At 44.1% G+C, this 57179-nt stretch carries 57 protein-coding genes (1 of these 57 running past the window's edge); 17 read left to right on the top strand and 40 right to left on the bottom strand.

Annotated features, from left to right (window positions below):
* The 3 genes in view from BLS65_RS05930 to BLS65_RS05920 are tightly spaced (at most 4 nt apart) and all read left to right on the top strand, a layout consistent with a single transcriptional unit that may run on beyond the window.
* Nucleotides 1-23, top strand: the 3' end of a protein-coding gene (locus BLS65_RS05930) for a helix-turn-helix transcriptional regulator (RefSeq protein WP_092436901.1). The gene continues 181 nt to the left of window position 1, outside the view; the window shows 23 of its 204 coding nt (coding positions 182-204); its start codon lies off the left edge, out of view; its stop codon occupies nt 21-23.
* Nucleotides 24-27: 4 nt separating this feature from the next.
* Complete coding sequence (locus tag BLS65_RS05925; protein ID WP_092436899.1) at nt 28-360, top strand: HipA N-terminal domain-containing protein; 333 nt, start codon at nt 28-30, stop codon at nt 358-360.
* Nucleotides 357-1307, top strand: a complete 951-nt coding sequence (locus BLS65_RS05920; protein ID WP_092436897.1) for a HipA domain-containing protein — start codon at nt 357-359, stop codon at nt 1305-1307. Before BLS65_RS05925 ends, BLS65_RS05920 begins: the two co-directional genes overlap by 4 nt.
* A 23-nt stretch (nt 1308-1330) precedes the next feature.
* On the opposite strand, the gene BLS65_RS05915 is transcribed toward BLS65_RS05920, so the two are convergent.
* The 14 genes from BLS65_RS05915 to BLS65_RS17935 form a co-directional block, all read right to left on the bottom strand.
* Nucleotides 1331-2266: a diacylglycerol/lipid kinase family protein gene (locus BLS65_RS05915; protein WP_092436895.1), complete on the bottom strand. Its 936-nt coding sequence runs from the start codon at nt 2264-2266 to the stop codon at nt 1331-1333.
* Nucleotides 2267-2412: 146 nt separating this feature from the next.
* Nucleotides 2413-3198 (bottom strand): lysine 5,6-aminomutase subunit beta, encoded by a 786-nt coding sequence (gene kamE, locus BLS65_RS05910; protein WP_092436893.1) that lies wholly within the window; start codon nt 3196-3198, stop codon nt 2413-2415.
* Between the two features lie 10 nt (nt 3199-3208).
* A complete protein-coding gene (gene kamD, locus BLS65_RS05905) occupies nt 3209-4765 on the bottom strand; it encodes a lysine 5,6-aminomutase subunit alpha (protein ID WP_092436891.1) in 1557 nt (518 codons plus the stop codon).
* An 18-nt stretch (nt 4766-4783) separates the two neighbouring features.
* A complete protein-coding gene (gene kamC / locus BLS65_RS05900; protein WP_092436889.1) occupies nt 4784-6232 on the bottom strand; it encodes a lysine 5,6-aminomutase reactivase ATPase KamC in 1449 nt (482 codons plus the stop codon).
* 1 nt (nt 6233) lies between these two features.
* A complete protein-coding gene (gene kamB / locus BLS65_RS05895) occupies nt 6234-7241 on the bottom strand; it encodes a lysine 5,6-aminomutase reactivase subunit KamB (RefSeq protein WP_092436887.1) in 1008 nt (335 codons plus the stop codon).
* A 12-nt stretch (nt 7242-7253) separates the two neighbouring features.
* The gene (gene kamA / locus BLS65_RS05890) at nt 7254-8510 is read right to left on the bottom strand and encodes a lysine 2,3-aminomutase (RefSeq protein ID WP_092436885.1); all 1257 of its coding nucleotides are present in this window, start codon (nt 8508-8510) and stop codon (nt 7254-7256) included.
* Nucleotides 8503-9540 (bottom strand): L-erythro-3,5-diaminohexanoate dehydrogenase, encoded by a 1038-nt coding sequence (gene kdd, locus BLS65_RS05885; protein ID WP_092436883.1) that lies wholly within the window; start codon nt 9538-9540, stop codon nt 8503-8505. Before kdd (BLS65_RS05885) ends, kamA begins: the two co-directional genes overlap by 8 nt.
* 242 nt (nt 9541-9782) lie before the next feature.
* Nucleotides 9783-10826: an L-erythro-3,5-diaminohexanoate dehydrogenase gene (gene kdd, locus BLS65_RS05880; protein ID WP_317039057.1), complete on the bottom strand. Its 1044-nt coding sequence runs from the start codon at nt 10824-10826 to the stop codon at nt 9783-9785.
* A 41-nt stretch (nt 10827-10867) separates the two neighbouring features.
* Entirely contained in the window at nt 10868-11686 is an 819-nt protein-coding gene (gene kce / locus BLS65_RS05875; RefSeq protein WP_092436878.1) for a 3-keto-5-aminohexanoate cleavage enzyme, read from the bottom strand.
* Between the two features lie 11 nt (nt 11687-11697).
* Nucleotides 11698-12084, bottom strand: a complete 387-nt coding sequence (kal, locus tag BLS65_RS05870) for a 3-aminobutyryl-CoA ammonia lyase (protein ID WP_092436876.1) — start codon at nt 12082-12084, stop codon at nt 11698-11700.
* Between the two features lie 17 nt (nt 12085-12101).
* Nucleotides 12102-12749, bottom strand: coding sequence for a CoA transferase subunit A (locus tag BLS65_RS05865; protein WP_092436914.1), 648 nt, complete (start codon nt 12747-12749; stop codon nt 12102-12104).
* A gap of 478 nt (nt 12750-13227) precedes the next feature.
* Nucleotides 13228-13530 carry a type II toxin-antitoxin system RelE/ParE family toxin gene (locus BLS65_RS05860; protein WP_092436874.1) on the bottom strand — a complete coding sequence of 101 codons (303 nt, stop codon included), beginning with the start codon at nt 13528-13530 and terminating at the stop codon, nt 13228-13230.
* Nucleotides 13520-13747 carry a hypothetical protein gene (locus BLS65_RS05855; protein WP_125869785.1) on the bottom strand — a complete coding sequence of 76 codons (228 nt, stop codon included), beginning with the start codon at nt 13745-13747 and terminating at the stop codon, nt 13520-13522. Before BLS65_RS05855 ends, BLS65_RS05860 begins: the two co-directional genes overlap by 11 nt.
* 208 nt (nt 13748-13955) lie before the next feature.
* Nucleotides 13956-14408, bottom strand: a complete 453-nt coding sequence (locus BLS65_RS17935) for a hypothetical protein (protein ID WP_125869784.1) — start codon at nt 14406-14408, stop codon at nt 13956-13958.
* Nucleotides 14409-14605: 197 nt separating this feature from the next.
* On the opposite strand from BLS65_RS17935, the gene BLS65_RS05850 reads away from it, so the two are divergent.
* The 3 genes from BLS65_RS05850 (at nt 14606) to BLS65_RS05840 (ending at nt 21753) form a co-directional block, all read left to right on the top strand.
* On the top strand, nt 14606-15496 hold the full coding sequence (locus BLS65_RS05850; protein WP_125869783.1) for a T9SS type A sorting domain-containing protein: 891 nt from the start codon (nt 14606-14608) through the stop codon (nt 15494-15496).
* A 294-nt stretch (nt 15497-15790) separates the two neighbouring features.
* The gene (locus tag BLS65_RS05845; protein ID WP_092436866.1) at nt 15791-19198 is read left to right on the top strand and encodes a C25 family cysteine peptidase; all 3408 of its coding nucleotides are present in this window, start codon (nt 15791-15793) and stop codon (nt 19196-19198) included.
* Nucleotides 19199-19554: 356 nt separating this feature from the next.
* Nucleotides 19555-21753, top strand: a complete 2199-nt coding sequence (locus tag BLS65_RS05840; protein ID WP_394331450.1) for a sodium-translocating pyrophosphatase — start codon at nt 19555-19557, stop codon at nt 21751-21753.
* A gap of 258 nt (nt 21754-22011) precedes the next feature.
* On the opposite strand, the gene BLS65_RS05835 is transcribed toward BLS65_RS05840, so the two are convergent.
* The 4 genes from BLS65_RS05835 to BLS65_RS05820 form a co-directional block, all read right to left on the bottom strand.
* Nucleotides 22012-22944, bottom strand: coding sequence for a magnesium transporter CorA family protein (locus BLS65_RS05835; RefSeq protein WP_170830012.1), 933 nt, complete (start codon nt 22942-22944; stop codon nt 22012-22014).
* Nucleotides 22945-23287: 343 nt separating this feature from the next.
* Complete coding sequence (locus BLS65_RS05830) at nt 23288-25753, bottom strand: AMP-binding protein (protein WP_092436863.1); 2466 nt, start codon at nt 25751-25753, stop codon at nt 23288-23290.
* A gap of 384 nt (nt 25754-26137) precedes the next feature.
* Nucleotides 26138-27001, bottom strand: a complete 864-nt coding sequence (locus BLS65_RS05825; protein WP_092436861.1) for a CPBP family intramembrane glutamic endopeptidase — start codon at nt 26999-27001, stop codon at nt 26138-26140.
* Between the two features lie 72 nt (nt 27002-27073).
* Nucleotides 27074-27673: a bifunctional nuclease family protein gene (locus BLS65_RS05820; RefSeq protein WP_092436859.1), complete on the bottom strand. Its 600-nt coding sequence runs from the start codon at nt 27671-27673 to the stop codon at nt 27074-27076.
* A gap of 196 nt (nt 27674-27869) precedes the next feature.
* Here BLS65_RS05820 and efp point away from each other — a divergent pair, with 196 nt between their 5' ends.
* Both efp and BLS65_RS05810 read left to right on the top strand, forming a co-directional pair.
* Nucleotides 27870-28436 carry an elongation factor P gene (efp, locus tag BLS65_RS05815; protein WP_092436857.1) on the top strand — a complete coding sequence of 189 codons (567 nt, stop codon included), beginning with the start codon at nt 27870-27872 and terminating at the stop codon, nt 28434-28436.
* A 194-nt stretch (nt 28437-28630) separates the two neighbouring features.
* Nucleotides 28631-29836 carry a PP2C family protein-serine/threonine phosphatase gene (locus tag BLS65_RS05810; RefSeq protein WP_170830011.1) on the top strand — a complete coding sequence of 402 codons (1206 nt, stop codon included), beginning with the start codon at nt 28631-28633 and terminating at the stop codon, nt 29834-29836.
* Here BLS65_RS05810 and BLS65_RS05805 read toward each other — a convergent pair.
* The 9 genes from BLS65_RS05805 to BLS65_RS17930 form a co-directional block, all read right to left on the bottom strand.
* Entirely contained in the window at nt 29810-31282 is a 1473-nt protein-coding gene (locus tag BLS65_RS05805) for an O-antigen ligase family protein (RefSeq protein WP_092436854.1), read from the bottom strand. The genes BLS65_RS05810 and BLS65_RS05805 overlap by 27 nt on opposite strands.
* On the bottom strand, nt 31248-32270 hold the full coding sequence (locus tag BLS65_RS05800; protein WP_092436852.1) for a Wzz/FepE/Etk N-terminal domain-containing protein: 1023 nt from the start codon (nt 32268-32270) through the stop codon (nt 31248-31250). Before BLS65_RS05800 ends, BLS65_RS05805 begins: the two co-directional genes overlap by 35 nt.
* 4 nt (nt 32271-32274) lie before the next feature.
* Nucleotides 32275-33573 (bottom strand): tyrosine--tRNA ligase, encoded by a 1299-nt coding sequence (tyrS, locus tag BLS65_RS05795; RefSeq protein ID WP_092436850.1) that lies wholly within the window; start codon nt 33571-33573, stop codon nt 32275-32277.
* 295 nt (nt 33574-33868) lie between these two features.
* On the bottom strand, nt 33869-34414 hold the full coding sequence (locus tag BLS65_RS05790) for a CvpA family protein (RefSeq protein ID WP_092436848.1): 546 nt from the start codon (nt 34412-34414) through the stop codon (nt 33869-33871).
* Nucleotides 34415-34476: 62 nt separating this feature from the next.
* Nucleotides 34477-34974, bottom strand: coding sequence for a GNAT family N-acetyltransferase (locus BLS65_RS05785; RefSeq protein WP_092436846.1), 498 nt, complete (start codon nt 34972-34974; stop codon nt 34477-34479).
* A 36-nt stretch (nt 34975-35010) separates the two neighbouring features.
* Nucleotides 35011-35979 carry a D-alanine--D-alanine ligase family protein gene (locus BLS65_RS05780; protein ID WP_092436842.1) on the bottom strand — a complete coding sequence of 323 codons (969 nt, stop codon included), beginning with the start codon at nt 35977-35979 and terminating at the stop codon, nt 35011-35013.
* The gene (locus BLS65_RS05775) at nt 35958-36968 is read right to left on the bottom strand and encodes a D-alanine--D-alanine ligase family protein (RefSeq protein WP_092436840.1); all 1011 of its coding nucleotides are present in this window, start codon (nt 36966-36968) and stop codon (nt 35958-35960) included. The genes BLS65_RS05780 and BLS65_RS05775 overlap by 22 nt, the downstream gene beginning before the upstream one ends.
* Nucleotides 36969-37060: 92 nt before the next feature.
* Nucleotides 37061-38830: a histone deacetylase family protein gene (locus BLS65_RS05770; protein ID WP_092436837.1), complete on the bottom strand. Its 1770-nt coding sequence runs from the start codon at nt 38828-38830 to the stop codon at nt 37061-37063.
* Nucleotides 38818-39099: a hypothetical protein gene (locus BLS65_RS17930; protein WP_125869782.1), complete on the bottom strand. Its 282-nt coding sequence runs from the start codon at nt 39097-39099 to the stop codon at nt 38818-38820. Before BLS65_RS17930 ends, BLS65_RS05770 begins: the two co-directional genes overlap by 13 nt.
* Nucleotides 39100-39885: 786 nt before the next feature.
* On the opposite strand from BLS65_RS17930, the gene rplU reads away from it, so the two are divergent.
* The 7 genes from rplU to ruvC all read left to right on the top strand — a co-directional run bounded on the left by rplU (nt 39886) and on the right by ruvC (nt 45011).
* Nucleotides 39886-40197, top strand: coding sequence for a 50S ribosomal protein L21 (gene rplU, locus BLS65_RS05760; RefSeq protein WP_092436832.1), 312 nt, complete (start codon nt 39886-39888; stop codon nt 40195-40197).
* Nucleotides 40198-40216: 19 nt separating this feature from the next.
* Nucleotides 40217-40477, top strand: a complete 261-nt coding sequence (gene rpmA, locus BLS65_RS05755) for a 50S ribosomal protein L27 (RefSeq protein ID WP_092436830.1) — start codon at nt 40217-40219, stop codon at nt 40475-40477.
* 89 nt (nt 40478-40566) lie between these two features.
* A complete protein-coding gene (gene serS, locus BLS65_RS05750) occupies nt 40567-41835 on the top strand; it encodes a serine--tRNA ligase (protein WP_092436828.1) in 1269 nt (422 codons plus the stop codon).
* Nucleotides 41836-41958: 123 nt separating this feature from the next.
* Nucleotides 41959-42267 (top strand): DUF4286 family protein, encoded by a 309-nt coding sequence (locus BLS65_RS05745; protein ID WP_092436826.1) that lies wholly within the window; start codon nt 41959-41961, stop codon nt 42265-42267.
* A 4-nt stretch (nt 42268-42271) separates the two neighbouring features.
* Nucleotides 42272-43165 (top strand): DMT family transporter, encoded by an 894-nt coding sequence (locus tag BLS65_RS05740; protein WP_092436824.1) that lies wholly within the window; start codon nt 42272-42274, stop codon nt 43163-43165.
* Nucleotides 43162-44436: a S41 family peptidase gene (locus tag BLS65_RS05735; RefSeq protein WP_092436822.1), complete on the top strand. Its 1275-nt coding sequence runs from the start codon at nt 43162-43164 to the stop codon at nt 44434-44436. Before BLS65_RS05740 ends, BLS65_RS05735 begins: the two co-directional genes overlap by 4 nt.
* Entirely contained in the window at nt 44436-45011 is a 576-nt protein-coding gene (gene ruvC / locus BLS65_RS05730; protein ID WP_092436820.1) for a crossover junction endodeoxyribonuclease RuvC, read from the top strand. Before BLS65_RS05735 ends, ruvC begins: the two co-directional genes overlap by 1 nt.
* Nucleotides 45012-45102: 91 nt before the next feature.
* Here the strand turns inward: ruvC and BLS65_RS05725 are convergent, their stop codons facing one another.
* From BLS65_RS05725 to BLS65_RS05710, 4 genes are all read right to left on the bottom strand, one after another.
* Nucleotides 45103-45498 carry an HIT family protein gene (locus tag BLS65_RS05725; protein WP_092436818.1) on the bottom strand — a complete coding sequence of 132 codons (396 nt, stop codon included), beginning with the start codon at nt 45496-45498 and terminating at the stop codon, nt 45103-45105.
* A gap of 16 nt (nt 45499-45514) precedes the next feature.
* Nucleotides 45515-45988, bottom strand: coding sequence for a transcription elongation factor GreA (gene greA, locus BLS65_RS05720; RefSeq protein WP_092436815.1), 474 nt, complete (start codon nt 45986-45988; stop codon nt 45515-45517).
* 110 nt (nt 45989-46098) lie between these two features.
* Nucleotides 46099-46665, bottom strand: coding sequence for a hypothetical protein (locus BLS65_RS05715; protein WP_092436813.1), 567 nt, complete (start codon nt 46663-46665; stop codon nt 46099-46101).
* A 20-nt stretch (nt 46666-46685) separates the two neighbouring features.
* The gene (locus BLS65_RS05710; protein WP_092436811.1) at nt 46686-47027 is read right to left on the bottom strand and encodes a hypothetical protein; all 342 of its coding nucleotides are present in this window, start codon (nt 47025-47027) and stop codon (nt 46686-46688) included.
* A 247-nt stretch (nt 47028-47274) separates the two neighbouring features.
* Here BLS65_RS05710 and BLS65_RS05705 point away from each other — a divergent pair, with 247 nt between their 5' ends.
* Entirely contained in the window at nt 47275-47703 is a 429-nt protein-coding gene (locus BLS65_RS05705) for a hypothetical protein (protein ID WP_092436809.1), read from the top strand.
* A 12-nt stretch (nt 47704-47715) separates the two neighbouring features.
* Here the strand turns inward: BLS65_RS05705 and BLS65_RS05700 are convergent, their stop codons facing one another.
* The 9 genes from BLS65_RS05700 to BLS65_RS05655 all read right to left on the bottom strand — a co-directional run bounded on the left by BLS65_RS05700 (nt 47716) and on the right by BLS65_RS05655 (nt 56668).
* On the bottom strand, nt 47716-49089 hold the full coding sequence (locus tag BLS65_RS05700) for a YihY/virulence factor BrkB family protein (protein WP_092436807.1): 1374 nt from the start codon (nt 49087-49089) through the stop codon (nt 47716-47718).
* Between the two features lie 105 nt (nt 49090-49194).
* Nucleotides 49195-49533: a DUF2185 domain-containing protein gene (locus BLS65_RS05695; RefSeq protein ID WP_092436805.1), complete on the bottom strand. Its 339-nt coding sequence runs from the start codon at nt 49531-49533 to the stop codon at nt 49195-49197.
* Between the two features lie 150 nt (nt 49534-49683).
* Nucleotides 49684-51102 carry an adenosylhomocysteinase gene (gene ahcY / locus BLS65_RS05690; RefSeq protein WP_092436803.1) on the bottom strand — a complete coding sequence of 473 codons (1419 nt, stop codon included), beginning with the start codon at nt 51100-51102 and terminating at the stop codon, nt 49684-49686.
* Between the two features lie 25 nt (nt 51103-51127).
* Complete coding sequence (locus BLS65_RS05685; RefSeq protein WP_092436801.1) at nt 51128-52102, bottom strand: bifunctional riboflavin kinase/FAD synthetase; 975 nt, start codon at nt 52100-52102, stop codon at nt 51128-51130.
* A gap of 316 nt (nt 52103-52418) precedes the next feature.
* Nucleotides 52419-53153, bottom strand: a complete 735-nt coding sequence (locus BLS65_RS05675) for a tetratricopeptide repeat protein (RefSeq protein WP_125869781.1) — start codon at nt 53151-53153, stop codon at nt 52419-52421.
* Nucleotides 53154-53197: 44 nt separating this feature from the next.
* Nucleotides 53198-53878, bottom strand: coding sequence for a lycopene cyclase domain-containing protein (locus tag BLS65_RS05670; protein ID WP_092436795.1), 681 nt, complete (start codon nt 53876-53878; stop codon nt 53198-53200).
* A gap of 3 nt (nt 53879-53881) precedes the next feature.
* Nucleotides 53882-54316 (bottom strand): sterol desaturase family protein, encoded by a 435-nt coding sequence (locus BLS65_RS05665; RefSeq protein WP_139180948.1) that lies wholly within the window; start codon nt 54314-54316, stop codon nt 53882-53884.
* 602 nt (nt 54317-54918) lie between these two features.
* Nucleotides 54919-56148 carry a RidA family protein gene (locus tag BLS65_RS05660; protein ID WP_092436792.1) on the bottom strand — a complete coding sequence of 410 codons (1230 nt, stop codon included), beginning with the start codon at nt 56146-56148 and terminating at the stop codon, nt 54919-54921.
* Between the two features lie 232 nt (nt 56149-56380).
* The gene (locus BLS65_RS05655) at nt 56381-56668 is read right to left on the bottom strand and encodes a hypothetical protein (RefSeq protein ID WP_092436791.1); all 288 of its coding nucleotides are present in this window, start codon (nt 56666-56668) and stop codon (nt 56381-56383) included.
* A gap of 233 nt (nt 56669-56901) precedes the next feature.
* Here BLS65_RS05655 and BLS65_RS05650 point away from each other — a divergent pair.
* Nucleotides 56902-57179: IS1 family transposase (locus BLS65_RS05650; RefSeq protein WP_139180947.1), on the top strand; the 278-nt coding region annotated here is incomplete at its 3' end.

Here is a 57179-nt window from a genome sequence, read left to right as displayed (position 1 = left end):
TACCTTCTCCCCGAAACATTTAAATGAATGAGAAAGGCTGAGGTAAGAATAGGGCATACGACCGCAGGGTGGCTTACTCAAAATGAGGATGGATATCATTTTGCGTATGATGCAGATTATATGAAATCACCGAATGCTGAAGCGATAAGCCTTACCTTACCGTTGAAAAATACACCGTTTGTAAGTAATGTGTTATTTCCATTCTTCGATGGTTTGATTCCTGAAGGGTGGTTGCTCGATATAGCAGAGAAAAGCTGGAAGTTGAATTCTCGAGATCGTATGGGCTTGTTGATGACCTGTTGTCATGATTGCATTGGAGCTGTAAGCGTTTTTCCAGTAAACGGGGAGGATGAGCAATGAGCAAATGTCTGTATTGTTATCAACCATTGATAGGTGCTGAAGTCGATTACCATTCGACCTGTAGCAAGAAGATTTTCAATCAACCAGCACCACCTCATCTTCCATACAGCGAAGCTCAGATGGAATCGCTCGCTGCTCAAGTTATTCGGAACCAAATGACGGTTACCGGAGTGCAACCAAAGTTGTCGTTAACGATTGCTTCCGGTGAAAGCAGGGTTGATCCTAAGCGATTTACTATTGTTGGTTTATGGGGTGACTATATTTTGAAGCCTCCAAGTCTGCATTATCCACAGCTGCCGGAGGTGGAGGATTTAACTATGCATTTGGCCTCAATTGCCAAGATTAAGGTCGTGCCACACTGCTTAATACGTCTTCAAACTGGTAGTTTGGCTTATATTACTAAACGGATTGATCGGAGGAAGAGGACAAAGCTGCACATGGAGGATATGTGTCAGCTAACCGAACGCTTAACAGAGGATAAATATCATGGCTCATACGAACAGATAGCCAAAGCAATATTGAAGTATTCCGCAAATCCAGGTTTAGATGTTGTCAACTTTTTTGAACAGGTTTTATTCTCGTTTCTTACCGGCAATGCCGATATGCACTTGAAGAATTTCTCGCTAATCAATCAGCCTAACATGGGTTATATGCTAGCACCCGCTTACGACATGGTGGCTACTGTTTTGGTTAACCCGGCAGATGACGAGGAGATGGCTTTGACATTGAATGGCAAAAAGAAGAAGATCAAGCGCAGCGATTTTACTGTAGCATTTAATTCCCTTAAGTTAGATCCAAAGCAGCAGGCGAACATTTTTTTGAAGATGGAGAAAGCCAAGACGCAGTGGATGAACTTTATTGATATCAGCTTTATTAGCAATGATTTTAAGTTGGCTTATAAGTCGCTGATTAACGATAGGTTCTCAAAACTAAGCCAAAATAAGTAATGCTAAAAAGCAGCTGTGCGTTGCTAATTTTTTTGACCTTGTGTAAAGTTTTCACCCAACACATTAATGCAGGCTGGTAGTGCCTCGGCATAGATTGGTGCGTGACCAAGAACTTCACCATCTAAATCTAATGGAAGGGTATCTCTTTCGGCTGTAATGGTGACCTGCTTAGCGGTATGGTAGTGAACCTTACGGTGAATAATTGGCTTTGCTGCTCGGAGTGCCGTCATGAGTTTAACGAAGAGTAGAGGCGAAACATCCTCAATAACTACCACCTCCATGGTACCATTGGTTAAATCGGCCAAAGGGGCAATACCTATTCCGCTTCCAAAGTATCGACCGTTTGCCAGGCAAACACATTTAATTTCGCCTTTGAAATTAAAGGTATCCGCAGTGATTTCAATTAAGTGTGGTTTTTGGAAAAGCCCCTTCAGTGCCGAAAATGAAAAGGCAAGGTTAGACCCAAGCCATCCTGATAGCTTATCGGCCGAAAGAATGGTGGAGGGGCCAACGCCAACATCGGCAATGTTGTTGCAGTAGTGGCTTGTTGTGTGGCCGTGGTTGTCGGTATAGGTAATGTTTATTAGATCGATGGTTTTATGCTGCCCGCTCTCAATCACTTTCCTCAAATTACTAACCGAGGTTGTTGCTCCAATGTTACGGGCAAAGTCGTTACCTGTTCCCTTGGGTAGTACTCCAACCACAACATTTTTACGAACGTTTTCCGGGTGCAACATCACTCCGTTGATAACCTCGTTTACGGTGCCATCGCCTCCCACGGCAATAATGTAGCGAAAGCCCTGCTCAACAGCGGTATTTGCCAGATGCTCGGCACTTCTGTAACCGTGGGTTAGAAGAAACTTAACCTTGTAGCTGTCTGAAAAGCATTTTGCAACCCTATTTTGGAAGGGCCCCAACTTACGTTTTTGCGAGTTTACAATAAAGCAGATGCTTTCCATAGAACCGTTTAGTGATACAAATGTAGCAGAATCCTTTTGATTTGAAATTGGCGGTTAAGAATGAACCTATAGCGAATTCAATGGAGGTGTTTAGAAAAAACGCCCAACCATTCGGTCGGGCGTTTCTATGACTTAGTTTGAAGTTACTATTTCATTCTTCTTACGAACTCTTGAGCTAAAAATGAAGCAACATCGTTGGCGTAGCTGTTCATGCCAAAGCCGGCATCGTAGCCTAATTCCTTGGCCAACTCGTGCGAAAGGCGAGGCCCACCGCAGATAAGAATTACCTTGTGGCGTAACCCTTCTGCTTCAAGCATCTCAACCAGTTCGATGAGGTTCTTGATGTGAACGTCCTTTTGGGTAACTGTTTGCGATACCAACAGCACATCGGCCTTTAGCTCAAGAGCCTTAGCAATAAACTCGTCGTTGGGAACCTGGCTGCCAAGGTTGTAGGCCTCAAGCATGTCGTAGCGTTCCAAGCCGTAATGGCCGGCGTAGCCCTTCATGTTCATGATGGCATCAATACCTACGGTGTGGGCATCGGTTCCTGTGCTGGCTCCAACCACCACAATCTTGCGACCAACGTGCTCCTTAATGTAGTCGTCGGTTTCGTGCATATCCCAGGTAGTGGATTCCACCTTTGTTACCTTGATGGTGGTAAAGTCCACAGTGTGGGTGCAGGTGCCGTAGCAGGTAAAGAATGTAAACCCTTCAGTAAGTTCTTTGTAGAATACCACCTGTGGGTTTTCTAATCCCATATTCCTCATCAGCTGCTTGGCCGCCTCAATCGCTTCGTCGTTGCAGGGAACGGGAAGGGTAAAACTCAGTTGAGTTTTACCGTCGTTCATAGTGTCGCCGTATGGTTTTATCTTTTTAAGGTCGAGCGTTTTATCAAAATCGCTTGCCTCCATTGAGTATAATCCTCCGCTCATATCCGAATTTTTACTTTCTGTTCTTCATTAAATCAACAAACGGGTTCATGTAGTTGGCACCCTTTTCGGCTACACCAGCTAACCCTTTTCCTCCATTCTTGGGACGCTTCACGTTGGCAAACTTTCCCTTTTCGAGGGCAGTGAAGAGGCCTTCCTTTTGGAGATCCTCCAGCAGAACGATGGCGTTATCGACCACCTGTGCTGCGCGCGTGCGGATAATTCCTCCCTCCTTATACTCTACCTCGTCGCCAATGTTCTTCATGGTGCTGAACACGTACTTGGCATTCTCGATGGAGAGGTAGCGGTCCGACATGAAAGGTGTGTGTATTGCCTCGGTCATCATCCCTAGCAGCTGTAGGCCTTGTCCTGTCCATATGGAAACCTGGTTGAAGAGGGCGTCCTGGATATGTCCACGGAAGATGTTACCCGTCATGAACTTTGTAGGTGGCATATACTTAAGCGGCGCTTTTGGGAAAATTTCGCGGGTCATTTGTGCTTGTGCCAATTCGTAGAGGAATCCGTTCTCCAACTCGGGGTCCATTTCGAAGGCGTGACCAAGTCCCATTTGCTCCTCGGGCAATCCGGCGCATAGGGCCAGCTGCTCGTTGATAAGGTCGGAGGCCAGTACGGTGTGTGCTTCGTCGAAGGCATCGGCGGTGGTGAGGTAGTTATCCTCGCCGGTGTTTATAATTACTCCAGCAAAACCGTTGATGATACGTGAAAAGTATTGATCCACCATCGTGCGCTGCATGTTGATGTCGCGGAAGAGGATGCCGTAAAGGGCGTCGTTCAGCATCACATCGAGTCCTTCGAGTGCGCCCATGGCAGCAATCTCGGGCATGCATAGTCCTGAACAGTAGTTGCACAAACGGATGTAGCGGCTTACCTCTTCGCCAACCTCATCGAGTGCAGCACGCATAATGCGGAAGTTCTCTTGGGTGGCATAGGTTCCGCCAAATCCTTCGGTGGTAGCACCATAGGGCACGTAGTCGAGTAGACTTTGGCCTGTGGTACGAATTACGGCTACAATGTCGGCACCCTGACGGGCAGCGGCCTTTGCTTGAATTACATCCTCGTAAATGTTTCCGGTAGCTACAATCACGTAGAGGTAAGGTTTTTTGCCTTCGCCAATAGTGTTGAGGTAGTGATCGCGACGAGCCTTGCGGGTGTTGATACGCGCGATGCTGGCGTCGATAAGTGGCTTAAGCGTTTGCTCAATTTTCTCCTTTGGATGAATTGGGAGCTTGGAGATGTCGAGTTTTCCTGCGGAAACTTGCTCGGCAATTTGCTGTGGGGTGAGTTTGGTTTCGATAATGGCGTTGCCGAGGAGGAACATTACCCCTTGACTAAGTACGCCTTTCTCCTTAATCTCATCCACCAGAATGTTGGGAAGTGGAACGCCGTTTTCGTCGATTCCATCGATACCCATCAGGCGGCAAAGCGTACGCTCTACAGCCACGGTGGTGTAGCTCTCAACAAACTGTTGAACGTCGTCGGCAATTTTCTTCGATACGTCTTTGGCGTATGCTACTTTTTTAAAATCAAGACCTAGCTTGCTCTGTTGCATAGTGGTTTTCTGTATTTATTATTCTTTTGTTGTCTCTTTATTCCTGACGATTTCCGCCTGGGCCTTCTCAATAATCTCGGCATCAACGCCAAGGATCTCGGCTATCTTGAGGGCTTCCTGCGGAACGGTGCTGCCGTCGTCTTCCACCAGCGAGTAATCGATAAACTCTCCAATATTCTCCTTGGTGATTGTTCCGCTGGCATGGTTCTCCATGAAACCCTTTACGCGCAACTTGTGGCACGAGGTGCCAAGATTGCTGTAATGGGTGGTGATGAGGCTTCTTACGTGGTGTTCGGTTAAAATGTTCGTAACCGCCGTGACTATGGCCCTTCCCTCGTAAGGGTTGGTGGTTCGGGCCAGCTCATCGATAAGAACCAGAATGTTATGGTTGGATTTTGCGCTCTTTATAATGTGGTTAATCTTAAGCATTTCGGCAGCGAATGACGATAGTCCAGAGAGCTCTGATTGCTCATCGTCGAGGCTGAAGAGGATTGCTTTTACAGGGCAAATTATTGCTTCGGCTGCAGGTATAAAGAAGCCAAACTGAAAGAGGTACTGCGAAAGGGCTACGGTTTTGAGCACTACGGTTTTTCCTGCCATGTTGGCTCCGGTTATCAGGCATGGATTGCTCTCCAGTTCAATGTCGATGGGTTGGTAGCGCTTGCCCTGCTCTTGGTGCATATCCTTTAGCTGCGGGTAGAATATCCCGCGGAAGGTGGTTTTTTCTTTTGAAATGGTGGGTTTGCAAAGCCCCATTGCCTTGGCTTGCTTGGCTTTGGCAATGATGATGTCGAGGGTGGCAATGGTATCTAGTGCGTGCTTTAGGGCTTCGTGGTGCTCCCGAAGTTTAGCGGAAATGGCTTGGCGGACCTCGTCCTCCACCTGCGTAACTTGGTAGCGGGTTTGCTCCAATTCCTTTTCTAAGGAGGGAAGGTTAATGCTATTCTCTTGGCGCTGCTGCTCCACCTCGCTCTTTTTTTGTTTTATCTGTTTGCGAAGTGCCCCAAGGGCAGATGAGTAGGTGTCGTATATGTAGAAGGAGGGGATTCGGGTCTTTTCGGGGTCGAGCAACTCAATAACCTTGGTGAGATCGGGGAGGTTTACAATATTGATTTCGGCCTCGGTAAGGAATTTTTTGATATCGTTGGCGAGTAGTGCCATGCTTTTCACCTCGAAGAGCTCAATGTCGTCGAGAATGTTTGTTCCCGCTAGGTTTTTTATGCTGCCGTGGATATCGCGTATCTGCATCAACTTGATGGTGATTTTGTCGATAGCGTTGACTTGGATCGGATTGTCCAGTGCAGTTAACATCTGCTGCACGTGGTTTAACTCTGTTTCGAGGGCATTGGTCTGGGTGATAAATTCGGTAGAGAGCAGTACACGCTTGGCTAAACTCGATTGAATCTCGAGCTTATCCACCATGTAGCGCAATCCGCTTACCTCACCTATGGCCGTTTTCAATAACATCTTAAAGTTTCTTTACGTCGTAAACTGGTATGTTTAAACTCTCCTGCATCGCATTTTGCAGTTCTACAGAGTTGAGGTTATACCCTTCGGGCGAAACCGGGTTGATGCATACCGCAACAAGTTTAGTCTTTTGTGCCACCATCACTCGGCCACCTTTCTTAACATAGGCATAGTAGGCTTCGGAGGTGGTGAATATCTTGGTGAAATCTTTAACTACCAATATTGTTTCAGCAATGCGCTTCTGAATTCGTAAAAAGTTAAACAGTTTTTCGCTAGTAGCTCCCGATACAAAGATACGATTTCCACCGCTAAGGAGCTTATCCTTTACATTTTCAATCGTTAGAACCGACTGGATGTTGAGGTCGTGCAAGTTATCATCCTCGTCGATGGTGAATACTCCCTTCTCAATTGTGTCCAACTTCTCCTTAAGTGCTCCGTTTACTTCGGGCAGTTCAATTAGGTCGTAGATGAATTTGGTTTTGCGTACAAGTTCCGGTATGTTGGCCGAAAGGGCTGCTCCCGTTGCTAAAACAGTCGCTTCGGTAACGGCGGGTGAACCGAGGCTCAACCGCGAGAGCGCACCATCCACAATGGTTAGGTCTACTCCGAAGTGTTCCATTTGCTTGATGAGTAGCTTAAGTCCATTGGTGTGAGGTGGGCCCGAAAGGAGCACCTTGTCCGAGCTAATTGCTCTTGCTGTTACAAGCCTTCCTAGTGAGGTGTAACTTTGGCTCACATCGAGAATCTCCGAAACCATCTTACGCTGAAAGTAGTGCTTCTCGGTGGTTATGAAGATCATTCCTTCGTAAACCTCTATCTCGGGTTTTGGAGTTTGACACACCTGATCACGGCTCTCTCCATCAATACCAATGGAAGTAAGAGCCACAACTATATTCTTCTGACTTAATCGTCTAAGAATATAGTTTAGGCTCTCCGTCTTCCCGGTATTTTTTTCAAGACCTACAATTGATAAGCTCTTATACTTAAGTATCTCGTCAATGAAGGGCATAGTAACTATTACCTAGTGCTCGTTCCTAATCTTGCGTGATAGGTTGCTTGGTTCAATGGAAATCTCATCGCCGTGCATCAAACCTGCAATACCAACTTCCTTTACCTTGCTTTCGCAGTCAGGGCAGTGGCATTCGTTGTGGTAATCGGTAGGTTCGGTATAGGTGGTGATAACACCTTCGAAATTCCGCATGATAATCTTACCAGGCATCTGTGAAATTACGTATTGTGGCATTACCGGTGTTTTTCCGCCGCCGCCTGGTGCATCTACCACAAAGGTAGGAACTGCAAAGCCGGAGGTATGACCGCGTAGGCTTTCAATGATTTCGATACCCTTCGAAACCGGAGTTCTGAAGTGCTCGAGACCCATGGAAAGGTCGCATTGGTAAATGTAGTAAGGGCGAACGCGCATCTTAACCAAACCGTGAACCAAACGCTTCATAATGTTGGAGCAGTCGTTTACACCGCGTAGAAGAACCGATTGGTTTCCCAATGGCACGCCAGCGTTGGCAAGCTTAGCGCAAGCCTCGGTGCTTTCGGCAGTAATTTCGTCGGGGTGGTTAAAGTGGGTGTTGAGCCAAATTGGGTGATACTTCTTGAGCATGTTTACCAAATCGTCGGTAATACGCTGAGGAAGAACAACAGGTGTGCGACTTCCAATACGGATAATCTCAACGTGAGGAATTTCGCGAAGGCGCTTAATGATATACTCCAACTTTTCGTCGCTGATAAGCAATGCATCACCACCCGAGAGCACAACATCTCTAACTTGTGGAGTGTTGGCAATATATTCAATACCCTTTTCGATGTTATCGTCGGGGGTAGCGCTATCTTTTTGACCTGCAAAGCGACGGCGGGTACAGTGACGGCAATACATCGAGCACATGTCGGTGATTAGGAACAGAACGCGATCTGGGTAGCGATGGGTTAGTCCTGGTACTGGTGAGTCGCCATCCTCGTGTAGTGGATCGAGCAAGTCGGCCTTGGCAATATGTGTTTCCGATATGGATGGAATTGCCTGCTTACGAACGGGGCAGTTAGGGTTGTTTACGTCTACTAAGCTCATGTAGTATGGGGTAATAGCCATACGCAGAGTCTTAAGCGACTTGGTAACACCCTCCTCTTCCTGAGGTGTGAGCTTGATATACTTCTTAAGATCCTCGAGCGTTTCAATACGGTTGCGAACTTGCCATCTCCAATCGTTCCACTGCTCGTCAGTTACGCTAGGAAACATTTCCTTACGTCTGCTTTTCGATTCTATATTATACATAAAGCTTGCTGAATAAGTCTCTGATTTCTTTTGATTCGCGAATAATATTTAGGGTAAGTTCGGCGTGGCCTTTGGCGTATCCGTTACCCACAATGAGGTTGATGTCCTTGCCCACACCTTCGGCGCCGAGGGCAGCCTTGGAGAAGGAGGTGGCCATGGAGAAGAAGTAAACATACCCGTTGCCCTTGGTGATAAGAATTGAAGTCATCTCGGTTGAGGGCACATTAACGTTGTTAATTACCACATCGCAGCCACGAGGTCCGGTAATGGCAGTAACCTTGTTGTAAACATCCATTACGTTGGTGGCGTCGGCAATAATAACGTGGTCGGCCAGCTTCATGTCAATAATGCGCTGGGCGTTTTCTTTTGAATATTCAACAACTATTACTTGGCCGGTTCTTGTGGTATTTTGCATGGCTTGATAGCAGCACAAAATACCCGATTTACCACCGCCACCAATAATGCAAACCGTGTCGCCTTCGTGTACCAGCCTGTCCACTTGCGCAGGTGCACCTGCAATGTCGAGCGCAGCAAGGGCTAGCTTCTCAGGAATATCGCTAGGCAGAATAGCGTAGATACCGCTTTCGAAAAGAATAGCTTCTGCTTCTACGTCTACCTGATCGTTCTTGAGGTTGATGTTGGTAATCTTTTTTATCTTCAGCGGGGTAAGCGATAGCGAAACTAATGTTGCAATGGTATCGCCAACCGCTAATCCTTTAAGGGAAGGAAAATTTGGACCAATCTCTTTAACTGTGCCTATGAGCATTCCGCCCGAACCGGTTACCGGGTTTTGCATCTTTCCTCGTTCGGTTACAATGCTCAGTATCATCTCTTCCATTTTTGCAACATCGTTGTTGCAAGCCTTCTTTATTTGGGTAAAGCTGGCAGAGTCGATGTTGAGGGTCTTAACCGTAATCAACAGCTCGTTATCGTAGATTTTCATGGTGTTATCCAACTTCAGCGCTGGCTGAGGCAACGTTCCCTTTGGCTCAAGAACTCGGTGAGTTCCATATCTACATCCTTTCTCCATCTATCCTGTTCCCTCCTTATTTTTGTTTCAATCGTTGATTTTGTGCCTGAGCAAGCAAGTAAGCTTACGCCTTCCTTACATTGCGCTTTCCTGTTTTATAAACCCACCAAAGTCTCCCTTTTTGGGGGAGACTTTCGTTCTTACGAACATTGGGTTGTATTATAAGGTTTCTAGTTTAAAGATCGAAACGACAAATTTGCATTGTTCATCCTTTAACTTTTAACCTTTTACTTTTAACTGAATTATGCGTAGAGTTCAGTAAACACCTTACGCAGCTTATCGCTTTCGCGGAGCAACTCGAGGGTGATTTCGGCATGACCCTTAGTGTAACCGTTACCCACTATCATGGTAACATCGCTACCTACACCTTCGGCACCTAGCGCAGCCTTTGTAAAGCTGGTAGCCATGCTGAAGAAGTAAACAACTCCGGTGTCCTTGGTGCAAAGAATGCTGGCCATTTCAGTATCGGGAATGTTTACGTTGTTAATGGTAACGTCAGCCATCTGACCGTTGGTAAGCTCTTCCATTTTCTCAAGAACAGCAACTGGTAGTGTTGCATCTGCGGTGAAAACGTGATCGCAGAAGCCTAGGTCGATAAGGCGCTTAGCGCTCTTCTCGCTGTGGCAAAGACCAATGATTTTTCCTGTAACACCAGCTCTTCTCTTAGCCTCGTAGCAGCAAAGCATACCCGATTTTCCACCGGCTCCAATGATAAACACGGTATCGCCTGGCTTAACCAGCTTAGCGGTTTGTGCAGGAGCACCAGCCACATCGAGCGCCGAAAGTGCAAGCTTCTCAGGAATATCGGAAGGGATCTTAGCGTAGATACCGCTTTCGAAAAGGATAGCCTTTCCGTCGATGTCCACCTGGTCGATATCCTTGCGGATAGCTTTAATCTTGTCGATGCGAAGTGGTGTAAGTGAAAGCGAAACAAGGGTAGCAATTTTGTCGCCAACCTTTAGGTCGATTTTACCTTCGAGAGCGGAACCAATCTTCTCGACAATACCGAGGAGCATACCACCTGAACCGGTAACTGGGTTGCGGTGCTTGCCTTGCTTGGCAACAATGTCCATCATGATTTCGGCAATCTTTTTTTCGTCGCCACCGGCTTGCTCCTCAATTTGGGTAAAGCTGGCAGAGTCAATATTCAGGGTTAACACATTAATTAGGATTTCGTTATCGTAAACGATATCCATATTGTTGTCAATCTTGTTGGCTGGTTGAGGAAGAACACCTTTTGGTTCAATTACTCTGTGTGTTCCGTATTTGTTGCCTTTTTTCATAATCGTAGTTTAAGATGTTTAGGTATGGTTACTGCTTAGTGAGGTTACTTTAATCCAAGAATTACTCTTGCTTCGGCTGGGGTGGCAATTTCGCGGCCAAATTCTTTGGCCAGGCGAACTACCTTCTCCACCAATTCTCCGTTCGATTTGGCAAGAACACCCTTGGAGATGTTAACGTTGTCTTCGAGGCCCACTCTTACGTGGCCACCATCGATAATGGCTGCCGCAGCAAGGGTGAATTCGTAGCGTCCAACGCCGGCAACGGTGTAGGTTGCGTCGGCAGGAATGCTGCCGCGCATGAAGATAAAGTCGCGGAGGTCGCCGGAGATACCACCATTAACGCCCATCACAAAGTCGAAGTGCATGGGTGATTTGATGAAGCCCTTCTTGGCAAGGCGAAGCGCCATGTCGATCATGCTCTTGTCGAACACTTCACACTCGGGCTTGATGCCGAGTTCAATCATGCGCTTTCCAAAATATTTTATGGTGTTTTCGGTATTGGTGAAAACGTCGTCGCCGCCAAAGTTACAGGTGCCGCAGTCGAGGGTAGCCATTTCTGGTTTTAACTCGGTGGGTTGGAGGCGCTCATCGTCGGTCATACCTACGGCGCCACCGGTGGAGGGCTGGATAATAACCTCGGGGTATTTCGCCTTAATGGCATCCATCACTGCCTTGAAACGATTCTTGTCCTGGGTAGGAGTGCCGTCATCGTTGCGCACGTGTAGGTGAATAATGCTGGCTCCTGCCTTGTATGCCAAACCTGCTTCTCTCACACACTCTTCAATGGTGTAAGGAACGGCTGGATTGTGTTCTTTTGTAACCTCTGCGCCCGAAATGGCTGCTGTAATAATCAGTTTTTCCATGGCTATGGGGATTAAGATTTGCGTTGGCTTTGCTTAGGTACTACGCATGTTCCGCTGGCGCGGCAAACTACGATGGGCTCGTCGAGCACGTCGCAGGCGGAGTCGGAAATATCGGGGCGGGGAACAATTACTTTGCGGGCCTCGAAGGTCATTTTGCGGGAAGAGTTGCCAATGTTGGTGATTTCGCCAACAGCCTCAATATAATCGCCAGCATAAACTGGGGCAATAAACTCAACGGCATCGTATGCTTTGAAAAGACCTTCGTCGCCGTCGTTGCGGATGAGTAGTTCGGTAGCAACATCACCAAACAGCTGAAGCATTTTAGCTCCGTCCACTAGGTTTCCACCATAGTGAGCATCGTGCGAACTCATTCTTACGCGTATAATTGACTTATTCATATGGTTAGGGTTTTATGTTATGCTTTTACGATGTAGTCGATAAAGATAGACGGGGTTTTTACCTGCTCTGGGTTGAGTTTGCCCATCTCAACAATTTCTTCAGCCTCCACAATTACCATGTCGGCCGCGGTGGCCATCAATGGGTTGAAGTTTTGAGTGGTACCCATGTAAACGCAGTTGCCTGAATGATCCACGGTGGTAGCGTAAATAAGGGCGAGGTCGGCGCGGATAGGTTTTTCAAGCAAAAAATCCTTTCCGTCGATGTTAATCACCTGTTTTCCTTCGGCAACCATCGTTCCTAGTCCAGTTGGGGTAAGCACACCGCCTAAGCCAGCTCCTCCGGCTCTAACGCGCTCGGCAAGGGTTCCTTGAGGGCTAAACTCCACAATCATTTCACCACTGTTCATCTGGTCGGCAGTGCAAGGGTTGGTGCCAATATGCGAAACGATAATCTTAGCTATTTGCTTGTTGGCAACAAGGCGTCCCAGTCCACGATCGGGAAAAGAGGTGTCGTTGCAAATGACGGTAAGATTCTTTGTTCCGTTTTTTTCGATTAGGCCAAGGAGCGTATCGGGCGATCCTGCTCCAAGAAAACCGCCAACCATAATCGTCATGCCATCCTTTACTTTGCTAGCTGCCTCTTCGGCCGAGATGATTTTTTCCATATGCTCGTTCGTGTTTTGCTCGTAAATCAATCTTTCACAATCGTTGTAGTAGTAGGTGCAAACTTAAAGATTTATTTTCAAATTCGTTCATATTGGGGATGTTTGCTTTTAGTTTTAAGCTGTAAAGCAGATTTTGTTTTCATTTGTGGCGAATATAGCGCTGTGTGGTTACAGCTTGCTCGTTTTTGAATACCGGTTGTGTAGCACTGGCAAGAATAGTTACAGAATTATGCTTGTATTTGCGTTTGAGCGTTTCTGTAGTCTGGGGCTATTGAGCAGAAACAATTCAGAGGGAGTGATAAATAGAAACGAAAGTTGATTTCTGCATTTAGAGCCTTTTAGGAGCAGAATAGGGGAACTGATGCAATGAAAATATGCATAAATAAAATCAACACTGATTTAAGCAAATACTATCAATTAATGGACATGCGACGAACTAAGCTGCAAAAGAATAGTTGCATTAAGAATTATATTATGTCTATTCCATTGTGCCCCACAATTCTGGGTTGCGGCTTGTATGAAGAATGGCGGTAACTACAATAATTTCCTTTTCGGTATCGACAAAGAAGTGAATCATAAACGGGAATTTCTGCACTAGGACAGTACGGCTGGACTTATAGCGAATGGCAAATCCAAAGGGGTTTTTCTGAAGCGTTTTAATAGCAATACCAACCTGCCTGTAGAACTTAATTCCCAGTCCGGATTGTGCGTTGTTATACCACTCTATGCTTTCTTCAATATCATGGCTAACGGCAGGATCAAGAATAACCTTATAGGCCATACTTCTTGTTTATCTCTTTTTTCTCCTCGTTCCACTCCTTAAAACTCTCCGGCTCATTCACATAGTTTTCGGTTCGTTGGTCGATAATGGCCTCATGCCATTCAGGAATAGACGTGCTTTCTGTCGTTTCAACCTTTTTAACGAAGGAGAGATTTTTCATCAACTCGATAAACAGGCCTTCCTTGTTGTTGGGTATCGTAACGGTAATTTGTTTCATAGTAAGTGCAGTTTTATTTCTTTCAATCCGAGATGTGCACATCGATTCAAAATTACGAATATTAATGGTATTGTGTTTCGTTTTTAATTGGGACTTCTATTCTTTTGGATTGGGATGAGGTAAAGCATGAAATGAGTGCTGAATAGAAATTGAACCAAAAGAAGAACTGTTTTTTCATTTTCATGCCAACCCAATGGCCGCGGTTCTTCTACCACGACTTTATTTTTCTCGAGCATTTATGCAGCAACAAACCTATTAAAAGTAAAGCCATACCCGACGCGGTGTTAGTGCTAACCGAAGAGATTAGAGAGCCGCCCGAAGGCATGCGTCGACTTCCCGACGCCATGCGTTGACTTCCCGAAGGCATGCGTCGACTTCCCGAAGGCATGCGTCGACTTCCCGACGGCATGCGTCGACTTCCCGACGCCATGCGTTGACCTCCCGACGGCATGCGTCGACTTCCCGACGGCATGCGTTGACTTCCCGACGCCATGCGTCGACTTCCCGAAGGCATGCGTCGACTTCCCGAAGCCATGAGTAGACTTCCCGACGCCATGCGTCGACTTCCCGAAGGCAAATGTATGCTTCCCGAAGGCATGCGTCGACTTCCCGACGCCATGCGTTGACTACCCGAAGGCAAATGTGCGCTTCCCGACGCCATGAGTCGACTTCCCGAAGGCATGCGTCGACTTCCCGAAGGCAAATGTGCGTCGCCCGGAACGCAACGGTTGGTATTAATGTGGAACAGTTACATAATCCTTTTGGGTTCCATCGTTCATTGCAATGGGTATGGGTTAGCTTTGGTTCGTTTGAATATTTACGCAATTTGTTTTATATTTGATTAACCAAAATAACGCTATGATAAAAAAGATCATTTTCAGTTTGTTGACTCTAGGTTGCGCAATGCATGTCTTAGCACAGCAGCCCATTATTGAAGCCAACAAGACTTGGAATATTGCGCAGTGCGCTAGCCTTGGTGATGTTTGCACCACTAATTGCTACAAATTTGGTGGCACTGTTGAGGTGGGTGGGAAGAACTACACCGAGTTGCTCTTCTCTGTCATTACCAAGCCTACGGAGTGGAGTAGCGTGGGCTTCCTCCGCGAGGATGGCACTGGGAAGGTTTTTTATCGGCTCAATACCAGTAGCGGCGAGGTGCTGCTATACGACTTTTCGCTGACGGCTGGTAATGTTGTTGAGCTGCCAAGCGTGGGTTCTGGTCAGTGCTGTTCATCAACCACGACTGTCGATTCCGTTAAAGTCATAAACTACCAAGGGGTAGATAGAAAAACGCTCTATGTTTCCTCGAAGAATCTAAATAGTCAGGGCGATTATGGTAAAACGTTCTCCGTTTGGATTGAAGGGGTTGGTTCTAAGCTTGGCTTACTGCAACCCACCGATTGCTTATATACGGGAAGTTATTTCTATCTCCTTTGTAGCAGTGTAGCCGATCAACTTATTTACCAACGTTCTCAAACGTCCAGTTGCACTATTACTTCCGTTAATAATGAGGATTTGCAGCGGGAGGTAGTAATATCCTCCAATGCCGGAAACCTCGCTATAACCAACAATTCCTACGAGCCAGTTTCGGTTGCGCTATACACCACCGACGGGAAGTTACAGTGCAACTTTTCTGTTTTGCAAGGTGCTTCCGAGTCTATTTCAAAGAGCAGCTTAGTATCCGGTATAGGCATTGTTTCCGTAACCTCAACGAGATTTGCGTTTAGCAAAAAGGTAATGATTGAGTAGGGGAGAGCAATTGCATGTGTGGCTTTGCTGATCTTTTTTCCGTTCTCGAATTGGGATAGGTGTGTGCATCGCGGTAGCCTCTCTTTCTCAGGCTAAAAATAGATTTTAAGAATGGCTGAATTTGGAAAATTAGCGTTTTCTGTAAGGCCTGTTTTTACAGATCATTCGACAGCAAGAAAATAATAATTTGCAAATAGTTGAAAAAAGCTTGTCACGTTTTGGGTGTTTTGAGCATATATAAGTAGAGGGGCTTCCCTCGCCAAAAACCTATTTGTAAACCTAATACCCAAAACAATGATCAAACGTTTTACACGTGTATCCGCAATGGCCATGATGGCGTTGGGATTCATTCAGCCGCTTGCCGCACAAGTTCGGCTTCAAAGTTCAACCGGCAACGCCATCAGCGTTGATTTTAAGATGGAGGCCTATGGTCACACCACCGTTTCCACTTCGCAAGGGGAGGCATTTCTCTACACCTTCGAGCACGCCGCACGCTTGCAAGAAAAAGGTGCACCAGATTTGCCAAAGTACACACGATCAGTAATTATCCCCGACAATGCTAAAATGGTAATGGAGGTAATTCCAGGCGAATTCGAAGAGTTTACCAACGTGCTTGTTGCTCCCTCAAAGGGCGTTATCACAAGGGATAAGGATCCACAACAGATTCCGTTCACCTTTGGTAAGGAGTATACGGAAAATAAGTTCTATCCTGAAGAACTCGCAACACTCGCTTCGCCCTACATTATCAGAGATTTTCGAGGACAAGCAATCTCGTTCAACCCAATTCAGTATAATCCGGTAACCAAAACGGTTCGTATTTACAAGGGTATTACGGTAAAGTTGATTGCTAAAGGAAATTCCACTGTAAATGCAATACAACGCACTGCTTCTCTCTCGGAAGTGGATGGCACATTTGCTCCTTTGTACGCAAATCACTTTCTAAACTACAGCAGTAGTCGCTATACTCCAATTGGAGAAACGGGTGGTAAGATGCTTATCATTTGCCCTGCTTCCTATATGGATGAGATTGCACCATTTGTGGCTTGGAAGAATTCTATTGGAATTCAAACACAGGTTGTAGACTATGCTACTATTGGCAGTGCCGCTGCACTAAAGACTTATGTTACCAACTATTATAACCAAAACGGATTAACCTTCCTTTTGCTTGTTGGTGATAACGCGCAGGTGCCTACCTCTTCCACAACTGCCGGCGATTCGGACAACAACTACGGATATATCGTTGGAAGTGATCACTACCTCGATATTTTTGTAGGTCGTTTCTCTGCAGAAACAGAGGCGCAAGTTACCACTCAGGTGAATAGAACCATATACTACGAGCGTGACCTCTCTGCGAGTGATGCTTCCATCTCGAAAGGTGTTGGTATTGCTTCGAACGAAGGTGGCACAGGTGGCGATGATGGCGAAAGCGATGAAGTTCACATGGGCAACATAAAGACCGACCTACAAGGCTATGGCTACACCATCAGCAACTGCTATCAAAATGGTGGAAGTGCATCGTCGCTTTCAACCCTTATTAACAATGGTACTGGTATTATTAACTATGTAGGACATGGATCCAACACGAGTTGGGCTTCGATGGTTTACACCAGTGCTAACGTAAGTGCACTAACCAATGTGAATAAATACCCATTTATAATTTCCGTGGCTTGCGTTGTGGGTAACTTTAAATCGTTAACCTGCTTTGCCGAGACATGGCTTAGGGCAACCTATAATAATCAACCAACCGGAGCACTCGTGTTCTGTGGCTCTACCATTAACCAGTCGTGGGCTTCGCCAATGTGTGCTCAGGACAAGATGAACGACCTCTTGGTTGCCAATACCTATAAGCTGTATGGCGGCATGTTTGTAAATGGCATGTTCCAAATGATTGACGAGTATAGCACCGACGGTATGAACATGGCTGATACTTGGACCATCTTTGGTGATCCATCGGTGTATATGCGCACTCCAAGCCATCCTAATGGACCAACCGCAACAACCTCATGTGGCGTTCCTGCCAACTTAGTTGCTAGCAATGTGGCTCAGACTTCTGCCACCCTAACATGGGGAGCGGTAACCTCAGCGTCTTCTTACGGGTTACGTTACAAGCTAAGTAGTGCTACCACCTGGGTTGATGTTGCGAGCCTTACTGCAACCAGCTATAACCTTTCGGGTTTAACCGCTAATAGCACGTATGATTTCCAAGTTAAGACAACCTGTGCTTCTGGAACCTCTGCTTACAGTGCAACAAAACAATTCACTACTACCGCATCTGCTTCGTGCGGAGTTCCTGCCAGCTTAGCGGCAAGCAATATTGCTCAAACCTCGGCCAACCTCACATGGGGTGCTGTAACCTCGGCAACGTCTTATGCTCTTCGCTACAAGTTAAGCACTGCAACGGCATGGACTAGCGTAGCAAGTATTACTGCTACCAGCTATAGCCTATCGGGCTTAACGGCTAGCAGTATCTACGATTTCCAAGTAAGCGCAACCTGTGCGTCCGGAACGTCGGCCTATAGTGCTACCACACAGTTCACCACGCTTTCGGCTGGTGGATCGTATTGTGCAGTAGGTTCTACCCGTTTCTCTTACGAGTGGATTGCCAAAGTTGCGATGAACACGTTTACCAATAGTTCTGCAGGTTCGGCCTATACCGACTATACCAGCAAGATTATCGCACTGGCAACGGGTAGTAACACGGTTACGCTTACTCCTGGTTTTGCCAGTTCAGCATACAGCGAGTACTGGGCTGTATATATCGACTATAACAATGACTACGACTTCGACGATAGTGGTGAACTCGTTTTCAGTGGGAATGGAACCGCCGCTGTTACCGGAACCATAACGGTTCCTACTTCAGCCACAGGTTCAACTCGTCTAAGGGTTGTAATGAAGTATAACGCTGCTCCTGCTGCTTGCGGTACTAGCTACGGCGATGGTGAGGCCGAAGATTATACGGTTACCTTTAGCGGAACTACACCTCCATTACCTACAACTTACTGCACATCGAAGGGCAATAGTTCTACCGATGAGTGGATTTCAAAGGTGGTAATTGGTTCGTTCCAGAATGTTTCTACCGCTTCGGGATATACCGACTTTTCGGCAAAAACAGTAAGTGTAACGGCAGGTCAAAGCTACGCAGTGACGCTTACACCGAGCTTCTCCGGTTCGGCTTACAGTGAATTTTGGAAAGTATGGATCGACATTAATGGCGATGGTGACTTTACCGATTCGGGTGAGGAATTATTTAGTAATTCGGGTAGTGCTGCAGTTTCGGGAACAATTACTATTCCTGCAAACCTTGCTCTTAACACCCGTATGCGCATTAGTATGAAGTATAATGCTGCTCCTACCGCATGCGAGAGTTTCTCTTACGGTGAGGTAGAAGACTATACGGTTGCGATAACTCGTGGAAGCGGTAGACAAGAGTTTACTGATCCTGTTACCGAAACGAGCATTCTATCTATTTTCCCAAATCCAGCATCGACTACCGCAACACTTCAACTTAATGACAGCTACCTAGGCGACGTACAGCTAATGGTAATTGCTATGGATGGAAAAGTGGTGTATAGCCAACAAGAGGCTAAGCCAGACAATGCTTTTGAAATTTGTCTTCCAGTAACGCAACTTGCTAAGGGAACTTATTCCGTGGTTGTTTTTGAAGGAGCGAAGAAAATTAGCAAAAGATTGATCGTAGAATAGGTTTGATTCAGGTATTTTTAGTTTAGTGGTGGGCGGGAGTATTCCCGCCCACTTTTTTGTAGTGACGAGGGGGTTGTTGTTTCGCTGAATCAGCTATAATTTTCCTTGGCATATCAGCATTTTTTCGAGTAAATAAAAGGCATATGTGTTATAAGGTCGCTATTGTTTCTATTCCCTTCAATTTAAATTGGAGGTGACGAAAAAGTAGGCAGTATTGGATGCAACAAGGGTTAATCCAATAATAAAAACGTCTTCTTTCTTATTATTTTGCTTAAGTTCTTGCCCTGCATCGATACAATTTATAATTTAGGGTTTTCTAACCTGAAAACTTTTTAACCTAAATCTGGAGGAAATCTATGATTGCAAATCCTATCTTTTGGATTATTCCCATTGCTTCTATTATCGGATTGATCTTCGCGTGGAAGTTCTTTGTCGAGATGATGAAAGCTGATGAAGGAACGGACCTTATGAAAAAAATTGCATCCTATGTAAGGCGCGGTGCAATGTCCTATCTCTGGCAACAATACAAGGTTGTTTCCATTGTGTTTGTAATTTTGGCGCTATTCTTCGCCTTCTTAGCGTACGGTCTTCACGTACAGAATGGCTGGGTTCCCTTTGCTTTCCTTACGGGTGGTTTCTTCTCCGGATTAGCGGGTTTCTTTGGTATGAAAACCGCAACCTATGCATCGGCTCGTACTGCAAATGCTGCTCGTACTTCGCTTAATGCTGGGCTCAAGATAGCTTTCCGTAGTGGAGCCGTTATGGGTCTGGTTGTAGTGGGGCTTGGTCTGCTCGATATTTCTATTTGGTATTTGGTTCTAAACTATTTTGTGGACGAACCAGTTGCAACGCATAAGTTGGTTGTTATCACTACCACCATGTTAACCTTTGGTATGGGTGCTTCTACTCAAGCACTCTTTGCCCGTGTGGGTGGGGGTATTTTCACGAAGGCCGCCGATGTGGGTGCCGACTTAGTGGGTAAAGTGGAAGCGGGAATTCCCGAAGATGATCCACGCAACCCAGCTACCATTGCCGATAATGTTGGCGACAACGTGGGAGACGTGGCTGGTATGGGTGCCGACCTTTACGAGAGTTACTGTGGTTCCATTCTTGCTACTGCTGCTCTTGGTGCTTCGGCTTACCTTAGCGCTGGCTACGATTTGCAGTTTAAGGCAGTTATTGCGCCCATGCTTATTGCTGCGGTGGGTATTCTGCTTTCCATCATTGGTATTTTCCTCGTGAAAACCAAGGAGGGTGCTACCATGAAGCAGCTGCTTGCAGCCCTTGGGTTTGGTGTAAATGTAAGTTCGGTGCTGATTGCCGGTGCTACCTTTTTTATCCTTTGGTGGCTTGGACTCGACCGTTGGCAGTGGATCTCCATGTCGGTGGTAGTTGGCCTCTTGGTAGGTATTGTTATAGGAAAATCGACAGAATACTATACCTCTCAATCGTATAAACCTACACAGGATGTTGCTGGTAGTTCCGCTACAGGCCCAGCAACCGTTATCATCTCAGGTTTGGGTTTGGGTATGCTTTCCACTGCCATCCCTGTGCTATCTGTAGGTGTTGGTATTATTCTAGCCTTCCTATTTGCATCTGGTTTCGACTTCGCAAACTTATCCATGGGTCTTTATGGTATTGGAATTGCAGCGGTGGGAATGCTTTCCACGCTAGGTATTACCCTAGCCACCGATGCTTACGGTCCTATTGCCGATAATGCTGGCGGTAACGCCGAAATGGCCGGTCTTGAGCCGGAAGTTCGCAAACGTACCGATGCCCTCGACTCGTTGGGCAACACCACTGCCGCTACTGGTAAGGGTTTTGCCATTGGCTCTGCAGCCCTTACTGCACTGGCTTTACTTGCTGCCTATATCGAAGAGGTTAAGATTGGTCTTGTCCGTATTGGTCAGCACGTGCTCACCTTTACCGATGGCACAACAGTAGAAGTGGCAAAGGCAGACATTGCTGACTTTATGAACTACTACCAGATTAACCTTATCAATCCAAAGGTGCTGGTAGGTATGTTCCTTGGTTCAATGATGGCTTTTGTGTTCTGCGGTCTTACCATGAATGCTGTGGGTCGTGCTGCTCAAAAGATGGTTGAAGAAGTTCGTCGACAGTTCCGCGAGATTAAGGGAATTATGACTGGCGAAACCGAACCCGATTATGAGCGTTGCGTTGCTATTTCCACCCTTGGTGCTCAGCGTGCCATGATTCTCCCTTCGATGCTGGCAATTATTGTCCCCATTTTAACTGGCGTTGTTTTTGGCGTTTCGGGCGTTATGGGATTGCTCGTAGGAGGTTTAACTGCCGGATTTGTATTGGCTGTTTTTATGGCGAATGCCGGTGGTGCTTGGGATAATGCTAAGAAGTATATCGAGGAAGGCAATCTTGGCGGTAAAGGTTCCGATGCTCACAAGGCTGCTGTAGTGGGTGATACCGTAGGCGATCCATTCAAGGATACTTCCGGACCAAGCTTAAACATCCTCATTAAGCTAATGAGCATGGTTTCCATTGTAATGGCTGGGCTTACCGTTACCTATAGTTTGCTGTAGTAATTGTCCAATAGAATAAAGCGGCCGTCTCAACTTGTTGGGACGGCCGCTTCTTTATAGGTGATGCAGGATGATTTGTCTATTTGTAACCAATTACCCTCGGGGTGATGTTTTTAGTGTATATCTCAGTTGCAAGATGACTGGGCGAGGTCAGACGCTTTTTAACTGATGGGTGATAAAATAAAACCGCCCACAAATAGTTGCGGGCGGTATATATTGATTCGTTTACTTCAGTTTTTTCAGCATAATATACTTACTCTAGATCCACTTTTTAGTTCTAATGAGCAATACGCCAAGCACGGCAAGTGCAACTGAAAGCCCAAGAATAATTAAGAAAGCGTAGTTGTTAGTCTCAAGCGAGTTAGGCACGTTCATACCAAAGAAACTCGAAACCACCGTTGGAATCATCAGCATAATAGTAACCACCGTAAGCTGTTTCATCACAATGTTGAGGTTGTTGGATATTACCGAGGCAAAGGCATCCATCATTCCAGAAAGAATGTTGCTGTAGATGTTTGTCATCTCAATGGCCTGGTTTATTTCAATAATAGCATCCTCAAGGTCGTCATCGGGAAGGCGTGTGTAGTGTATATGCTTGGGGCTTTTAATCTTATTGATGAGCATGAGGTTGGAGCGCAAGGAGGTGGTAAAGTAAACCAAGCACTTTTCCATGATCAGCAACTTGTGTAACTCCTTATTTTTGGTTGATTTCTCCAAATCCTTTTCAATAACATTGGTCTGGTAGTTAATCTGTTTTAGGTAGCGCAGGTAGGTATTGGTGGCGTGGTTGATAATATTGAGGAGGAATTCACTGTTGTTCTGGAACTCGCTGATACGGCGACCTCCCGAGGCAAATACTTCAGAAACTACATCGTTGTCGTGTTGCGCAATCACAATAAACGCCTGGTCGGAAATGATAATACCCAGCGGCATGGTAGCGTAGGGGATACCGTTGTCGGGGTTGTAGAATGGTACACGGTAGATGATGTAGAGCTTGTCATCTTCATGCTCCATGCGCGAACGCTCATCGATATCCATGATGTCGGTGAGGAAATCTTCGGAAATTTTAAAGGTGTTTTTGAGGATATTAATCTCCTCGGTTGTTGGGTTTACTACGTTTATTACGTTACCGCTCACAAATGATTGTAAGGGTAAAAGGCCGTTTTTGATGATTTGCCAGTATGTAATCATGCTTCCTCCAATTAAGCCCATCGGAGGATGCAGAAGGCATGATCCGAGGAACTAGTTCAACTTAAAACTTTGCGAATGATAATCGTCCATTTGTCTGGAAAATTGTTTACGGCGCAAAAGTATAAAAAATAGCGTAGGAATTCGATCAACGGTTCGTAAAAAACAGTTAAAATGTCGAATGGCATTGGTTCTTTGACGATTGACATTGTCTTTTTTCGATGCAGGTGATTCATCGTCACATAGGAATAATTCTGCTCGGAATAGCCTTAGTTTCGTTGTCGTGTAAAAAAAAACAAGGTGTATCCATGGATACACCTTGTTTTCGATGAGTTAATTACCCGAATTAATTAGGCATAGTTTCTAATATCGCAGCTTGAACTGCGTCTGCGAGCGTATCGGCGGTGTGGTCTTGTGGTAGGATGGCTGGGAGGAACGTTACGCTAATCTTTGTGCCGGCTTTAGGTAACTTCGATCCTTGTGGCATGGCTTTGAATGCACCATCGATGGCAACCGGAATAACTGGAACATTGAGTTCGGTACTCAGGATGGCAAATGTTTTCTTAAACTCGCCAATTGCGCCGTTGGTGGTTCTTGTTCCTTCAGGGAATATGATAATGTTTTTACCCTGTTTAAGCACTTCGGCTAGTTTTTGAATAGATTCCTTCAAATCCCTATCGGTGTCCATCACAATTACGTTGTTGGTGTTGGCCAGGAAGCGGAGTATGAAGTTTTTTACGTGCTTGCGCTTAGCGTAAAAGTAGGTATTGTGCATTATATTTCGCTTGAGGAGTATGGCCACAAATAATCCATCGAAGAAGCTTTGGTGGTTTGGGGCAATGATGTATGGGCCTGTTTCGGGCACGTTTTCCACGCCTTTGCTCTGCATCTTAAAGTAGATGGAGAACAATCCCTTGAAAAAACCTTTGAGAATATTCTGGGTAAACCACGTTTTTGGTAGCTTAACTTCTACCTTTTCTTTGAGTGCCTCCGACCAGTTGGCTGTACCTTCCTTAATCCATTGCTTCTTGTCGCGAATATACTCGGCCATGTGCTTTAGTGAAGGGAATTGAATGAGTTGTTTCTCTTCAATCGCGACTCCAAATGTTTGCTCGATATAGTCTATAAGGCTTATTTTTCCAAGGGAATCAAGGGCAATATCGAACTCAATATGTTGATTAGGGGCAATGTCAATGTCTACTTGGCTTTCGAGAAACGATTTCACGGCAAGATATTCGGGCATATCCAGTTGGTCTACTTTTTTTGCTCCTGGCTTTGGTTTTTCAACCAATTCAGCTAGTTTAAATCGCTGCATCTTTCCAAGCCTAGTGCGTGGCAGATCGTCCCGAACAATGGTAAACTGCATAATACGCTTGTAGGAACTTTGCTCTTGGTTGAAGGGTGGAAATACTTCGTTACGAAAATATGCATCAACGTCTTTAATTTCTTTTTCCGAGAGTAGCTGAAAGTTGGGCACGATAAGGGCGTGTAGCTGTTCGTTCTTAATAAATACGCCAGCCTCACGAATACAGTCGGACGCTTTCTCTAACTTATATTCTAGCTCCAAGGGGTTAATGTTCTTCCCGTTGGAAAGCACAATGATCTCCTTTTTTCTTCCTGTAATAAAGAGGTATCCCTTTTTGTCGATATATCCGAGGTCGCCGGTATGGAGCCATCCATCCTTAATCACTTCGGCAGTCTCTTCCGGCCGATTGTAATAGCCCTGCATAACGTTTGGGCCTTTTGCCACAATTTCACCGTCGCGTATTTCAATTCGCATACTTGGAAGTGCTTCGCCGGGAGAACCGATGCGAAGGCGCCCAGGTCGGGTGAAGGTAATCATGGGTGCCGCCTCGGTCATGCCAAATCCTTCTAAAATTTCGAAGCCCAAATCCTTCCAAAACTGACCTACCTCTTTGTTGAGTGCAGCTCCGCCGGCCACCATAATCTCCAAGTGTCCCCCCAATCCATCATGTACCTTCTTGAATACCTTCCTTGAGAGTTTCTTGCTATGGAACCGTCGGACAATAGCAAATAGTGTTCGGGCTACTATGCTCGAATTTATTTTTGTGCTAATCCCCTTAAACATGAGTTCGTAAAGACGAGGTACCCCAATCATAATGGCCACCTGGTTTTTCTTAAAAGTCTCCATTAAATCGGCTGTTTGCATGGAGGGAGACATAACTGCGGTAGCACCAATGTGTAGTGGTACAACCATAGAGCCGACAAGTGGAAAAACGTGGTGAAGCGGGAGTAATAATAATACCTGCCTGTCGGGGTTATATATTGCTACTTCTTTGGTAACCGCTGTAATATTTGCGTCGAGGTTCTTAAACGATAGCATAACCCCTTTGGGACTGCCCGTAGTGCCCGAAGTGTAAATGATTACTGCAGTTGTCTCTCTGTCCGAAGGTCCTTCCCAATGATCTGCATCAGTAAATGCAGGTAAGTTTACTTCGTCAAAAATTTGTATTTCGGGTTGGTAAGAAAGTTTTTGTTGTATTTTGTCAAGTGAATCTTTAGTGCCGGCACTGCCAAAAATGATTTCGGGGCGACAGTCGTTTATAATGTAGGCTACATCATCTACCGATGCCATAAAATCAACAGGCACTGCAATACAGCCGTTTTCCCAAGCAGCATAAAAGGCATAGATCCATTCAGGTCGGTTTTCTGAAAAAATCGCAATTTTCTTAATTTCACGCTTGCCAATAAACTGTGAATACTGATGTATATGTCCACCTAGTTGGTGGTAAGTAATGACTGAGTCCTTTGTAATTATTGCAGCTTTGTTTGGAAAATCTTTATTTACCATAGTTTCTTTTTTTGTGTTCCTTGTTGTTTGATGCTTCTGTCGTTTTTCTCGATAGAGCTTCTGGTATTATCCCGTATGGGGGGCAAAAATAGCTTTTTTATTGCAGTTCCTTCTTTTTTGTAAGCGGTCGAGGTATGCAGTGGTGGCGCATTACAGGTGCTATTTGTCTGATGTCTTGGGTGACTGCGTTTAAACCGTCTCATTGAAAAGAACAATGAATGGCTTATGCTCCTCCTGGTTTGGGTGTCTTTTTTGACCAATATCTCAAAAATAAGGACGAGGTGATTTATCGCATCGTCCTTATGGCGTCTCTCAATGGTCAAACAGCAATATGAGATTTATAAATTCAGGGATGATAGTAGTTGAGGAATCAAGGACTTTCTTTTAGATCGGGTCTGGTTTTCCGTGTAGAGACTTTGTTTGGCTTCTTCGGGCCCATAAGTCTACTGCGATAATTGCTAAAACCACAAGAATGGTACACATAAGGGACGCCTCAAATCCAAATGCACCTCCAGTTATTAATTCGTTGCCTGAAAGTTGCTGGGAGAAAAGTGATTCGCCTGTAGTACCACTTACGTTCGATCCCCAAATTGGTCCTTGAAAGAAGTTCCAGGTGAAATGAAGGCCAATGGAGAACCATAAGTTCTTGTAGTGAATGTAATACACGCCGAGAAGCACTCCTGCCAAAAAGAGATTGATCAAGGCTGTTAGCGAAATATTGGGATTCAAACCATGAAGTAGTGCAAATATCAGTGCAGAGATAATCAAAGCCCAATACTTATTTCCCGATTCCATTAAAACGCGGAGAAGGTATCCCCTTGTCATTGCCTCCTCGTTCACTGCTACAATTACAAAAAGAATCATAGAAGCGAAAATCCACACTAGGTTAGGGTTTGTAACTGTTAGCGTAATCATTCCTGCCGCCATCAGAACCAGTATGCCTATGCTTATTAGTCCTGTGCCAAGCAGCAGTCCCGCGATGAGGTGTCTCGCTTTTCCCTTTGATGAAAACCCCAGTGTTTTAAATGGGGCTTTGTCGATATATTTCAGGAAAAGGTATATTACAACCGCGCTTCCAAGCAGCTGAAGAATTCCAGTGATTAATTGGATTATTGCTCTGTCTTGGGTGCTGACGTTATTAATGGTTTCGCCAGTTGTGCCGAGCACGAGCATTATCGGGGAGGTAATTGCTATCTGGGCAAGGAGCCACGTGAAGAAAAAGAGAAGTGCTTTTAGCCAGCCTTTCATAAGTGTAATTTATTTGATGCCTTACTTCTTCATTTTTGTTGAGTTCTCCTCGTTTTTAGTCTCCTTGTTGTATTAATATCGGCGACTAATTTCTGCTTTAACCTGCGCTGCCTTCTCGTAATCTTCGTTACGAATGGTCTCTTTTAGGAGTGCTTCTAATTCAGGGAGCGTAAGTTTGCTGTATGAATTAGTCTCGGCGTTTTTTGGATCGTGCGAAGGTGCGGGTGTCGGTGGTGCTATTTTATTTGCGTCATCCTCGTCGGGATCAAGTACTATTCCTGCCTTTTCTATAATATTATCGGTTGTGAAAATTGGGCATTTAAAGCGAAGGGCTAGGGCAATGGCATCGGATGTTCTCGCATCTATCGTAAGTTCCTTATCCCCATCGTAGCATAAGAGGTTGGCGTAGAACACGCCCTCTTCAAGCCGGTAGATGTTCACTTCTAAAATTTCAATCCCAAAGGATTTGGCAAAGTTTAGGAACAGATCGTGGGTGAGTGGTCGGGGTGGGGTAAGATCCTCCAGTTGAATTGCAATAGCCTGTGCCTCAAAACCACCAATAATGATTGGAATTCGGCGAGAACCATTTTCCTCACTAAGCACGAGGGCGTATGCTCCCGATTGGGTTTGGCTGTAAGAAATGCCAAGTACATTAAGTTTAATCCTAGTCATTCTTTTATTGAAACTCCTAATTATTGAGGTTTTTTGCTGATACAAACCTAGTTGAAAAATGCGTTAACACAATGGGTCTGACCTTTTTTTTGAAAAAGAGAAGACGCGGTTGATGAACTTGCGTGATAATTAGCTAGTTTTGCCAGAATTTAGCAAACAGCATTTTTGCATATTGAAAAATACTTAAGCATAAACTATGGCTACCACAGCAGAATTTAGAAATGGCCTTTGCCTAGAGTTTAACGGAAAGCTCTACACTATTGTTCAGTTCCAGCATGTAAAACCAGGGAAAGGTCCTGCGTTTGTACGCACCAAACTAAAGAATCTTGAAGATGGACGGGTGATTGAGAACACTTTTTCCGCCGGCGAGAAAATTAACCCAATCCGTGTTGAACGTCGCCCATACCAGTATTTATATAACGACGAGGCTGGTTACAACTTCATGCACCAAGAGACATTTGAGCAAATCTCAATTCCGAATGCATTGATTGAGAATGCCGATCTGCTCAAGGAAGGTAATATCGTAGAAGTTATGTTCCATACCGAAGATGAGCGCGCGTTAACCTGCGAATTGCCTGCTTTCGTGGAATTAATTGTTACCTATACTGAGCCAGGATTGAAAGGCGATACCGCTTCTTCCAATGTTATGAAGCCTGCTACCGTTGAAACTGGTGCAACGATTCGTGTTCCTCTCTTTATCAATATCGGAGAGAAAATTCGCATCGATACGCGTGCTCGCGAGTATTATGAGCGCGCTAAGTAATTTTTTGACTGAACGACTGTTGAATTAACCTTGCTATTGTTTTTTTTTGTAAGTTTATACAGGTAAACTGTTTGGTAAACAATTGCGGCATATCTGGAATCACCTTTGAGCATGCATTGAAACCTCAAAGGTGATTCTCTTGCCCAGTTTTACTCTTGAGGCTTATGAGTGGTGCAAATTTATCACAGCGACGTTTGAAGCTCTCAACTTTTAAGTTGAATACTCTTCTGTCGTTTAGCCAAGCTATTAATCGGGGCAGATCTACCCAAGGGTTGCTCGATCGCTTTGAGCAAATTCTTCGCGAAGATCTTGGAATTGATCGCATTCTCTTCTTTTATCAATATGAGAATGGATGGGATTGCATTTTACGCTCTGGCGTTCCCGATGGATTAGAAAAGGAGATTGATATCGAAAAGGACCTCCTCCCAATTAGGGACATCACCTTTATGAGCACCTCCGCAAATCCAACAATGGTCGATTTCGATATTATTATTCCTATCATTCAGGATGAAAAACAGTTGGCCTTTGTTTTTATTGGGGATATTGATGACGAAGTTAAGGGTGTAAGTGGCTCAATTAAACACTTAAACTTTATCCAAACGCTCTCCATTATCTTAATGGTGGCTGTGGAGAATATCCGCTTTTTCGAGGAGAGTTTGAAGCAAGAGGCCATGCGCAAGGAGTTGGAGTTGGCTTCGCGTATGCAGGCCATGCTAATACCGCTCGAGAAAAGTCTTGTAAATAATGAATCCGTGAGGATGTCGGCCTACTATCGACCTCACTTTGAGGTTGGGGGAGATTACTATGACGTGATTAAAATGGATGAAGGTCACTTTGGGTTCTGTATCGCCGACGTGTCGGGGAAAGGAATCTCAGCAGCCTTGCTCATGTCCAACTTTCAGGCAACAATACGAGCGCTTTTTACGGGGGAAATTGAACTCACGCGACTTGTTGAGAAGTTAAACGAACGTGTGTTTGATACGGCCATGGGCGAGAAGTTCATTACCATGTTCATTGCTCGTTACAACCAGCATACGAAAGTACTCGAATATATCAACGCAGGGCATAACCCACCGCTATTCTACGATAAAACCTTGGGTGAAGTCTCTTACCTTACATTTGGTTGTATTGGTCTGGGTATGCTCGATGAAATACCGGTTATTCACGCTGGATCGAAGCTGATAGATCACCCCTCTAAGTTACTTTGCTATACGGACGGGCTTGTTGAGGTGTTAAGGGATGCTGTTGTTGAGGTTGATCTTAAGGCCATTGAAGATCAGTTGATCAATGATGATTCCATCGATTCAAACCTCAAGAGTATTATTCGGGTTCAACATCTCGATATCGACAATCCTGAGTTGTTCGACGATGTTTCAATTGTCGGAGTCGAGTTCCTTTAATGCCTTTTTTTCGTTACGAAGACGAAGATCTGCTGCTACAATTACTGCCGCAAAGGCCCAGAAAGGTGCTGCAATTTCATCTGTATCCAGGAAGTTGTTTAACGTGCTGTGCATTAAATAGGTTGATATGCCAAGCAATGAGGTAAGAACCAGCATGCGCATCTCTGTTTCGGTGCTTGTGTGGTAGTATCTTATTCCAATATAAAATAGGATGATAAGAATTAGCAGATAAAAAATCAACGCTGGCAGACCCGATTCGGCCATCAATCCAAGGTATTCGCTATGAGCATTACCACCACTTCCTCGGTTTGTGCTAATAATTGTTCGGTCATTCGCCACCTGAAAATCGCCATAAACGAAAATGTAGGTTCCCGGGCCCCAACCAATGATGGGGCGTTTTTTAAATAGTTCGATGGCCGAGTGCCAGCGATTTAGCCTCTCGGCGTTTGATGCATCGGAACTTACGTTGGTGATTGATCGGAAGTGCTCGAAGAGGTTTGTACTCGATACCGCTTTAGTGTGCTCCATCGCAACGCTAATTTCCTCTTGGAATGAAAAGAATAGTGTGGCTATTATGCCCGCTGCAGCGACAATCGTCCTAAGTTTAATTCTTAAGTAAATAAGCATGAAAATCCCACCTGCAAAGAATAGACTAAGCCACGCAGCGCGAGTATAGGAAAGAATAAGTGCTCCAATAAAGAATGAGAGAACTAGGGCGTTGATAACTCGCTTAAGAACTCCCTTTTTCGAGATAAGTTGTATAATTAAGAAGGGAATTATAAATGCTATGGCTGCTGCATACGAGGTGTGATCGTTGAAGAAAGGGCAGGGAGATGAGGCTGCTGCTGATTTGGAGAGCAAACCACTCTCTGCTTGCTTCACTAGGGTAAGAATCGCAACAATAAAGAGACCTAATGTGTAGGCCCAAAAGAATTGGTAAATGTGGTTTTTTCGCTTAAATAGATATACCGAAAAGAAAAAGAAAGCAGCAAAGAACCAGCATCTTACTAAAATATATTTAATGGATACTAATGGGAATTCACTCCCGAGGGTGTCTAGCAGAAGCCATCCAATAAATGCATAAATGGCAATGGAAACCGAATGATGAGTGATCTCACGTGGAAGCCTGCGTGGAGTTAATTGAAGCAGCATTATCGCTATTAAGAATAGTGCTAGAATAGGTTCGGTGGGAAGTATGATTCCAAACCCCAACTCTGGTGCAATATCCCTAATCTCAACGGAAAGAGGGGCGAGGAATGCAAGGCCAAAGATCATTTTCTCTGGTGCAAGAAATACTAACAATATACCCAGAAGGGCTATTGGTGCAAAGAAAAAGTATTCAATACCCTTCGTTAGGAGATAGCCATTAATAAGAACAAATAGCAGGCCAGTGGTCCAGATTGTTAGCGTATTACTCTTCAACGGAGGTCTCGATCCAAACTTCATTCTTTAAATATTCCTTAGCAAATACGATAAATAGTGCGAGAATAAATGCCCCGATTCCTGCGGTTATAGTGGTTATTGCCCTTTTTGGATAAGCTTTAACTTCTGGTTTTTCTGCTCTATCTACATTGAAAATACTGGAAATAACTTGGTTTGCCTCAGCAAGTATTCCTGTTTCACTCTCTTCTATTTTGGCTATTTCGGTACCTTTATTGAACAGTTTCGCTTCTAGGCTTGCGGTATGAGCAGAGAAATTTTTCAGATTGGAGAATTCCTTCTCAATTCGATTTGTCCGTTCCTTATTGTTCGCCGCTATCTCTTGTAGTTTAATCCGATATATTTCTTTTGTTTGTCCGGCGATATCTACTAAGCCCAATTTGCGGTAGCGGGTTAAGGAATCCTCTAGTTGTTTGTATTCGCCCAGAAGTATTTTTTTTCGTGCGAGAAGGAAATTATAGGCTCCCATGGATCGCTCTCGCCTTGTTGCACGAAATGCTGAGTCTACTTCTTCTGCAATGGTGTTTGCCACTAAGGCGGCAGTTGCAGGGTCGGTGTCGTAAGCCTCAATATGCAGTGCATTAAACCTTGTTAAGTTTAGACTGACGTTGTTATCCCAGATATTATCAAAGGAGTAGTTCTTTCTTGCATTGTTTGTGGTGTCAATACCGTAGTGCTGCCACAGATTTATTCGGTTGGCAACACGTCGTCGGATACCTTGGCTGGACACAACCTCCATAAGTTGCTCTGCCTCGTCCTCACCTCCAAATTCAGAAACGCCTCGGTAGTATCCGGTAAGACCAATCATTTCTTTTCCAGAATTTGTAGGCGCAGTGGAGTATATAATTGCTGTAGCTTTAAATTTTGGCTTGATAAGAAAGGTGATGCCAAAGGTTACAACTGCAGCAATTAGCGGTATCAGTGTAATCGCGATACGGTAATGCCATGCGGTAAGTATGATAATGCTGAAGTTTAGCGGTTCTTGTTTTGTCATGACACTATTGCTGAATAATTCTCACAATTGAATAACTCTTTTTCCCTTTTTGCACCAAAAGGTATTTCCCGTTTAAGAAATCAGAAATACTAATGGTGGCTTCTGCCGATTCCAGTTTCTCCTTGTTAATACTAATGCCGCCGCCTTGGATTAACCGGCGCATTTCACCTTTCGACGCAAAAACCTTGGTTTTTTCTCCAAGCAAGTCCACCACGTTAATTGGCGTAGCGATCTCTGTTGCTTGGATCTCAAACGTTGGGACTCCCTCAAATATTGCAAGGAAGGTGTCTTCGTCAATTTTGCGAAGGGTCTCCGATGTTGATTTTCCAAATAGGATATCTGAAGCCTCTACTGCGCTATCGTAATCGGCGCGGGAGTGGACCATTACGGTTACTTCTTCGGCCAACTTTTTCTGGAGTGTCCGCAAGTGCGGCGCTTCTGTATGTTCTGTGATTAGGGCTTCTACTTCTGCTTTTGGAAGCATGGTGAATATCTTAATATACTTTACCGCATCATCATCCGAAACGTTTAGCCAGAATTGGTAGAAACGGTAGGGGGAGGTGTAGCGGGAGTCGAGCCAAATGTTGCCGGTTTCGGTTTTGCCAAACTTACCACCATCGGCCTTGGTAATGAGCGGGCAGGTAAGCGCGTATGCCTCACCGGAGGCAATACGCCGAATTAACTCGGTGCCGGTGGTGATATTTCCCCATTGATCGGAGCCACCCATTTGCAGCTTGCAGTTGAAGTTTTGGTATAAGTGAAGAAAGTCGTAACCCTGAACAAGCTGGTAGGTGAATTCGGTGAACGACATGCCAGATTTGGATTCCTCCCCAAGTCGTTTTTTGACCGAATCCTTCGACATCATGTAGTTTACCGTGATGTGCTTGCCTATATCTCGAATGAAATTGAGGAATGAGAACTCCTTCATCCAGTCGTAGTTGTTCACCATTAAGGCTGAGTTGGGCTGGTTCGATTCAAAGTCGAGAAAGCGAGAAAGCTGTTTTTTGAGAGCCTCTTGGTTGCTGCGGAGAGTGGGTTCGTCTAGGAGATTTCTCTCCTGCGATTTACCCGAAGGATCACCAATCATGCCGGTGGCACCGCCTACCAGTACTACGGGCCGGTGTCCGCTTGCCTGAAGATGTTTTAACATCATAACACCAACAAGATGACCAATGTGTAGCGAATCTGCGGTTGGGTCAATTCCAACGTAGGCCGTGGTCATCTCCTTCTTAAGCAACTCCTCGGTTCCGGGCATAACATCATGGATCATGCCCCTCCATTTTAGCTCTTCAACAAAATTCATTTTTCCAGAAATTTGCTCAAAGATAGCAAAAAGGAGTATTTAACCTTTTTATGCAGTTATAAAAGTCACAAGTCGGATAATTATACTTGCCAAAACCAACACTATAGGATAGACAATGCCTACGAAAAGCATTCGGAAGATTGTTGTTCTCTTTCGGCCGATGTAGAATTTGCGTAGAGCAATGAAGGTGCAGAGGAGTAACCCAATGAATGGTACCCGCGGAAAGGCGTGATGCGACTAACTGAAATCGGTTGGTGTTGGTTCGCTTTTCGTTGGTTGAGGTTTTTCGTTCAGGTTACACTGAAGTTCCTTCGCTCGGTGAATCATTGGAGATGTTTTTTTTAATTTGGGTGCTAATCTCTTCTATTCGCAAAAGCGGAATAATTGTCGGGGCAAATTTCTCAACTGGATTATATAGGTATGATTCTTCAATAGCCTTTTTTGGTAATATACCTGTTTTTGAATTGAATAAGGAAATGGTCCAGAGCAGCACGCTGAGGATGAGAGCCGTCTTAGTCATAGAGAAAAGTGATCCGCATAATCGGTTGAGCATGCCAAGATTTGTGGCTTCAATCATACTATCGACCAACTTGCCAATAAGTAAAACTACGACTACCAATACGCAGAGTACCATCAGGAAAGAAATCAAGGGAAGCGTCTCAGAATTGGTGTTAAAGAGGTGAGCCAACTTAACGGAAGCCCATCCGGAGAATTTTATAGCTCCAAAAATTCCCACAAATAGCGCTGCCAGTCCAAATATTTGGGAAACAAACCCCTTCATAAAGCCACGCACGGCACCAAAAACAAGAAGTGCACCTAGGATTATGTCAAGATACCCCATTAAAACTTGATTTAATTGCGCTGTGAATATAATAAATTGTGGGGTTAGGCAAAAATGTGGGGTTATTTTTCCCTGTTGATCCTTTTTACATAAACCCTTTTATGATCGCCCACATCGTAAAAGTCGGCAAAGGTAGCTTCGAGTTTGCATCCGGCCGATTCATAAAATCGGTGAGTAGGGGCATAGAGTTCTTTGTCCGAAGTTTCAATGTAAATTGCCGTTCCGCCCCACGCGTCTATATCCTTTACCACCTCATTAAGTAGGATTTTTCCATATCCTTTTCCTCTATGATTATTGTGAACAACAATCCAGTATAGGTCGTAACTTGTTTTGGTGCAAGGGATAAGCCCATAGCACGCATAGCCAACCGGTTTTCCTTCGAAATCGACAAATGCAAATTCGTATCCGCTCTCCTTCCCCTTGGCAACGGCTTCCTCAACCAATTCTCCAGCTACTGGGATCTCATGATCGTAGAAGAAACCTGTTGATTTCACGATCTCCATTACGGCATTAATGTCCGTTTGGGTTACCGTTTTTCTTACGGATATCTTATCAGCCATATCTCCTGTTTTGTCTTTTTTAGTCTGTCTTTTATATTAGATGGCATCAGCCACTATTCTACGTATCATTTCTGTTGTGTCTATTCCTAGGTGAGTGCAAGCTGCCACAAAACCGCTGTCGGGGGAGATGCAAGGATTTGCATTAACCTCGAGGATGAAGGGTTGGTTGTTTTTGTCGACTCGGAAATCGACCCTAGCGTATCCCCTTAGGTCTAGTTCTTTCCATGTTTTTTTACAAATATCAATCAACTCGGTCAGCAGAGCGATATCGCTGGAAGGGAAATCAAAAGTTCGCTGTGTATTCTTGTATTCAAAGGAATCTTCAAGCCACTTTGCAGTATATCCAACTACTTTTGGTTTGCTATCGGGGTAGTCAATAAATAGGATCTCGGCGGGCGGCATCACTATGGGGCCTTTTTCGCTGGCTAGGATTGAAATATTGAACTCTCTGCCATCGATATATTCTTCAATGTAGTGGGTTTCGTTACTGTAATCCTGTATTTTCGCTATGGCTGCAAGGTCATTGCCATCAAAAACGGAATGCTCATCGAGACCTAACGAACCCTCCTCCCATATTGGTTTTAGGATATAGCGTTTGTTGGACTCGGCTTTAAAGGCTGATGGGGCGTACCATGGGGCAGTGGGGAGTCCTGCTGCCGATAGGATCTTTTTCGCTAGCACCTTGTTGGTCGTAACGAACATCGATTCGGTATGGGAACCCGTATACGGTATGCCTAGTGTGTCAAGGTAGGCTGGTGAGAAGTATAGTAAACTCCCATGGTTGTTGATGGACTCCACGAGGTTGAAAACTACAACGGGGTTGGCCGATTTAATCGCTTTTCCGGCTCTCTTCAACTTAATGGAAAAGGGAATAGCCACAGTCGCGTAGCCTAGCCTTGTTAATGCCTCTGATACTAAGTTGACTTGGTCGAGTACATCTGCTTCGTCGGCCTTTGCGTCTTTTGAAAGTTTGTTGAAAAGGATTACCGCACTTCTTGAAGACATGGTTTTGGCATTTGTAAGTTTAATCGTTGGGTGGCCGATTTCATTATTCTTTCAATAAGTTCGAGGTAGGTTATTCCAGCCTTATAGGATAGGATTGGCAGGTCCGAATGGATTGGATTAAGCCCAGCAAGTGGATTGACCTCAATGAAATTTGGAACCCCATTTTTATCCATTCTTAAATCAACTCTGCCGCCATCCATACAGCCAAGTGCTCTCCAAGCATCTAGGGCCACCTTGTAGCATAACTTACTGACGCCCTTCTCGGGGAGAGAGTATTCTACTCTGGTTTCATAATTTTCCTTGTTAAACAGGGAGTAGATGGCATCCTCGCTTTTATCGACAATATGCACCTCCATAATTCCAATGGCGCTGGCTTGTTCCCCTGTGCCAATAATTCCAACAGTAAATTCCCTTCCGGGTAGATACTCCTCAACCAATACGGGTTGCTTGAATTGCTCTAGCAACACTTCAGTCCATTGGGCTAACTCTTTTTGTGTCTTGATCAACGATTTTCCTGAGATACCTTTCCCAGTACCTTCGGCCACTGGTTTTATAAATAGGGGATAGTTTAGGTTTACTTTTTTAAGGTCAGTCATGGTTTCCACCACCTTGAACGGAGCCGTTGGAATGCCGCAATCACGGACCACATGCTTCGTTATTCCCTTATGCAGGGTTAGGCATAACACTAAGGGGTCGGAGAAAACGTAGGGGATTTTATAGGCATCCAGAAGTGCCGGAACTTGTGCTTCGCGGCCGATACCATAAACGCCCTCGGCAATGTTGAAAACAATGTCCCAGCGATTACCTGCAGTAAGTGCTTTTGTTAATTCACCTATGTTGCCAATCCGTTCGGTGGTGAACCCTAACGTTTGAAGGGCATTTTCAATACCTTCAATGGTCTCGTCCGAGTCAAACTCGGCCACTTCCTCCTTGGTGAAGCCATTCTGGAGGTAAGTGCTTTTGCTGTCGTATGTTATTCCTGCTTTCATCTGATTCTCGTTTTTTAATATTTACTTACTCCACTTAGTATAGTTGAATTGCCTTTGTTTTGGAGCCTGTTCATGTTTTAATCGGGGTTGTTTTATTTCTTTTTTGTGGTGTTTGGTTTTCCCGAATCGGGATTGCCGTCAACCATTCCTCGGAAGAAGTTTTTCGCGTTAATTCCGATGTTTTCAGTTTTATAGCCACCTTCCTGCACTACTAGAGTGCGGAGTTTAAGTTTTCCAATCAAAGCTCCGTTCTCGTAAAAATCCTGAGCAGTAAGGGACCACGTTCCGGTAGGGTCGCCCTTTGCAACGTCAAGGCCAAGGGCTACAATTAAGTAGTCTGGGGCGAAGGCATTGATTTTTTTGAGTGCTTTTTCCAATGTTTTTCGGTAAAGGATTCCATCAATATTCTCCGATAACGGATAGTTAATATTGTATCCCAACCCATCGCCATCGCCTTTTTCATCATCGTAACCCGAAAAGTAGGGGTAAGCAAACGACGGATGGCCATGAATGGAGATGGTGAGGACTTCTTTTCTGGAATAAAAAATTTGTTGTTGTCCATTTCCGTGGTGGTAATCGATATCGAGAATGGCAACACGGCCATATTCCGATAGCATTTGGGCTGCAATGGCGCAGTTGTTGAAATAGCAAAACCCGCCAAATACCGCACTCTCGGCATGGTGGCCCGGTGGCCGGATAAGTGCATAGGCAATGGGGTGGTTTTCTAAAATCTTGTCTGCTGCCGTGAGGGTGCAATCCACTGCCCGACGAGCTGCAAAAAAAGCGTCGCGAGTTATGGGTGTAAAGGTGTCGATGCAGTAGTAGCCTGCTGCCATCATCCTGTTTTTCGGGGGCTTTTCCGCATTCCTGATAGGGAATACATAGGGGTAAAGTGACTCCTTAGGTGCTATCTCCTTGCATACTTTTTTAAGATAATTGAATAGACTTGCCTTGTGGACAAGCTTTATGTGGTCCTCTGAATAGGATTCCGGAGGAATTTCACGAAACAGTTCTGTCTTTAGTAACTCTTTGTGTATTCTTCCAATACGAACCGGCGACTCAACATATCCGCGCTCCCGTACATGGTGAATTTGATGCTTATCGTTTATTACCAGTATTATTTTTTGCCTTGGAATAATCAACTCGTTGCTTGTCGCTACACTCTCTTTTTTAATGTAACGGAAGTCTCGACGCATCACCACACCTGGTTCGATGGAGTTTATAACGGTATCTACATACTCCTTTGGGCACAGTTCCGCATATTTACGCTCCAAAATTGCCCTAACAATCATTCTTAACTGCGAACCTAGCAGGTGTTCCTCTCGGCCAATGTTGTCGTATACCAAGTGAGGCGGACACGTATCATTCGGGGATACGGGCGTTTCATATAGGGTATTGATTATGGGTCTCGCTCCGTAGTTTTCGTAGAATCGGAGCCGTTTCTTGTTTTCGGGAATAAGCGATGCTTCTGTACACAACGACGGCTCATCGGGGAGGCATTCAAAGAATAGTCCAAGCGATTTTAGTTTTTTTGCTTCCTCCCTTACTCTTTCGTAAAGGGCACCACCAACACCTCCCGAAATTACCTCCCTGCGGGTGGCAATATAGTCGAGAAAGCAAAATTCTAAATCGGAAGCGTAGTAAAGGTAGGCACAACCCTTCACCAAGCCTTTGTGGTCTTCGGCTACAAACAACTTGGTTGTGAATCGATACTTCAGTGGGTTTCGCAACTGCTCGGGGATAAGGTCGAATTCCTCTTTGTTCACCGTTGCGAAGTGCGATTGGAGTATCTCCTTTACCTGCTCTATCGCGGCTTTATCCCTTGGATAAATGTCGCTTGTTACCGTTCTTATCCGGAACATGGCTGCATGCTTTTAACCAACATTCTGCTGGTAGCATTGCGATGAGTAGGGTTAAGTTGAGGTTTTTGCCAGCGTTCGCGTTGGTGTTTGCCAATGCAACGTTGGTTTTTTGTCCTCTCGGTTGAGAGAAGTTTGCCTTCTAGAGGCAGGGCATAGCCATTGTTTATGGCTAACCGTGGATTTGCTACGTTTTTTATGGACGAGGGAGGTTCCTCTTTCTCGGTTGTCGTATCATCAACCCTAAATACTAGTGCGTCTTCTGCTTCCATAGTTGTGGAGCGTTTCCTGTTTAGCGAAGGACAAGATTGGCTCCCAGCGATTGATTTTACACACAATGTTACGGCTTTTTTGAAGCTATTATTCTCTTCTGGTCATAATTTTATTAATCGTTTATGTGGTTTTTTTACTGCTAATGATAACTCCCAAGTATACAAGTGTCTAGAATTATTTGCAAAGCAAAAAAATGTGGTAGTGATCCCAAATATTAAGAAACCGTTTGCCGTTTAGTATTTAGGCGGATTGGTAGATTCGCCCTTGACCTTGATTCTAATTTTTTTTCGCGTAATAATTCGAGTAGTCCTCTGGATTTCTGTGGCAGATTATTTTTAGTTTAAAAGAGAATAGCGTTTCTGCTAATTGTTAAAATTAATTGATTAGTTGTGCTTTATATGATTCTGAATTAAGAAAAGAAAGTTGTGCTTTCAAAGATTATTGGAAGGGTTGGGTGGCTTACATAAGGGGAAAAGGCAACAAAAATATGTTTCGAGAAGTAATTTGCTAGTAATTTTTAGTGAATGTGATTTTAGGCTAGTTGTTCTGAGTTCGCTTCTTGCTTTTTTAATGTTAAGAAGAACAGATGTGTAAGTATTCCGGTAATTGCGTTTTTTACATCATGCATTAACTTCTCTTTTTTCAGCATAAGGTTTTGTGGAAAGAAAAAAGCTAGTAAATTTGCCCCCTCAAGGGTGAAATGAAAAATAAAGCTACAAAGCTTTGTATGTCATTCAAAGTTTTATACTTTTGCACTCCAATTGTAATGAAAAAATTTATTACCGATGTACGCGATTGTTGATATAGCAGGACAGCAGTTTAAGGTTCAGAAAGATCAGAAGATTTACGTGAACCGTTTGGTGGGTGAAGAAGGAGACCAACTTAATTTCGATCAAGTGTTCATGTTGGACAATGACGGTCAAGTGGTTGTAGGTACTCCCACCGTGAAGGATGCTAAAGTATCCATCGTTATCCTTAACCACCTAAAGGGTGATAAGGTAATTATCTTCAAAAAGAAGAGAAGAAAAGGATACAAGATGAAAAGAGGCTTCCGCGCAAGCTTAACTCGTATTCAGATTCAAGAAATAGTTGCATAATTGATAAAACCTTTCGGAAATGGCACACAAAAAAGGAGCTGGTAGTTCTAGGAACGGACGTGAATCCGAAAGCAAACGTCTTGGCGTTAAGCTTTTTGGAGGACAAGTTGTTAAGGCCGGCGGAATCATCGTTCGTCAGCGTGGTACTGTTCATAATCCTGGACTAAATGTTGGTGTAGGAAAAGACCATACTCTGTATTCTCTTGTTGAAGGCGTTGTAAGCTTCCGCAAAAAAAGAGACGATAAGTCTTACGTTTCGGTTGTTCCTGCTGCCGAGTAATACAAAATATTTGATACATTTACTCCTGATATTTGCTGTCATCGGCCGCAAATATCAGGAGTTTTTTATTTGTATAAAATAAGCATATTATGCTCACCCTTAAGCAAATTCGCGAAAATACTGCCGATATTGTCGAGCGCCTTCTTGTTAAAGGTTTCGATAGTAGAGGGCTGGTGGAAGAAATTGTAACGCTCGATGATGAGCGTCGCTCAGTGCAGAAGACACTGGACGATAACCTTGGCGAACAAAACCGAATTGCCAAAGAAGTTGGACTTCTTTTTCAGCAAGGAAAAAAGTCCGAGGCTGATTCTGCAAAGGTTAAAACTGGCGAACTCAAGGAGGTATCCAAAGAGTTGGGCCTGAAGTTGGCTGAAATTGAGACTGAACTAAACTCTAAGTTGGTTCTACTGCCTAACGTGCCTCACGCCACTGTACCTAAAGGGAAAACTCCTGAGGAGAATGTGGTGGTAAGAGTTGGTGGACATATGCCAAAGTTGGCACCTTCGGCTGTTCCGCACTGGGATCTTGCAAAGAAGTATGATATTATCGATTTCGAACTGGGCAATAAGCTTACTGGTGCCGGATTTCCGGTGTTCAAAGGTGCTGGAGCCCGCTTCCAACGAGCTTTGATCAGCTACTTCCTCGACACAAACACTGCTGCAGGTTATACGGAAGTGCTTCCGCCCTTTATGGTAAATGCAGAATCGGCATATGGTACTGGTCAGCTGCCCGACAAAGAAGGACAGATGTATCACTGTAATGTGGATAACTTCTATATGGTTCCAACTGCCGAAGTTCCTGTTACCAATATTTTTAGGGATGTTATTCTCCAAGAAAAAGAACTTCCAGTCAAGTATACCGCCTATACTCCATGCTGGAGACGTGAGGCTGGTAGCTATGGTAAGGATGTTCGAGGGCTTAATCGTTTGCACCAGTTCGATAAGGTAGAGATTGTTCAAGTGTCGCATCCCGATACCTCCTATGAGGCGCTCGATGGTATGGTGCGCCATGTTGAGGCACTTATTCTATCGCTTGGATTGCCTTACCGCATTTTGCGGTTATGTGGTGGCGATATGGGTTTTACCTCTGCCTTAACCTATGATTTCGAAGTTTACTCTGCTGGTCAACAAAAATGGTTGGAGGTAAGTTCGGTGTCAAATTTTGAGTCATTCCAGGCCAATAGGCTTAAGCTACGGTTTAAGGATGATAAGAAAACGCAGTTGGCTCATACCCTAAATGGTAGCTCGTTGGCGTTGCCTCGTATTGTTGCTGCTCTTTTGGAGAACAATCAAACTGAAGAGGGTATTGTAGTCCCCGAGGTTTTAAGAAAGTATACCGGTTTCGATCTCATAAAGTAGGTGGCCGCTATTTTTCTGGAATAAGATAGTTAGGGAGTGTGTTTTTCACGCTCCCTTTTTCGTTTAGGTGGGTTAGCCAACCCACAAGTTATTAGAATTGTTTATTTTCGAAAAAAAGTTTTTATGAGCGCATATATCGTAAATATTACCGCAAAGGTTGAGTCTGCAGAAAGCAATGGCTACAAAACGTGGGTCATGGATCAATTTATTCCGTTCCTTAATGATTTGGCCCTTGGTCAACATGTCGTTTTTACCCGCGTTCTCGATAAGGACGATCTCGATGGGGATACCTTTTCTATTCAAATTGGGGTAGGCGGTCAGCAGGGTGTTGCCTTCTTCGAAAAGGAGGGGATGCCTGAATATCTTAAGATGACAACTACCTTGTTTGCCGGTAAAGTTTATTATTTCAAGACATTATTGGAAATTCAGTAGACCAATGAAAGTTCAATCGAAAGCCTACGTTTTTGGCTCACTAACAGTACTGTTTTGGGCAACGGCTGCTTCTGCATTTAAGATTGGGCTTGCGCATCTGTCGTTTATTCAGTTGCTGTTTATCGCAAACCTTACTTCACTACTGATTCTCCTTGGGTTTATTGTTATGCGCGGGGAGATTTCAGCGGTAATAAAAACCAAAGCAAGGGATTTATTCCATTCTGCTTTTTTGGGTATGCTAAATCCTTTCGGTTATTATCTTATTCTGCTGAAGGCCTATTCCTTGCTTCCGGCTCAGGTAGCGCAACCCTTGAACTTTGTATGGCCGGTAATGCTCGTGTTTTTGGCTGTTCCTATTTTGGGTCGAAAGTTGTCGCGTTGGAGTATTGTGGCCTTGTTGGTTAGCTTTATTGGGGTGATGCTTATCTCGTCCCAAGGCGACCTCTCCTCGCTGGGGAATTCAAATCCATTAGGGGTAATTCTCGCCCTTTCAAGCTCTTTGCTTTGGGCGCTTTTTTGGGTGCTCAATGTTAAGGATAAGCGACCTGAAGAGATCAAACTGTTTCTTAGTTTTTTATTCAGCTTCATTTATCTGATTGGCTTGTCTCCCTTTATTCCTGAGTTTTATAGCATTGATCCGATTGGTATTCCTGCCGGTATTTACGTGGGTTGTTTCGAAATGGGTTTTGCCTTTCTCTTCTGGTTAAAGGCTTTAAGCATTTCGACCTCGACCGATAAGTTGGGCAATATAATCTATTTGGTTCCCTTCCTTTCGCTGATTTTCATCCACTTCGTTTTGGGTGAATCGCTTTATTGGACAACTTTTGCAGGACTTATTCTTATCATCATTAGCGTAATATTTCAGCAAGTTATCGATAAAAAAACGCAAGATTTATGAAAAAGCTCTTTGTGCTTCGGGTTCAACCGCTTCTTATCATGGCTTTAATCGTCATAGGTTTTTTGGGTTGTAGCAAGGACGATGAATTGACGGCCGATCAAGACGCCAATACGCAGCTTTATGCTGCTATGAAATCTTATTACCTCTGGTATGATAAGATGCCCAATATCGATCCGGCAAATTATTCTGATCCCTATAAATTACTTGAGGCAATCAAATATAAAGAGGTCGATCGATACAGTTTTGTGATGAGCAAACAGGAATTTGACGACTACTTTAATAGAGGCGTCTATGTTGGTTTTGGTTTTTCGCTGGCTTTTGATGCGCAAAGCAACCTTCGTATTGCTTATATCTTTACCGATAGTCCGTTGAAAACACTTGGCGTTACACGTGGTTGGAGTATAACCCAAATAAATGGTAGTGTGCCTACGTCCACTAACTTGGCATCATTGCTGGGTCCGGCAAATGCTGGAGTTTCGGCAACCATTAGGTTGGTAGACTTGAATGGAGTCGTTCATGAGGCTACTTTCACGAAACGTGAGGTTGCGTTTAACAGTGTATTAGTTAAAAAAGTTATAAATGTAGGCGGAAAAAATGTTGGATATTTGGCTTTCCAAAGCTTTATTGCCAACTCAAAGGATGAGTTAAATAACGCGTTCCAATACTTCAACGAACAGGGAGTGGAGGAGTTGGTGGTTGATTTGCGCTATAATGGTGGTGGTTTAACATCCGTAGCAACTCAGCTGGCCAGCCTGATTATTGGGACTGGTAATACTACTAAAACATTCTTTAGTTATATTCACAACAGCAAGCAATCGAGTCTTGATACTACTATTAAATTCGACGACAATCCTTTTGCATTGCAGGGTATTACTAAGGTTGCATTTATTGGAACGAAAGCTACGGCTTCTTCGAGTGAGTTGGTTATAAATGGGCTCAAGCCATATATGAATGTAAAATTGGTTGGGGAGAATACATATGGAAAACCGGTTGGTATGTATGTCTTTACCTACAAGAACTACGCTTTTGCTCCCATTTGTTTTTCTACCCAGAATTCACAAGATGTAGGCGATTATTACAGTGGTCTTGAAGTGGATGTTTTGGCTGCTGATGATTTGTCCCGCGATTTTGGTGACTTACAGGAAGAGAGTTTCTCTAAAGCGCTTCAATCATTAGGTATTTCAGCGGGCATTCGCAGCCGGGCGATTGCACCAACAGCATTGATGGTAACACCTAATAGCGAGATTGGAAAGTTAACGGGAGTATACTAATGGTTGAAAAAAAGTCAACGACGGAGAAAATAATCTTGGGCATCGATCCTGGCACAAATCTGCTTGGCTATGGTATAATTCGCGTGGAAGGCAAGAAGATGGAACTTGTGGTAATGGGCGTTATTGAGTTGAATAAGATCAAGGATCATTACCTTACCCTGAAAAAGATTTTTGAGAGAGTAAGCCATTTGGTGGAGGAGTATAAACCGGATGAGTTGGCCATTGAGGCTCCGTTTTTTGGGAAAAATGTGCAGAGTATGCTCAAACTTGGTCGGGCACAGGGTGTAGCGATGACCGCGGCGCTTATGCACGATATTCCCATCTTCGAGTATGCCCCACGGAAAATTAAGATGAGTATAACAGGGCGGGGTGAATCGTCGAAAGAGCAGGTGGCTGCTATTCTTCAAAATATGCTTAAGATAAAGGAACTGCCAAAGGATTTAGATGCAACTGATGGCTTAGCTGCTGCGGTTTGCCATTTCTTTCAGTCGAATAGTGCATTGCCTGCGGCAACAAAAGGTTCGGGATGGGCGGCCTTTTTGAGCCAGAACCCCGATCGGATTAAAAAGGTATAGTATCGGCGAAAGTAAACTCCGGTTAGCAGCATAATACCCTAAGCGGCAAGCTTAGGCTTGTCGATGGAGTGTGCTGCTAACCGGAATTATTCTATATGAATTCTTTGGTGATTGCTTCTGCAAGTCCTTTAAACTCCTCAGGCGTGAGCTTAATCTTTGGTTTGCGAAAGTCTATGTCGCTTTCGGTGTTAAGCGGAACAAGATGGATGTGGGCATGCGGTACTTCCAGCCCAAGAACAGCTACGCCAATGCGCTTGCAAGGAATTGCCAGTTCAATGGCATGTGCAATGCGTTGGGCAAAAAGTATTAGCCCTGCCAGTGTCTGCTGATCCAGAGCAAAAATGTAATCGATCTCTTTCTTCGGAATAACGAGGGTGTGCCCTTTAGCCATTGGGTTAATGTCGAGAAAGGCATAGTAGTCTTCGTCCTCGGCTATTTTGTAGCTGGGGATTTCTCCATTAACAATGCGGGTGAATATTGTTGACATGGCTTTCTATTGACAGTTATCGCGAAATTTCCATGATTTCGAAAGTCACATCGCCCGAAGGAACCGTAACGGTAACCGAGTCACCAACCTTCTTTCCTAGGAGGGCTTGAGCGATGGGAGTGCCAATGGAGAGTTTAGACTCTTTTAGGTTTGCTTCGCTTTCGGCAACGAGCAGGTATTCCATCTTAGCGCCAGTTTTGGTGTTTTTGATGGTAACGCGATTTAAGATTTGAACCTTGGAAATGTCAATCTTTGTTTCGTCGAGAATACGGGCATGAGCAACAATGTTCTCGAGTTTCGAGATCTTAAGTTCCATGAGTCCTTGTGCCTCTTTTGCTGCATCGTACTCAGCGTTTTCTGAAAGATCGCCCTTGTCTCTTGCCTCTGCAATTTGGCGCGAAATGGCAGGTCTTTCCACGTTTTTAAGTTGGTCAAGTTCAGCTTTTAATCTCTGAAAGCCTTCCTCGGTTACGTAATCTACCTTGGCCATGATTTATTAGTTTAATTAGGGTAAATAAAAAAGAATTCCGATCACTCGGAACTCTCCCTTTCGGGCAAATATAGTAAAAAAGTTTATAATTGAACCGCTTAGGTTCGTCCTTAAATTTCTTGAAATTTAGGTTTCAGTATCTCTGCGTAAACCATTGCGTACTTAAGGTTGAAGTTGGTTACGTAGGGCGATACTTCATGCATTTCCGCCTCTTCTCGCTTCTTTTGATCTGCGTCAAAGGTAGTCATTGCTGTTAATTCCCCCTCAAAATTACTTTCATTTTCTACTGAGAGTTTTGTCGGATTATAGATACTATCCTCTACGGTGTCGATGGGAGTAAATGCTGCTGTTGCTGGGGTGTCGAGGAGTTGCTCACTATAGCTAGGGTACTCCTGCTCTTCCGAATATGCCTCCTCCGAGTAGTAGCCATTCTGCATACGGGCACTCGGTTGCTCGGCTGGCTCTTCCTGTGCCGGGCCGGCCTTTCCAAACGACTCAAAGATCTCTTCGAATGGATCGGATCGAGTGGTTCTTGGTGCCGCTTGCTCTCCACCAAAAATGGCGTCGAATGGCGAACCCTCAGCAGGTTCTTCCTTCTGCTGTTTTTTCTTTGTGAACGCCTTGGAGAGTATAAACAGCCCAATGGCAATGAGGTAGATTATAGTGCTCTTATCCATGGTTATAGGACTAGATGTTTTTATTTTTTCTTTCGTGCCTTTCGCTTACTTACCTTTTCGGGGTAGTTGATGGGTTTTGCTTCCATCTCTTTTTGTAATCGTTTTCTATCTTCCGGTGGCTGGTGCGACAGGTGACGCTTTATCATCTGTTTGCGACCCTTTTCCTCCCGTTGTTTTTGCTTACTCTTAAATCTTTCTGTCGCTTTTTTATCTTGAGCCACCCTCCATCTTGCTATTCTGCGTCTTAATGGAGCCTTAATCGGACCGTTATCTATGGAGTATTTTGTGTCTTGCGCCTGAAGGTCAATTGATGCTAAGGGCAACAAAAGGACGAGTATTAACGTTTTAACCAATAACTTCATTTCTCAAAGGTACAATTATATTGTGAATCATAGATGTTTTATAGCTTGGGTAGTATCCTTAAGTTCGAAACAGTTCAATGACGAATGTACGCATTCTAAATATAGTTTTACCCGAAAATAGGATCAAATTAGTTTTTTTTGCTTGGCAAAGCAATGGAATGTCGTCTCTTTAAAAAATAACGTGCAACTTTGTGGCGAAATTAGAAAGCCAAGTAACTTGATTTATAGGAATGTTTATCGTAATCGAATGAATAGAACTCTTTTTTTCTCTTTCTTTTTTGCAACTCTCCTGGTAATGTTTTCCTCTTGCGAGAAGGAGGCAAAAAGCCCAGTTCCCGATGTTCCTGTTTATTTTCAAGGACAGCTTACCCAGCCGGATTTTGCACCGCTCACTAATCAGTTTAATGCGATAAAGGTGGCGAACCAAGGTTATCGCAGGCATGGTGTTTTGGTTTACTGCAGCGAACCTGGAAACTTCTTAGCATTCGATGCCACCTGCCCACGCGATCTTCTTGATGGATCGGTGGTAATAACTAAAGATAAACCTTTTGAAGCTGTATGCCCCATCTGTAAATCTGTTTATTCCTTAATGAACTTTGGAACTACAACCAATGGCCAACCCTTAAAGCAATACCAAGTCTCCTCTAGCGGTACTGTGATTACTGTAACCAACTAGTTTGTAGGATTCCTAAATGTCTTTGAGAAGTATGTTGTCCGGGTGTTCATTCACTATGGTCTCAAATTTCTCTTGGATTTGTAGTATTTTTTCGAGTGAAGGGTTGTTGGACTCCAACTTTGTATCTACCCCCAGTCGGTCGATGGCCGAGGTTACGTAGTTAATCGAAATTTTTTCAATCCAAATAGCAGGAACGTAGGCGCGTGTTTTTGGTTCTTCTGTATAGGTTTCAACCAATAGGTTAGTGGATGTGAGTCCGTGAATAAGTTGACGCACCAGTCGAATTGGCATTCCTAACTCCACGGAGATGTCGGTGGCGGTGAGCGGTGGAAGTCCATTCTTAAATTGGGCAACAATGCGATGCATCACCAGCAGCGAAAGTGCTCTGCGTGCCCGCGGACTTATGTTTACCGCTTCGTTTTCGAATTCGTAAAGGTGCACGTTTTGAATGGCAAACGATATTTCGGCACCAAAGAGCACAATTAGCCAGCTGGTTTGAAGCCAAATAAGAAACAGTGGAAGTGCCGCGAAACTACCATAGATTGCATTGTATTTTGAAACACCAACCTGAAAGTAAATGTAGGCCCATTGCGTGATTACAAAGACACTTCCCGCTACAATTCCGGCGATGAGCCCCGACTTGAAGTTAACCGTGGTGTTGGGCATCACTATGTATGTAAGTGTAAAGAGAAGCCAAATCAGCACGTAGGGGATAAGCCGTAAGAGGAATATCAGGAACGGGCTTATGTAGCCCAGTAGTTCAACCTGCTGTGCGTATGAGCCTAGTTGGGTGGAGAGGTATACGGTGGCACTGCTCGATGCTACCACTAAAATGGGGGCGATGAGCATCATGGAGAGGTAATCGCTAAATTTTCGCGTAAATGTCCGACCTTTATCTATCTGCCATATGGCATTGAACGATTTTTCGATGTTTGAGAAAACTTGGAGTATCGACCAGAATAGAACAGCAATACCAATACCTGCAATTAAGCCGGTACCGGTTCTGGCCAAAAGAGAGTTGGAGAAGTCGATGAGCTTTATGGCAATCTCCTCATGGCCTTTTAGTGAGTCCATGAGCTGTTGCTCCAGCAGTTTGTCGAATCCAAAACCCTTGGCAATACCAAAACCCATAGCCAAAATGGGGATTACAGACATTAATGAGTAAAAGGTAAGGGCCGAGGCTCGGAGGCTGACCTGATTCTCCATAAATCCACGGAATCCCAGCAGAATTATTCGGAGCGTTCGGTATAGCATCGATTTGTTTCGTGTGTACTGATCAATCCTCAAACTCCAGATACCGTGGGAAAGGAAATGCGTCAGTTCCTTTACCTTCTTGTTTAGTGGCACCTTACTGTTGGGCTTTCCACTTTGGCTCTTCTCACTCATTTGCCTAACTTTTTGCTTTGGGGTGATTTTACTTTAGCAGGCAATTAGTTCACCTGCTGAAGTAAAATTACAATTTTATGATCAGATTATTCGATTTTGGAACTTTTATTCGGGTTCAACTGCTTGGAAAGTGTCGGTTCCCTCTACTCGTTCCAGCTCAGTGCCTACCCGCATTTTTAGGTAGGGGATAATGGCCGGATCGTAGTTGGCGATTACGTTTACTTCAAAAAACATGCTGTTGGTGTCGTCTTCGACGTATTCCTCCGTTTCGGTGCCCGACAGAAAACGCCAACCGCTGTCGTCGTTATCGTCGCGAATTTCGCGGTACATATAGCCAACCTTCATCCCATCTACCGTGATGGTATCGGATGCGTAGCAGTAGCCCATTGAAGGAACGAGTTCCTTAATGTCTTGTGATTTAAGTTTGTAGTTGTTGCTGCCCATAAGTTGGTTGTTAATGTTTAGTCGGATATTAATTGGGTTAAAGTTAACCTATAGTTAAACTTTCGCAAGGCTTTGAGGGCTTTTTACTATAAATTATAAGGACAAAAAAAGCACCCGAATTCAGGTGCTTTTTTATCATAATAATTTGGCCTAGTAGCGGTAATGGTCCGACTTATATGGGCCTTCGGCTTTTACACCAATATAGTCGGCTTGCTTTTTGGTTAGCTGAGTAAGCTTAACGCCGAGCTGCTCCAGGTGCAGGCGAGCAACTTCCTCGTCGAGTTCCTTGGGCAGGCGGTAAACGCCAATTTTCCAAGTCTTGGTCCATAGTTCCAGCTGTGCCAGCGTTTGGTTGCTGAAGCTGTTGCTCATCACAAACGATGGGTGACCGGTGGCGCAGCCAAGGTTTACCAAGCGACCTTCGGCCAAGAGGTAGATGGAGTGGCCATCGGGGAATACGTATTGATCCACCTGTGGCTTAATGTTTATCTGTTTCACCCCAGGCATGGTGTTGAGGCGATCAACTTGGATCTCGTTGTCGAAATGGCCAATGTTGCAAACAATGGTTTGATCCTTCATCGCCTTGATGTGCTCAAGGGTTATGATATCGCAGTTGCCGGTGGTGGTAACGTAGATGTTTCCTTCGCCGAGTGTATCCTCAATGGTTTTGATTTCGAATCCTTCCATGGCAGCTTGTAGCGCACAAATGGGGTCGATCTCCGTTATGATTACGCGTGAGCCGTAGGAGCGCATGCTTCGGGCACATCCTTTACCCACGTCGCCGTAGCCGCAAACCACTACAACCTTTCCGGCAAGCATAACATCGGTGGCGCGCTTAATACCGTCGGCCAGCGATTCGCGACATCCGTAGAGGTTGTCGAATTTGCTCTTGGTAACGGAGTCGTTTACGTTGATGGCGGGAATGAGCAACTCGCCCGATTCCATCATTTGGTAGAGGCGGTGAACGCCGGTGGTGGTCTCTTCCGAAACGCCCTTCCACTCCTTCACGGTGCGGTGCCATTTCTGGTTGTCTTCGGCGAGAATATCCTTGAGCATGGTGAGAATAACTTGCTCTTCGTGGCTTTCAGCTTTATTATTGAGGACGGTAGCGTCCTTTTCGGCCTTAAAGCCAAGGTGGATAAAGAGGGTAGCATCGCCACCATCGTCTACAATAAGGTTTGGACCTTTTCCTCCGGGGAACGAAAGCGCCTGTGCTGTGCACCACCAGTATTCCTCGAGCGATTCGCCTTTCCAAGCAAAAACCGGAACACCTGCAGCGGCAATGGCGGCGGCCGCGTGATCCTGGGTGGAAAAGATGTTGCAGCTGCACCATCTTACATCGGCTCCCAGCTCCACTAGGGTTTCAATGAGCACTGCCGTTTGAATGGTCATGTGGAGCGATCCCATTACGCGGGCACCCTTAAGCGGTTTTTTAGCAGCGTGCTTTTTCCGGATAGCCATCAATCCTGGCATCTCCTTTTCGGCTATTCCAATTTCCTTACGACCCCAGTCGGCCAACGTAATGTCGGCAACTTTGTATGGCAGGGTTTCTACAATTATCTTATCCATATAGTGTAGTGTTTAGTGCGGATTTTTAGACCGTTAAAGTTAGAAAATAGTTTTTGAAAACCTCAAGATTTTTATTTTCTAGGACCTCAATTGCGTGATCGCGGTCGAGGTGCAGCTGGGCTTTTAGGTGCTCTATGGATGGGAACTTAATTTCGTCGCGGAGTTTTTTAACAAATGCAACCTCAATACGATGGTTGTAGATATCCGCGTCGAAGTTAATGATGTGTACCTCGATGGTTCTTGCTAAGGTGTTATCCACCGTGGGGCGGATACCAATGTTCATCATTCCCTTTTCTACCTTGCCATCTACGTGGAGTAGAACGGCGTAAACGCCATGGGCTGGAACCAACTTAAGGGTGTCGTTGGGTTTGATGTTGGCGGTGGGAAACCCAATGGTTCGTCCTAGCTGGCGGCCAGTTTCAATCGTTCCTGCCAGCAAGTAGGGGTAGCCTAGCATATTGTTTGCATGTTCGAGATCGCCACTTGCTAGTGCGGTGCGAATGTTGGTGGAGCTAATGTTCTCGCTGCTCTCCTGGATAGGGTCGAAGGCTTCCACTGTGTAGCCATACTTTGGTGCGAGCTGCTCCAGTAGCCGAAAGTCACCCTTGGCCATCCGCCCAAAGCGGTGATCTTTTCCAACCACAAAGTGGCGTACTTTGTAATCCTCGGCCAGGAAGCGAACAAACTCCTCGGCCTCTATGGCTGCTAGGGTCTCATTAAACTCCTGAACAATGAAATAATCGACTCCCAACTTGGCAATCAGCTCCGATTTCTCGGGAAGGGTGGTGAGAAAAAAGAGGTTTCCTGGATCTTTGCCCAGCACCAAACGAGGGTGTGGCCAAAATGTCATTACTGCCGATCGAAAGCCGAAAGCGTTGGCTTTGGCAATGGTTCTGTTGATAAGGGTTTTGTGGCCTTGGTGTACGCCGTCGAAGAAGCCGAGGGTAAGAACCAGTCCGGAGTTGTTGGTGATATTTTCGGGGAGGTTTACTATTTCCATGTTGTTGAGCGGGGGCTTTCTAAAACCTCCAGTGCAAATTTAGGCTATTTGGATTCTTGTGAAAGAGGTATTTGGAAAAAGAATTAGCAGAGTTGCCGTTAGCAATAATTATTGTTTTAGTTGGGTTGCCTTTGTGTTTAAAGATCTTATGGAAGCCTTTACAAAGGTATATCCATCGGGTTGGTGGACAATAGAACCATTATCCTTAAACGTTCTCCCGGCTGGCGGAGCGGTCATCTCCGTTCCTCAACCTTATAGCCTTGCTTTTACTTAACAGTTGCCAATCCGCCAAGTTTGGCTCAAACAATGTAATGATCTATTTCATTTTCTTTAATAATTTAGGGTATAGCTCATTTTTGACCCACAAAAAATTTGGCTCTATGTTCAATATTTTTTTGTAGTATTCTTTTGCATTTTTGTAGTCATTCAATTCAGTATATGCTATTGCAATCATTGATAACAGACTTAAATAATTCCAATCTTCTTTTATTTGACTCTGATTTTTTTCCATAAGTTTCTCGGCCTTTATGTAATATTTTAAGGCCTCCGATTTTGAACCACCAAACACTGCCGGCATGTAGTATTGCGAATTTGCAAATTGAATAAAGCCATATGGGTTTTCAGCATCTTGTTTCATAGATAATTTAGCACAGTCAACACTTTTAGGCCCTATAAACGGCGCTTTAAGTTTATTTAGCCCAATTTTGTATCCGTAAAATGCTGATTTGTATGAATTAATCCATGATGGCTTATAGCCCGATTTTTCTAGAACTGCGATATTTGATTCGCCCAACTGAATATATTGTTCTGCCACATCATTCTTTTTATAACCGATGCACCATCCAATATAGCCATACTGGTAATTGATTAATTCCAATCGAAAGTCGTTGCTCTTAGTTTTTTGTTGGTTCATTTCATCAATCACGCTCTTCCAAAGGTTCATATCATTGCTAATATATGCCTTGTAAACGTCAGTTTTGTGCGATGCTTTAACAAGAGAGAAACTAAACAGCATTATTAAAAGCATTATAAAATGTTTCTGCCTTTCCATTAGTATTGGTTGTTAGTTTGCGAGTTATATGCTTTTTTCTCAGTCTAATATATTTTTTTCATCCTTTCTCGCATCAATAAATTGAAGAGAATAAGGCTAAAAGCATAGCCGAAATCTTCAATCGGAATGGTTAAAAAACGTATTCCTAAATTCGCGCTATTGTTATACCAAACTACTGGTTCATCTATAAAACTGCCAGTTAAAATGGCGTTCACTATTAAAAATGGAATAAGTATTGCTAAAAAAGTAAGATAAAAACTATTGATTATCTTCGTTTTATCGAAATATGAGAGGGCCAATACAATTATCACTAAACTAAAGATGTAGACTGTATAAATTTTGTTTAAATTAAACAATACAATTGCCAATGAGATAATAATTAGAAAAAAGGATACGTAGTTGGCCAACGTAGTTTTCAACCGAAATTTGGTGAAATATAACACTATTGAATCATGTAAGAATATACTGGCATAGGGGATAACAATAAAAAACAGCCATTCTTCCATCGGTAAACCAAACCAAATATTTGAGGAATGATAATTTGCATTGAAGCCCCAAATGCCTAGTCGAGTAAAGTAAATATCAACGGCAATATAGATTACTGCCACTACAATAATTGAAGGCATCAGGTATTTCCATTGCTTATAAAACTGAAGCTTTTTATCGAAGCTTAAAGCTAGCGGAACAACTATGGAACCAAGCAGCAATAGTAAATATAGAGTCATCTTTTACGATTTTAAGAATTTTAATGGAAACACCAATAATCCATAATTGTTAAAATCTTGCTTGTTTTTGGGCTTGTGGTGTGCTGTATGTGCTTTAATAACTGCTTCGATAAAGAAGTTGTGCTTTCCCTGTAAAAAAGAAATTTTTATCCGATTGTGTATTATTATATCGTGAATTGCAAAGTAAGTAAAGCCATAAAGTGTAATCCCAACGCTGACAAATACCATGGGCATAGATTGAATTGAGAATCCAACTATCATTAATATAATTGCAGGAATCGCATATACCAGAAAGAACAAATCGTTTTTTTCTAAGAGCTTGTCTTCTGTATTTAGAGGCAAGCCCTGTAAGTTGTCTTTTCGATGATGGTCAATATGCCAATTCCATAAAAAGCCATGCATGACATATTTATGGTTCGACCATGCAACAAATTCCATGAAGAAATAGGCTAGGATGAGCAGAACTATGTTTACCATACTATAATAGATTTGTTCGAAGGTTTATGCTGGTGCTAATCATCCAGCGTGTTTCGATGTATGAATAGTTATTTCTGAAATTGCTATTTAGCAATCTGGCATTTATTCTCAAAATTTCAGTTCCTTTTTCCATAAAGTAAATGCAATAGTTTCACCCATTACTGAACATATATACGATACTAACCGCTTGTAGACTAATAAAACTGGCATGTTTGTGCCCGAATTTGTGTGCCTAGAAAGGTAAATATAGTAAAAGTTCTCTAATAGGACGCGATGGAGAGCAAGGCCAAAGGGTGGCACAACTTCGACCGTTTTGTCTAAATCGTTGACGAACGGCAATTGGATATTCCGGCGATACCAGCTCTCTCCGTTAGGAATTAAGATAAACTGACTTGAGAGCTTGTATCGTTACAAGCATCAAACGCCAATAATATAGTGTTTGGTTGGAATTCTTATTACGTGGATCGTAAAATTGGCAGGGATAAACTTTTTGGTAAGCCTTGCGCTAGTGTTCTGCTAGCGCAGGCTTACCAGTAAGTTTGTTTATGAACTTTCAGGTATCGTTATGCTGGTGGTGTGCTTTCGCAGTTCGATACAACGGCATCAATTTGCACCAATGCATCCATTGGGATAGCTGAAACGCCAACTACTGTTCGTGCAGGAAGATCGCTCTTGAAGAATGATTTATACACCTCGTTTACAGCTTCTATATCAGCAATATTCTTAAGCTGGATATTTACTTTAACTACATCGTCCATAACGTGGTCGACACTTTCCACAATTGCCTTGATGTTTTGTAGGCATTGCTTAGCTTGCTCTTTTACTCCACCAGCAACCACTTCGTTCGTTTTTGGGTTCAATGGTAGCTGACCTGAAATATGATTGTAGTGCGAAAAAGCTACCGTGTGTGCGTATGAAACTTTTGGTGCATTCTCCGTATTGTTTGCTTCTATCACTAGCAGGCGGGTATCTTCAGGGAGTTGTGGAGGCGTACCATCGCCGTGCGACACTACCGCATCAATTTGTACCAACGCGTCCATAGGCAAGCCCGAAGCGCTAACTATTGACCGTGTAGGAACGTAGGTTGGGAAAAATTTGGCACAAGCTTCGTTTACAGCCTCAATATCCGAGATGTTTTTAATGAATATTGTTGTTTTTACAACATCATTCATAACGTGGTTGATACTCTCCAAAACCGCTTTAATGTTGCTTAAGCACTGTACCGCCTGCTCTTTGGCACCACCCGCTACAATTTTGCCCGATTTAGGATCGATTGGTAGCTGAGCTGAAATGTTGTTGTAATGCGAAAAGGCTACAGTTTGTGTGTATAAGCCTTTTGGAGCATTCTCTGTGTTTCGTGCAACTTTTATGAGAGCGCAAGGAATTTGAGGTGTGGTGCCTTCGCCGTTTGAAATAATTGCTTCAATTTGCACCAATGCATCCATAGGTAAAGCCGCAACTGCAACCGTTGTCCTTGTTGGAAGATAGCTATTGAAGAAGGTTGTGTATACTTCGTCTACAGCCTTAATGTCGGAGATATTTTTAAGGAATATGGTGATTTTAACAACATCGTCCATAACGTGGTCGATGCTTTCTACAATTGCTTTAATGTTTACTAAGCACTGCTTTGCTTGCTCTTTTACATCACTACCGACAATTTTGCCCGTTTTAGGGTCGATAGGTAGCTGCGCTGAAAAATTGTTGTAATGCGAAAACGCTACAGTTTGGGTAGCTGCCGAACACTTTGGTGCATTCTCTGTGTTCCTTGAATTTTTTATGATAACTCCACTCATACTAACTTCTCTTTTTAGGGTTTATTACTAGGTTTTTTATTAGGATGACAAACCTAGCAAAAAAAATCAATTTTTTTTCACCATCTAACTATGGCTAAGCAATTAATCTGTTACAGTTTTTGGGTTGGCAAACTTTACAAATCCCTAATAAATGAGTGGTGTGAGAGGCTCTCCCGGTCGGCTTAGGTGGCGGGGCTGTTTATTCGATAAGTGGTTCGTGCTTCTTTCAATTTCATTTGTCGATTAGGTCAATAAATTCAATTCCTCCAATTCGTCCGTCTTTTAGCAAGTCAATTACAATGTCTCCTTTTTCTTTCTGTTCGATAACCATACACTCGTCATATTGCCAGTTTGAACCAGGTTTGTTTGGTTTAATGTCTGAGGCAACGAAGCAATAATAACCGATACTTGACCAATATCCACCTTTTGAACTACGTAAAGCTTCAACAATGTCTTGTCTATCTGGTTCTTGTTCTTTTACCAGTTTGATAATGTTTTCTATGTCGATATTGTCATTCATAGCATGACCATTAACGTTTGATAGTCGATTGCGTTTGGGCGCTTGAACCTGCTTTCTTATCCCACGGTAGTAAAGTAAGCAAAAAGCGTTACGAACTCCAAATGTGGCATCAGCCCAAATGTAATTAACTAGCTGTGTGCGCTTTGAATGGTAAATATACTAAAAGTTCTGGCTCTATTCAGTGATAATGTTGTTGCAAAAATTTGCTTATCTTAGTGGAAAGTCTCTATGATATGACAATAATTGAACAAATCCGAGAACTCGCAAAACAGTTGACAGAACAAGAGCGCGTTACGGTAATGCGGGAGCTGAAAAATACGGATGCATCACTTACGGCTCAGCTGGGGGAGGCGAAAGTCTGCCCCCACTGCTCGAGCAGCATGATCATTAAGCACAGCATGTTCAATGGGAGGCAGCGCTCCAAGTGCAAAACGTGCGGCAAGACCTTTACTATGCTTACCGGAACGCCCATACACGGGTTGAAAAAGGTTTCACTTTGGCAGGATTACTG

Origin of the sequence: Williamwhitmania taraxaci (assembly GCF_900096565.1) — a bacterium.
GTDB classification, from domain to species: Bacteria; Bacteroidota; Bacteroidia; order Bacteroidales; family Williamwhitmaniaceae; genus Williamwhitmania; species Williamwhitmania taraxaci.
The sequence above is the reverse complement of the archived record's forward strand: the minus strand, read 5'-3'. Positions and strand labels throughout refer to the sequence as shown.

Excerpts from the sequence above, each read along its gene's own strand:
- BLS65_RS05925 (WP_092436899.1), top strand. The coding sequence starts at position 28 with ATGAGAAAGGCTGAGGTAAGAATAGGGCATACGACCGCAGGGTGGCTT.
- BLS65_RS05920 (WP_092436897.1), top strand. The coding sequence starts at position 357 with ATGAGCAAATGTCTGTATTGTTATCAACCATTGATAGGTGCTGAAGTC.
- BLS65_RS05915 (WP_092436895.1), bottom strand. The coding sequence starts at position 2,266 with ATGGAAAGCATCTGCTTTATTGTAAACTCGCAAAAACGTAAGTTGGGG.
- kamE (WP_092436893.1), bottom strand. The coding sequence starts at position 3,198 with ATGAGCGGAGGATTATACTCAATGGAGGCAAGCGATTTTGATAAAACG.
- kamD (WP_092436891.1), bottom strand. The coding sequence starts at position 4,765 with ATGCAACAGAGCAAGCTAGGTCTTGATTTTAAAAAAGTAGCATACGCC.
- kamC (WP_092436889.1), bottom strand. The coding sequence starts at position 6,232 with ATGTTATTGAAAACGGCCATAGGTGAGGTAAGCGGATTGCGCTACATG.
- kamB (WP_092436887.1), bottom strand. The coding sequence starts at position 7,241 with ATGCCCTTCATTGACGAGATACTTAAGTATAAGAGCTTATCAATTGTA.
- kamA (WP_092436885.1), bottom strand. The coding sequence starts at position 8,510 with ATGTATAATATAGAATCGAAAAGCAGACGTAAGGAAATGTTTCCTAGC.
- kdd (WP_092436883.1), bottom strand. The coding sequence starts at position 9,540 with ATGGAGAAAGGATGTAGATATGGAACTCACCGAGTTCTTGAGCCAAAG.
- kce (WP_092436878.1), bottom strand. The coding sequence starts at position 11,686 with ATGGAAAAACTGATTATTACAGCAGCCATTTCGGGCGCAGAGGTTACA.
- kal (WP_092436876.1), bottom strand. The coding sequence starts at position 12,084 with ATGAATAAGTCAATTATACGCGTAAGAATGAGTTCGCACGATGCTCAC.
- BLS65_RS05865 (WP_092436914.1), bottom strand. The coding sequence starts at position 12,749 with ATGGAAAAAATCATCTCGGCCGAAGAGGCAGCTAGCAAAGTAAAGGAT.
- BLS65_RS05860 (WP_092436874.1), bottom strand. The coding sequence starts at position 13,530 with ATGGCCTATAAGGTTATTCTTGATCCTGCCGTTAGCCATGATATTGAA.
- BLS65_RS05855 (WP_125869785.1), bottom strand. The coding sequence starts at position 13,747 with ATGAAACAAATTACCGTTACGATACCCAACAACAAGGAAGGCCTGTTT.
- BLS65_RS17935 (WP_125869784.1), bottom strand. The coding sequence starts at position 14,408 with ATGGCGTCGGGAAGCGCACATTTGCCTTCGGGTAGTCAACGCATGGCG.
- BLS65_RS05850 (WP_125869783.1), top strand. The coding sequence starts at position 14,606 with ATGATAAAAAAGATCATTTTCAGTTTGTTGACTCTAGGTTGCGCAATG.
- BLS65_RS05845 (WP_092436866.1), top strand. The coding sequence starts at position 15,791 with ATGATCAAACGTTTTACACGTGTATCCGCAATGGCCATGATGGCGTTG.
- BLS65_RS05840 (WP_394331450.1), top strand. The coding sequence starts at position 19,555 with ATGATTGCAAATCCTATCTTTTGGATTATTCCCATTGCTTCTATTATC.
- BLS65_RS05835 (WP_170830012.1), bottom strand. The coding sequence starts at position 22,944 with ATGATTACATACTGGCAAATCATCAAAAACGGCCTTTTACCCTTACAA.
- BLS65_RS05830 (WP_092436863.1), bottom strand. The coding sequence starts at position 25,753 with ATGGTAAATAAAGATTTTCCAAACAAAGCTGCAATAATTACAAAGGAC.
- BLS65_RS05825 (WP_092436861.1), bottom strand. The coding sequence starts at position 27,001 with ATGAAAGGCTGGCTAAAAGCACTTCTCTTTTTCTTCACGTGGCTCCTT.
- BLS65_RS05820 (WP_092436859.1), bottom strand. The coding sequence starts at position 27,673 with ATGACTAGGATTAAACTTAATGTACTTGGCATTTCTTACAGCCAAACC.
- efp (WP_092436857.1), top strand. The coding sequence starts at position 27,870 with ATGGCTACCACAGCAGAATTTAGAAATGGCCTTTGCCTAGAGTTTAAC.
- BLS65_RS05805 (WP_092436854.1), bottom strand. The coding sequence starts at position 31,282 with ATGAAGTTTGGATCGAGACCTCCGTTGAAGAGTAATACGCTAACAATC.
- BLS65_RS05800 (WP_092436852.1), bottom strand. The coding sequence starts at position 32,270 with ATGACAAAACAAGAACCGCTAAACTTCAGCATTATCATACTTACCGCA.
- tyrS (WP_092436850.1), bottom strand. The coding sequence starts at position 33,573 with ATGAATTTTGTTGAAGAGCTAAAATGGAGGGGCATGATCCATGATGTT.
- BLS65_RS05790 (WP_092436848.1), bottom strand. The coding sequence starts at position 34,414 with ATGGGGTATCTTGACATAATCCTAGGTGCACTTCTTGTTTTTGGTGCC.
- BLS65_RS05785 (WP_092436846.1), bottom strand. The coding sequence starts at position 34,974 with ATGGCTGATAAGATATCCGTAAGAAAAACGGTAACCCAAACGGACATT.
- BLS65_RS05780 (WP_092436842.1), bottom strand. The coding sequence starts at position 35,979 with ATGTCTTCAAGAAGTGCGGTAATCCTTTTCAACAAACTTTCAAAAGAC.
- BLS65_RS05775 (WP_092436840.1), bottom strand. The coding sequence starts at position 36,968 with ATGAAAGCAGGAATAACATACGACAGCAAAAGCACTTACCTCCAGAAT.
- BLS65_RS05770 (WP_092436837.1), bottom strand. The coding sequence starts at position 38,830 with ATGTTCCGGATAAGAACGGTAACAAGCGACATTTATCCAAGGGATAAA.
- BLS65_RS17930 (WP_125869782.1), bottom strand. The coding sequence starts at position 39,099 with ATGGAAGCAGAAGACGCACTAGTATTTAGGGTTGATGATACGACAACC.
- rplU (WP_092436832.1), top strand. The coding sequence starts at position 39,886 with ATGTACGCGATTGTTGATATAGCAGGACAGCAGTTTAAGGTTCAGAAA.
- rpmA (WP_092436830.1), top strand. The coding sequence starts at position 40,217 with ATGGCACACAAAAAAGGAGCTGGTAGTTCTAGGAACGGACGTGAATCC.
- serS (WP_092436828.1), top strand. The coding sequence starts at position 40,567 with ATGCTCACCCTTAAGCAAATTCGCGAAAATACTGCCGATATTGTCGAG.
- BLS65_RS05745 (WP_092436826.1), top strand. The coding sequence starts at position 41,959 with ATGAGCGCATATATCGTAAATATTACCGCAAAGGTTGAGTCTGCAGAA.
- BLS65_RS05740 (WP_092436824.1), top strand. The coding sequence starts at position 42,272 with ATGAAAGTTCAATCGAAAGCCTACGTTTTTGGCTCACTAACAGTACTG.
- BLS65_RS05735 (WP_092436822.1), top strand. The coding sequence starts at position 43,162 with ATGAAAAAGCTCTTTGTGCTTCGGGTTCAACCGCTTCTTATCATGGCT.
- ruvC (WP_092436820.1), top strand. The coding sequence starts at position 44,436 with ATGGTTGAAAAAAAGTCAACGACGGAGAAAATAATCTTGGGCATCGAT.
- BLS65_RS05725 (WP_092436818.1), bottom strand. The coding sequence starts at position 45,498 with ATGTCAACAATATTCACCCGCATTGTTAATGGAGAAATCCCCAGCTAC.
- greA (WP_092436815.1), bottom strand. The coding sequence starts at position 45,988 with ATGGCCAAGGTAGATTACGTAACCGAGGAAGGCTTTCAGAGATTAAAA.
- BLS65_RS05715 (WP_092436813.1), bottom strand. The coding sequence starts at position 46,665 with ATGGATAAGAGCACTATAATCTACCTCATTGCCATTGGGCTGTTTATA.
- BLS65_RS05710 (WP_092436811.1), bottom strand. The coding sequence starts at position 47,027 with ATGAAGTTATTGGTTAAAACGTTAATACTCGTCCTTTTGTTGCCCTTA.
- BLS65_RS05705 (WP_092436809.1), top strand. The coding sequence starts at position 47,275 with ATGAATAGAACTCTTTTTTTCTCTTTCTTTTTTGCAACTCTCCTGGTA.
- BLS65_RS05700 (WP_092436807.1), bottom strand. The coding sequence starts at position 49,089 with ATGAGTGAGAAGAGCCAAAGTGGAAAGCCCAACAGTAAGGTGCCACTA.
- BLS65_RS05695 (WP_092436805.1), bottom strand. The coding sequence starts at position 49,533 with ATGGGCAGCAACAACTACAAACTTAAATCACAAGACATTAAGGAACTC.
- ahcY (WP_092436803.1), bottom strand. The coding sequence starts at position 51,102 with ATGGATAAGATAATTGTAGAAACCCTGCCATACAAAGTTGCCGACATT.
- BLS65_RS05685 (WP_092436801.1), bottom strand. The coding sequence starts at position 52,102 with ATGGAAATAGTAAACCTCCCCGAAAATATCACCAACAACTCCGGACTG.
- BLS65_RS05675 (WP_125869781.1), bottom strand. The coding sequence starts at position 53,153 with ATGGAAAGGCAGAAACATTTTATAATGCTTTTAATAATGCTGTTTAGT.
- BLS65_RS05670 (WP_092436795.1), bottom strand. The coding sequence starts at position 53,878 with ATGACTCTATATTTACTATTGCTGCTTGGTTCCATAGTTGTTCCGCTA.
- BLS65_RS05665 (WP_139180948.1), bottom strand. The coding sequence starts at position 54,316 with ATGGAATTTGTTGCATGGTCGAACCATAAATATGTCATGCATGGCTTT.
- BLS65_RS05660 (WP_092436792.1), bottom strand. The coding sequence starts at position 56,148 with ATGAGTGGAGTTATCATAAAAAATTCAAGGAACACAGAGAATGCACCA.
- BLS65_RS05655 (WP_092436791.1), bottom strand. The coding sequence starts at position 56,668 with ATGAATGACAATATCGACATAGAAAACATTATCAAACTGGTAAAAGAA.